Raw genomic sequence first — 57,671 nt, 5'->3', positions numbered from 1 at the left:
TTGTTTCTTATTTATCTTTGATAATAGTATACTACTATTTTGCTTAGTCATCGTACTTTAATTTTTGTCGTAACCTAAACTTTGAACTGATTGTAAAACGATTAAATGATTTTACCGAATACGCGGGTGTGTTACAAACGCACACAATAGTTGGATAAACAGCTAGTGTCATCATAATGAATTCCTCCTTAGATAAATTGATAAATAAAAAATGAAATGAAATGAATTGATACAATGAGACGACCTTCTTAGAAGATATAGCAGACGCTATTGGTCGGATATGAATATATATTGCTCATTGTCATCATAATGATACAAAGTTGTGTTTAATAAACAACAAACACAAGTAGTTAGAATAAAAATTAAACAACTTTTAGTTACTTTGCTTCATTCAATATCAAAACCTAATAATATGCAAGACCAAAGTCGATTGATTTCCACAGTGAGCTATATCACCATTATTGGATGGATTATTGCTTTAATACTTCGTCAAAACGAGAACCCTAAAAGTGAATTAGGCTTGTTTCACCTGCGCCAATCATTTGGTATTATGGTGTTATCATTTGTAGCCTCATTTGCCAAAATTATATTGACAACTATATCATTGGGATTTATTGGCAATATTGTTGGGATATGCGTTTTTGCGCTTTGGTTGATTGGCTTAATTGGTGCCATTCAGGGTAAATTCAGCAAAGTGCCTTTTATAGGCGATTGGATTCAAGAAAATATGCGATTTGTAAGCTAATTACAAAAACAACCCACACCACTCTTCAAACTTCTGCGACTGATGCTCGCCATGTTTTCGCATTGACTTAATGATTTTATCAATGCTTTTGGCTTTAGTTAACTCACGACTTTTACTATAGAATTTATCAGCAAAACAAATGATTTGTTCTTCGATGGAAACAGGCACCATTTCGCGGTGTGGTATTGGAAGATTCTGCTGTTGAATATCTATAACGGAGAGGCCTGTACCTGTATGGCGCTCACAAACCAAACCATGTAAGGGGTAACCTTCCTTTTCAAGCAGTTCTCGCCCCAAATAACCATGGCAGATGTATGGATATGTTCCATTACAATGCAAATCGGGTGCCTTGGTCAAAAAGATGCCAATGTCGTGTAACATAGCAGCCTCAGACACAAATAAACCATCTGCATTGAGTTCCGGATGATTCGAAATAATATCCAGTGCCTTATCACGAACGGCTTTACTATGTTCGGTTAAGGTAACCCACAGAGGGCTACCTTCATCGTAATACTTATTAATTATACCAAGTGGATTCACTTTACTTATGTCGGCTTTTTAGTTCGCGAGCTAAATCCTCAATACGGTAGCCTTTGTGTGTTAACAATACTATCAAGTGATATAATAGATCAGCGCCTTCATACAAGAAGTTTTCGTCATCGTTGGCCATGGCTCCAATTACAGTTTCAATGGCTTCCTCGCCAACTTTTTGGGTGATGGTTCTTACACCTTTGGTAAATAGCTTGGTGGTGTATGAGCCTTCGGGCATTTCTTCTTTGCGCTTATCAATAAAATCCTGCAAGGTTTTTAAAAACTGTACATCATCCGCTTTATTCTCTTCACCCCAGCAAGTATCCGTGCCTTTGTGACAAGTTGGCCCAACAGGATTTACCTTAATCAATAAGGTATCATCGTCGCAATCGACAGCCATTGATACTACATTTAAAAAGTTACCAGACTCTTCTCCTTTGGTCCAAAGTCGTTGCTTTGTTCGCGAATAGAAAGTTACTTTTCTATCTAGCTTCGTCTTTTCATAGGCTTCTTCATTCATAAAACCTAGCATCAATACTTTATTGGTGGTGGCATCTTGTATGATGGCTGGAATTAGTTCGTTTCCTAGTTTTTGAAAATTCATGTTTTTAGCTATTAGAAGCTAGAGGCTAGAAACTAGCTCCCAGCAATCATTTTATATATTAATTATTCTCGGTTATCTTATTAATAAAACCTTGTATCATCCGACATTCTTCATCAACTTTATTTTGCAATTCTTCAAGCTCTTTATCGAAACCAACATAAAGCTCTTTAACTACCTCACATTGCGTATCTAATTCAAAGCTACTTCCTAAAGCTATTTGCAAGAAACGATTGAAATCTTTATCACTTTTCCGACTGCTTCCTTCAGCAATGTTTGATGGAATCGAGACAGAAGCTCTATTCATTTGTAAAATGAGATTGTATTTTTCGCTTTCGGGCAACTTCTTTGTTAATTCATATGTCTTCTTTACAATTTGAATTCCTTGTTGCCAAATCTTAAGCTTTTTATAGTTCTTCATAGGTGTTGTTTTTAAAGAGCTAACTTCTAGCCTCAAGCCTCTAACCTCTAGAAGCTTATAAGCGCATGGGAATTCCTTCTTTATTTAAGTAGGCCTTTAACTCTGGGATTGGGATCTCTTTGAAGTGAAATATACTTGCGGCCAATCCGGCATCTGCTTTACCATGAGTAAATACATCTTTAAAGTGCTCCATTGCACCCGCTCCTCCCGATGCTATAATCGGAATACTAAGTAGGTTGCTCATCTTCGCTAAAGCTTCATTGGCAAACCCTTGCTTTACACCATCATGATCCATACTGGTAAACAATATCTCACCAGCTCCACGTTCTTCACATTCCTTGGCCCATGGAAATAATAACTTATCTGTTGGAATACGACCTCCGTTAACGGTCACTACCCAATCATTGCCTTGCTGGTGTTTCGCATCAATGGCGGCAACCACAAACTGACTTCCAAAGTTCTGAGCTAAGTCATTTATCAATTGCGGATTACGAACAGCTGATGAATTAACTGATATTTTATCAGCACCAGCATTTAAAAGGGCATCGGCATCACTCAGCTCACTAATTCCACCTCCTACGGTAAATGGTATATTAATGTTTTGTGCAATTCGTTTTACTAAATCAACAAATGTTTTTCGTCCTTCGTGTGTAGCCGTGATATCCAGAAAGACTAGTTCGTCGGCCCCTTGTTCGGCATAAAGAGCACCGAGTTCAACCGGGTCACCAACTTCTTTAATCTCGACGAACTTGACACCCTTGACTGTTTGACCGTTTTTTATATCGAGACATGGAATGATTCTCTTCGCTAACATGCTTTTATAATTAATAAGTTCTTATGACTTCTGCCTTTTCTAAACAAACTTCTCCAAATCCATCAAATCAATCTTACCCTCATAAATAGCCTTTCCGAAAATCACTGCAGGTATTTTGGCTTCGGCTAAAGCTTCTATATCCGATAGATTACTAACACCTCCACTAGCTACCAAATACAGCTCAGGTAGTACTGTAAGAATTTCTTTGTAAAGGTCAATAGCTGGTCCTTGAAGCATACCATCTTTACTAATATCTGTGCAAATAACTTTCGTAATTCCTTTTTCAGTATAGGCTTGGATGTAGGGTATCAGTTCCTGATCGGTTTCTTCGAGCCATCCAGTTACAGCAATTTTGTTATCCTTCGCGTCGGCTCCAAGAATTATTTTATTGGAGCCGTACTTCTCAATCCATCCTTCAAACTCCTTAGGGTTTTTCACAGCAATTGAGCCACCTGTCACCATTTGTGCACCAGACTCAAAAGCAATGTATAAGTCTTCTGAAGTTTTAAGTCCTCCCCCAAAATCTATGATCAGATTGGTTTTTGATGCAATTCTTTCCAGCACCTTATAATTAATGATTTGTCCTGCTTTGGCACCGTCCAAATCAACCAGGTGTAATCGACTTATTCCATGGTCTTCGAACTCCTTTGCCACTTCAAGTGGATCCTCATTGTACACTTTTTTACTATTGTAATCGCCCTGACTTAGCCTTACACAATTGCCATCAATAATATCTATTGCCGGAATGATATCGATCTTTCCCATTCTATTTTAAAGTTTTAAAAAATTAGCCAATATACGCTCTCCAACCTCCCCGCTCTTTTCGGGGTGAAACTGAGTTGCATAAAAATTATCTCTCTGAAGAGATGAGCTATAAGGATGAATATAATTGGTAGTGGTGACTGTATGTTCTCCCATTGCCACATAATAACTATGCACAAAATAGACATATTCGCCTTCCAGAGAACTGTCAAAAAGCGGTGCCTTCACATTTGTAATCTTATTCCAACCCATATGCGGAATCTTAATGTTTTGCAGGTTAGTCTCAGGTAGTTGAAACTTCTTTACCTGCTCATCAAAAATTCCCAGGCAATCAACACTCCCCTCCTCTGAGAAGCTGCACATTAGCTGCATACCCAGACAGATACCTAAAACCGGTTGCTTCAGATTAATAATAACCTCGTCCAAACCGGTATTACGTAAAAAAGCCATTGTGGTACTAGCCTCACCAACACCCGGGAAAATAACCTTATCAGCTTCTTTTATTTTCTTAGGATCGGCTGTTACCTCAGCTTCATAGCCAAGGCGTACCAAAGCATTTGTAACCGAGCGAATGTTACCGGCATTGTACTTAATAATTACGATATTTTGAGTGTCCGGAGTCCGAAGTCCGGAGTCCGAAGAATCGTCCATCTTTTCAACCATTTTTATTTCAATTTAGACTTTAAACCTTTTAGCATCTTATCTATGGCTTCTAATTTCTCAATTAATATAACGAGCTGTTCATTTACTATAAAACCAACATTTCTCGCTATCTCTAATTGGGTTTGAACTTCATAATTTGAGCCCATGGCGATCGACATAAACCTAGCAAAATCACCATCAAACTTTCTACCAAAACCTTCAGCAATATTCGATGGGATTGATACCGAAGCTCTCCTTATTTGATTTGTCAAACCGAATTTTTCTTCCTCTGGAAAAGTCTTGGCCTCCTCATAAATTTCTGTAACCAAATCCATCGACTTCTGCCATACTATTAATTCTCTAAATGTTTTCATATAAGGTTAGTTAATAATTTCGGTGAAATACCAGCTATTGCTTCGGACTTCGGACTCATCGCTTCGGACTTACTCCATCTCCTCACCAATCCTCCTCACCAACTCTCCAAACTCTTCTTTATTAAATAAGCGGGTTAAGAAAATAATTTCACCCTCTTTATCTATTAAAACATTACGGGTTACACCGGATTTTTTATCGGCATATAAGCCAAAAATATCAGCATTATCATCTAATCCCATCGGATAAGTGATGCCTGTTGATTCGATCATCTCCAATGCTTTTTCTTTAGGCTCATCTCGGTCTACGCCAAACACCTTTAGACCTTTATCTTTAAAGGCTTGCCATATATCCTTTTCGATATGAGGCATCTCTTTTCGACAAACACCACACCAGCTGGCTGTAAATTGAAGCATCACAACACTTCCGCGCAAATCGGATAGTTTAACAATGCTACCATCTGTTAAAGTCATTTCAAAATCAGGAGCCGGATCACCAATCTTAACTATGTAACCGCGCTCATCTGGTGTTTGTGCAAAAACGGATAAACTTATTAATGTAATTGAGATAATTAATACAAACTGTTTCATGGGTTGAAAATAAAATTTGAAAATATTTTAGTTAGGCGAATATGATGGTTTTATTTTTATATACCAATGTCTTTCGTTCGATATGTGCCTGCACTGCTCTTGATAAAACCATTTTCTCAACATCTTTTCCTTTTTGAACCAGACTCTTTACAGTATCATGATGTGAAATCTTTACAACATCTTGTTCAATAATTGGTCCAGCATCCAAATCTGAAGTCACATAATGTCCTGTTGCCCCAATAAGCTTTACACCACGCGAGTGTGCTGCATGGTATGGCTTAGCACCTGCAAAAGCAGGTAAAAAAGAGTGATGAATATTGATTATCCTATCTGGGTATTGTGCATTAAATTCGGGAGATAAAATTTGCATGTAACGTGCCAACACAATAAAATCCACTTTATATTCACTACACAAACGAATCTGCTCTGCTTCTGTTTCTGCTTTGTTTTCTTTTGTCAGCGGCAAATGGTAGTATGGAATATCAAATTGCTTGGCCACAATCTCCAAATCTTTATGATTACTGATAATCAATGGAATTTCCACATTTAACTCACCGGCACTGTATCGAGCCAGTAAATCATATAAACAATGAGATGCTCGCGATACAAATATCGCCATGCGTGGTATTTGTGATGAAAAGTTAAGTGTCCAAACCATTTCCATAGGTTCTGCAATGGCTCGCGTAAAAACTTCTTCAATGGAATTAGCATCAATGGCAAAACCATCCAAATCCCATTCTACCCGCATAAAGAAACGCTTCTCTGCTCTATCGGTATGCTGATCGAGAAACAAGATATTACCATTATGGGTACTGATGAAATTGGTTACTCTGGAAACAATCCCTGGCTGGTCAGGACAGTGAATGCGAATGATAGCGGTGTTTTGCATTTTCTAATACTTTGTGTGATGTTGGTTAATGTTCGATAGTCTTTTGACTTTTACTTAATACTTTTAATAAATTCCTCTATTTTGCTGCCTTCAGCTCCATGTTCTCCAATGAGTTTTACAAAAGCACTACCTATTATAGCGCCTGAGGCATGTTGGCAAGCGGTTTTAAAAGTTGAACGGTTACTTATACCAAAACCAATCAGTCGTGGTGATTGTAACCCAATATTATTCACCCGATTAAAATAGTTAATTTGTCCCTGCTCAACTTCCTTTTTAGCACCTGTTACTGAAGCAGATGAGACGACATATATGAAGCCATTGCTATTCGCATCAATTAGTTTTATTCGTTCATCGGATGTTTGAGGCGTGATTAAAAAGATGTTGGCAATACCAGCCTCTTCGAATAACTCCAGGTACTTCTCACGGTATTCATCAAAAGGTAAATCTGGCAAGATGAGCCCATCAACGCCCACCTCTTTACATTTAGCAATAAAATTCTCAATCCCATATTTAAAAACCGGATTAAAATAGCCCATCAGGACAACCGGCATCGATATGGTTTGACGCATGTCTTTGATTTGCTCAAACAATCGTTTAATACTCATGCCATTTTCCAAAGCCTGCTCACTACTGGCCTGTATAGTTGGTCCATCAGCCAATGGGTCAGAGAATGGCATGCCCAATTCTACCAGGTCAGTGCCTGCATCCTCCAATGCCTTAAGTACTGGCAAGGTATCATCTATATTAGGATACCCAGCCGTAAAATACACCGAGCAAATATCTTTTTTATCTCTAAAAAGTTGTTGTAATCTATTCATAATTAAAATCCGAAGCGTTCCATATATGTTGCCATGTCTTTATCCCCTCTACCTGAAAGGGTAATCACAACTGAATCATTTTCACTAAAGGTCATTTTATCCAATGCCGCCAGGGCATGCGACGATTCAAGCGCCGGAATAATACCCTCCAACTGTGTTAATTGCAAAGCAGCATCTAAAGCCTCCTTATCGGTGGCCGACAGAAATTGCGCCCTGTTAGTATCAAACAAATGAGCATGCTGAGGTCCAATCCCCGGATAGTCCAATCCAGCTGAAATGGAATAAGGTTCAGTTATCTGTCCATCATCGCTTTGCATTAAGTAAGTTTTGCTGCCATGGATAATGCCCATATCGCCCAATGCAATGGTAGCCGCTGTTTCGCCCGAATCAACACCCATGCCCGAGGCTTCAACTGCAACCAGTTTCACACGTTCATCATCCAGAAAATGATAGAACGAACCCGCTGCATTACTACCACCTCCAACACATGCTATGACATAATCCGGATAGTCTTTATTGGTTTTCTCACTAATCTGTTGCTTTATTTCTTCGCTGATAACTGCCTGTAAGCGCGCTACCATATCTGGGTATGGATGTGGCCCCACCACCGAACCAATCAAATAAAAGGTATCTTCAGGATTACAAATCCAATCGCGCAAGGCTTCGTTAGTGGCATCTTTTAAAGTTCTACTACCTGACGTCGCAGCTTTTACTTCAGCACCAAGCATCTTCATACGTGCCACATTTGGAGCTTGTCGTTTAATATCCACCTCACCCATGTACACCACGCATTTTAATCCCATAAGTGCACAAGCCGTTGCCGATGCAACACCATGCTGGCCAGCACCAGTTTCGGCAATAATGCGCTCCTTACCCATGTGCTTTGCAATCAAAATTTGCCCAACAGTGTTATTAATTTTGTGTGCACCTGTGTGGTTTAAATCTTCACGTTTAAGATAAATATTGGTCTGGTATTTTTCGGATAATCGTTTGGCCAGATACAAAGGTGACGGCCGCCCTACATAATCTTTTAAAAGTGATTTGTATTCTTGTTGAAAAGCTGCAGAGCCAATAATGTCTTCATAAACCGCTTTAAGATTTTCGATGTTTGGATATAGCATCTCTGGTATGTATGCCCCACCGAATTGGCCATACATGCCATTCTCATCTGCCTGATATTTATTTCGTGTACTCATTAAGCTTCAGGTTTTCTAATATTATTGATAAAACCGGCCAGACGTTCAATGTCTTTCAATGCTGGTTCGGTTTCAAATTTACTGTTCACATCAATGGCTTTAAGATTAAGGCCTTTAATGCTGGTAATACTTTCAACATCATTGGGCCCAATACCACCACTCAAAAACACAGGGCGAGCATTGTTATATTGTTCTAATAATCGCCAATTAAATTTCGTTCCACTTCCACCAAAAGCTTTAGTTTGCGTATCAAATAAAAAATAGTCGCAATAATCCTGGTAGCGCCTTGTTATCTGAAAATCAAAATCATCATCGACACGAAACACTTTCATCACTTGCACTCCGGATTGTTTTATCAAGTAGCATAATTCAGGACTTTCGTCGCCATGTAGCTGTATTATGTCTAAGCCAAACTGAATGCGCTTTTCGTTAATAGTGCGCTCGCTGGCATTAACAAAAACACCTACTTTTTTAATACTGTTATCAAAATCGACATCGGGTGCTTGTGCAATGTAGCGTGGCGATTTCTCATAAAAGATAAAACCCATGTAATCTGGCTTTAGCTTTATGAGATCTGCAATGTTTTGCGCATTCCGCATTCCGCAAACTTTTATTTCGGGGGTTTGATTCATAACAGAACGATACTTAAGCGTTTTCCTTAATTCTAATGGCCTTGGCAAACGTATTAAAAGCCTGTGCCGGATTATCAGTCTTCATAAAGTTCTCGCCAATTAAGAAACCATCAAATCCATTCTTACGAAGAAAAAACACATCCTCGGGCGAATGAATACCACTTTCGGAAATCTTTAATTTATCATCAGGTAACGATGTCGCCAACTTTATAGATTGCTCCAGGTTTACTTCAAAAGTCTTCAGGTTACGATTATTAATTCCCACCACATCAACGAAGGGATTCAGTTTATCAGCCTCTTCGGGCGCATGTAATTCCATCAACACTTCCATTCCCAAATAATTAGCCAATGCTCCTAGTTCTTTGGCTTGATTAACATCCAAAATAGCCGCAATAAGCAGAATGGCACTGGCACCAATGGCTTTAGCTTCGTACACTTGGTATGGGTCAATAATAAAATCCTTTCGCAGAATTGGAATAGTCGTCACTCGACGTGCAGCCGTTAAATCGGCATTGCTGCCACCAAAAAACTGTGTATCCGTTAATACTGATAATGCAGATGAACCAGCCTGTTCGTAGCCCTTTGTGACATCTTCAACTTTAGATGTGCCGTTAATAATGCCTTTGGATGGCGATTGGCGCTTAAACTCAGTTATCACACCCGACCTCTCGGGACTGGCGATGGAAGTTTTTAACGAAGGCACCGGCTCATTAAACAAAGGCTGATCCATTAATTGTTCCTTTGAAACAGCCTTAAGAGCCTGCTGTACTTCAATCTTTTTTTGTGCGACTATTTTATCTAAGATGTTCATTTCTTTATGGGCTTATGACAAACTTAATAAGGTGGATAATACTTTAGCTGCTTTTCCTTCAAGCAACGATTGGCGGGCTGATTCAATATTCTGTTCTAATCCTTTTTCAGGATAATAGCAATTTAAGGCCAGTCCAGCATTGGCAATTACCACATTGTTTTTTGCCTCAGTGCCATTACCATTCAATACCGTTTTAAAAATTTCAGCAGCTTCAGGTACTGTGTTGCCACCAAATATTTCAGTGGGCTCAATTTGTTTCATACTAAAATCAGTAGGTGAATATATATGCTCACCAGAATTACTAATCGCTTTAAAATCGCCAGTCAATGAAACTTCATCATACCCATCTAAAGCGTGCACAATGGTATAGTTCTTATTGGTTTGCTGATAAATGTATTGATAAACACGCGCCAACTCCAGACTAAACACGCCCACCAATTGATTTTCGGGGAAAGAAGGATTCACCATTGGCCCCAGCATATTGAAGAAAGTTTTTAATCCCAATTCTTTGCGAATGGGTCCCACTGCCTTCATAGCCGAATGAAACAGAGGGGCATGCAAAAAACAGATGTTTGCCTGGTCGAGCTGTTCCTTCAATTTGCTTTCACTGTTTGTAAACTGATAGCCCAGATATTCCATTACATTTGATGAACCACACGACGATGAAACACCATAATTACCATGCTTTGATACTTTGGCACCAGCTCCGGCTACAACCAATGAAGCGAGTGTTGAAATATTAAAGGTGTTTTGTCCATCGCCACCAGTCCCACACATATCAATCGTTCTAAAATCGGATAAGTCGATGCGTAAACACAGTTCCAATAAAGCATCCCTAAAACCAGAGAGTTCTTCAACGGTAACGGGGCGCATCATAAAAACCGTGAGAAAAGCAACCACTTCTGATTTATTATAGCTCTCCTTAGCAATATTAAGCAATATCACTTTCGCTTCCTGTCGTGAAAGCGTTTTATGATTGAGTAATTGTTTTATGGTTTGTTTGATATTCATCTTATTAGTAGATAGAGGCTAGCGATTAGAAGCTAGCAAGTTGGTTAATCGTTTCATTTAAAGCTATTAATTATTTCCTAGAGGCTAGCATCTTAATGTTCTATCCAATTCCGAATCATCTCTTTACCATGCTCTGTAAGCACCGATTCGGGATGAAACTGCACGCCATGCACATCGTATTGTTTATGCATTAAGCCCATTATCTGTCCTTCGGCTTCTTTAGATGTAATGAGTAATTCTTTAGGTAAATCTTCTTCATTGACTACCCAACTGTGGTAACGACCTGCTTTGAAACTTTTAGGCAAGCCTTTAAAAATGTACTCATCGGTATTTGATACAGTAACAGGTGTGGCAACACCATGATACACTTTATTAAGATTTCTGATACTGCCTCCAAATACTTCGGCAATGGCCTGACAACCTAAACAGACACCGAAAACACTTTTGCTTGAGGCATAAGTCTTAATAAGCTCTTTTAAAATGCCCGCTTCATCAGGAATACCAGGCCCAGGAGACAACAATATCTTATCGTACTTTGAAACATCAGCTACACTTATTTCATCGTTGCGAAACACATCAACTTTGTCATCCACAATCTCTTCTACGTAATGAACAAGGTTGTAGGTAAATGAGTCGTAATTATCTAAAACTAATATTTTCATAATTGATAGCTATTAACAGCTTGGTTAGTATTATAGTAGTTAGCGTAAAAGAAGCATCAAATATATCTTCGGCCTCTTTCAATAATGCTTGTTACCTCACTTAAAAATTTTGCGCCATTTGGATAGCTTTCTTTAAAGCTCCCAATTTATTATTGACTTCCTGTAGTTCGTTTTCCTCTTTGGACTCGCTAACTACACCTGCCCCGGCCTGATAAAACAAAGTATTGTTTTTACTCAAGAATGAGCGAATCATAATGGCCTGATTAAAACTACCATCTAAGCCAATGTTACCAATACATCCTCCGTAATAACCGCGATTCTGATTTTCGATGGAATCAATCAGCTGCATGGCCTTATATTTTGGAGCACCTGATAGAGTACCAGCTGGAAAGGTATCTGCCATAACTCGTGAGGCAATAGAACCATCTTGTAATTCACCGCTCACATCGGAAACTAAATGTAATACATGCGAGTAATACTGCACCTCTTTATAGGTGTTTACAGTCACGTTTTCACAGTTGCGACTTAAATCGTTTCGCGCTAAATCAACTAACATCACATGCTCGGCATTCTCCTTTTCATCTTCGCTTAGTTGAATAGCCAGCTCCTGATCTTTAACATCATCACCTGTGCGTTTGAAAGTTCCGGCAATGGGGTTAATGGTGGCCACATTGTTATCAATTACCAATTGAGCTTCGGGCGACGAACCAAATATTTTGTAACTCCCATAATCGAAGTAAAACAAGTAAGGTGATGGATTAATATTGCGTAGTGCACGATAGACATTAAACTCATCGCCGGAAAATTGCTGACGAAACTGGCGCGATAAAACTATCTGGAAAACATCGCCACGAAAGCAATGCTCTTTTCCTTTTGTGACCATAGCCATGTATTCCTCATCGTTTAGATTCGACACCTCATTATTGGATGGTTTGAATTGAAACGTTGGAATAGTTCGGTTATAAAACTCAGAAATAATTTGTTGACTTGAACTTTCGTCGCCGTCCTTTAGGTTTTCAATCAAATAAAGTTGATTCGTAAAATGATTAAAGGCTACAATGTATTTGTAAAAAGTATAGCGCAATTCAGGAATTGTATGAGCTTCTTTTTTCTCAGCTGTAAACTCAAGTGTATCAAAATACTGAACAGCATCAAAAGTTGAGTAGCCAAACAGGCCATTAACTTTAATTGGACAATCACTATTATCAACCTGAAAGCTTTTAATAAAAGCATCTAAAAGCGCTGGTACATTATCTTCTTTAGTAATGGCAATAGGTTGAAGTGCCTTGTGTGCTTCACCTTGCCTAACTTCACCATTATCGGCAATAAACTCATATAAGGGATTAAAACAGATGAATGAGAGCGAGTTACTACTTCCATGATAGTCACTACTTTCAAGTAATATGGTATTTGGGTAGGCATCTCGTAGCTTTAAGTATAAGCTAACCGGCGTAGTTACGTCTGCCACATTAGCCGGTATTGGTGATGCTACTGTTTTGATGTTTATAGTGTCCATGTTTGGTTAAATTTAAGGAATTAAAAAAGGCTTATCGAGAGTTTCGATAAGCCTTTGTTTATATTTTTTACATATACGACGGTTACTCCTAACTCTCATTTGAAAGATAAGTATAATGCCACCAGCCTTTATGTGTTAAAATCAAATTCATGTTTTGCTTTTGCAATTGTTCGTCACAAATATTTGAAATAATATTTTTAAAAACCAAACCTGAAATTACATTTTTTTTAATTCCATAAGAAAATTGTAAGAATCATTCACTCCAAAGTGATGAATTAACACTACGAATACCTTCATATTAATGATTCAATACTAAAAAATGGTGATTCGAAATCACGTCTGAAACCGAACCACCACTCAGGTAAAATTAAAGGGTTGAATGTAAATCTAACTCAGGAAACAGAAACACTCAACCCGGGGAACATAACTAACTAAAGGTAATTTTTCCTGTTTTCACATCGTACATGGCTCCCACTATGGAAATTTCGCCTGTATCAAACATTTCGTTTAAAACAGTACTTTGTGATTTAATATTCTCGATGGTGAGCTCAACATTTTTGTCGGCCACCTTATTTACAAATTCGATATTACCCGAATTTCTGGCTTCACCTTCGGCGGTAGGTGTTAACTCCACAGCGGGTTTAATCTTACCAAGCATTTGAGTCAAATTACCTAGCTTAGCATCATCGCATGCTCCTTTTACTGCTCCACAAGAGGTATGACCTAAAACTACAATAGCTTTTGCTCCGGCAAGTTTACAAGCAAACTCAAGGCTTCCTAATATATCTTCATTAACAATATTACCGGCCACACGTACATTAAATATATCACCAATACCCTGATCAAATACCACCTCAGTTGGAATACGAGAATCGATGCAACTTACAACTGCTGCAAAAGGATATTGACCTCCGGCAGTTTCATTAACTTGTTGCAACAAATCACGTTCAATTTGCTTTTTCTCAACAAAGCGCTTATTCCCTTCCTTTAATAATTGAATTGCATCGGCAGGAGTGATATTAGCCTGCGATTGCACTGTTTGTGTTATTGTACTCATATTAATATTTTTTTTGATTTCGCGAATGTGTTTTACAAATTCAGTACCTAATTCTCGCTTAGTGCAAATTCAGCTACACGACGCTGATTACTAACGCCTCGTTTTTGACGGCTCTTTACTTCAATTTCTATGTCGCGGTATTTAGCACTCGTTTTAAATTCATCGATGATTTCAATTACATCATGACAAATATTTATACAACGGCTGCCATCAATTATTACCTTCGAACCATTCGGCACTTGACTTAATGTATTCAAAATGCTGGCTTTATTAATAAACGTCACATCTTCAGCCAGCTCCAAATGAAGAACTTTATCTTTAAGGTGTTTTCCTTCTTCAAATAAGAATGGCTTTTTGTAATTATTGTAGAGGATGTACATCACGGCAACTACCAATCCCATTACAATTCCAACAAGCAAATCGGTAAAAACAATACCAAGTATCGTTACCATAAACGGAATAAAATGCTCTTTTCCTAAACCATACATTTGCTTAAACAGTAAAGGTTTTGCCAGTTTATAACCAACCACAAATAAGATGGCAGCTAAACTTGCCAATGGAATCAGATTAAGAACTTTGGGGATGGCCAATGCACATAATAACATGATCACACCATGTAGGATGGCAGACATTTTAGTTTTACCGCCAGACTGAATGTTTGTTGAACTTCGTACAATAACCTGAGTAATAGGCAATCCTCCGATTAAACCAGAAATAACATTACCAATTCCTTGCGCTTTCAACTCGCGATTAGTCGGTGTTACCCTCTTTTGTGGATCCAACTTATCGGTTGCTTCAAGGCAAAGCAAAGTTTCTAAACTGGCTACGATTGCAATAGTTGCAGCAATTACCCATACTGAAGGATTCATAATCTGACTAAAATCGGGTGTTGTAAACTGTCCAATAAAACCAGAAATGCTTTCAGCAACAGGTATGGCCACCACTTGATCTGTCTTTAATGAGAATGAAGGCATCGCTTGAAAAATCAGATTCAGCACAATGCCAATGGCGACCACAACTAAAGGGCCCTGAACGACATTAAACAACTTAATCCTTTTCATAAACGGACGTTCCCATAGAATAAGTACCAACATTGACAATGCTGTAATAATGATCGCTCCAGGACTAATGGCCTCAAACATATAAAAGAGTTCTGATAGGGTATTATGACCATCTGCCTGAGCAAACTTCAAACTTCCTTCAAAATCTTTGTCATAACCTAAACTATGAGGTATCTGCTTTAGGATAATAATAATACCAATTCCAGATAACATTCCTTTGATAACGGATGATGGAAAATAATAACCAATAATACCGGCTTTTGCATAACCAAGTATTAATTGTATAAACCCACTGATAACAACAGCTGTTAGAAAGATCTCAAATGAACCTAACTCGCTTATGGCTGAAAGCACAATAACTGCCAAGCCGGCCGCTGGTCCACTAACTCCTAGTTGTGAGCCACTAATTGCTCCAACTACAATTCCTCCAATAATACCTGCAATAACACCAGAAAACAACGGAGCTCCAGATGCTAATGCAATTCCCAAACAAAGTGGGACAGCAACCAAAAAAACAACTATGGAAGCCGGAACATCATGCTTTAAATTTGAAAACAAACCTTTTTTTTGTGTGACACTCATCGTATAATACTTATTTTTCTCAGAATCAACTGTTAACGCTCAACAGCTTCGTTCCATAATTAAACATAGCATCTTAATTCGATGCAAATATATTACTTTTCTTTATTATAGTAATACTATCCGCTCCCTATGTATTACTAGAACGTCAAAATCACAAACTTGTTCAAAAAAAATTTTACTTTTGTATTAAATAAGTTTTGCCATTATGTCCATTGGAATAAAAATAAGTTTAAACGACAAACTCTACTTGCGAGATCCGCAGGAGACGTCTTTAGGTCAGAATATTATCAAGCACAGTATTCTTTTAATTGATGAAATTGGCTTCGAAGCTTTTACTTTCAAAAAGCTGGCAATTAAAATGAACTCAACTGAGGCGTCTGTATATCGTTATTTTGAGAATAAGCACTTACTCTTGCTTTATCTCGTATCATGGTATTGGGAATGGGTGAGCTACTTAATTGACATCAATACAATGAATATTAAATCGGCTGAGGAGCGCCTTAATATCATCATTTCCACATTGGTATTTGCTCATAAAGAAAATCCGGCAATAGATTACGTAAATGAGAGTGTTTTGCATCGTTTAATTATTGCAGAAGGCACAAAAGCTTATTATACCAAATTAGTTGATAAGGAAAATACTGTTGGTTTCTTTTCGAATTACAAGATGCTATGCGAAAAAGTAGCAAGCGTCATTTCTGAAGTCAATGCCGACTTCCCTTACCCTAGAGCTCTGGCAAGTAATTTATTTGAAATGGCTAATAGCCATAGTTATTTTGCCATTCACTTGCCTCGCTTAACCGATGTGAAGGTCAAAGATGACAATTATGAAGAGGTTAAAGATATGCTTGAACACTTCACACACTCATTACTATCGAAGTAATTCAAATCAAAAAGTAATTATAAAAATATAAAAAGCCGTTCTGGAAAATTCCATGAACGGCTTTTTTGCTAACTCAATAATAAATATTATTCCACGTCCCACACATCACCTGAATGAATTAGATCAGTGAAAGATTTGATTTTTGATTTTTCTTGCACAGCCTCCAACTGCTCTTCAATACATTGATCGTAAACAGGCGCTTGTACAGAACGAATCACACCTAAAGCAACAGGATATTCAGGATACTCCATATCAGCGAGTTTCAGGTGCAAAGTAATATCATCGCAATGTGCATCATGAACCAAAATATCATCTTCAGTGATACCCTCTTCGCCAATAGTAACTACCTTAAGGTTTAATCCGTCAAGCATTAAACCTTTGTTTTTCTCTTTACCAAAAATCATTGGCTGACCATGCTCAAGTTTAATGGTACGGTCGGTTGAGTGCTTCTTATCAGTAATGGCATTGTGTGTTTTATCATTATAGATAACACAGTTCTGCAATACCTCAACAATCGAAGTACCTTCGTGTCTTGCAGCCTCTTCCAACATCACAACTGAGTGCTTAATATCGGTATCGATACAACGCGCAAAAAACTGTCCGCGAGCTCCAATACATAATTCTCCAGGTCGGAATGGTGACTCAACTGTTCCAAAAGGAGACGTTTTAGAAATAAATCCTCTCTTGGATGTTGGTGAATATTGTCCTTTGGTTAATCCATATATCTGGTTATTGAAAAGAATAACATTAATGTCAATATTACGACGAATGGTATGAATAAAGTGGTTACCACCAATAGCTAAAGCATCACCGTCACCTGTAATTTGCCATACTTTTAACTCAGGGTTAGCAACCTTCACGCCTGATGCTACAGCCGAACCCCTACCATGAATGGTATGAAACCCATATGTTTCCATGTAATATGGGAAACGTGATGAACAGCCGATACCAGAAATAACGGCTACTTCTTCCTTTTTATATCCTAAAGCGGCCATAGCCTTCTGAACAGAATTAAGAATGGCATGGTCTCCACAACCCGGACACCACTTTACACTTTGGTCGCTTTTAAATTCAGTAAATTTTACTTGACAATTTTCAGCCATCATTTATTCCTCCAACAATGTTTTAAAGTGTTCTTTTAATTCTATTACCGTAAATGGTTGTCCCTGTACTTTGTTAAAACGTAAAGTTTGAATGTCAGGGAAGTTCATTGTCAGATAATCGGCAAATTGCCCAAGGTTTAATTCGCAAACTACAATTTTATTGTAACGCTTTAATACCTCATAAGTGTTACGCGGTAATGGCTTAATGTAGTTAAAGTGTGCTAAAGCCAACTTATGTCCTTCGCTTTGCAACTCATCAACAGCTGTAAATAAATGACCGAAAGTACCACCCCAGCCAACAACAAGTATATCTGCATCTTCGTCACCTAATAACTCAAGTTCCGGAACCACATTAGCAATTTTCTGTACTTTTTCCTCACGGATCTCTACCATTCGCTGGTGGTTTAGTGCATCATGAGAAACAGCACCTGAATGTTCATCCTTCTCTAAGCCACCAATACGGTGTTCTAAACCTGCAACTCCTGGCTTAGCCCATGAACGTGACATTTTTTCTAGATCACGCTTATAAGGATGCCAGGTTTTATCATTAACATCAGCAGTTGGGACTTCAATTTTAGGCCACTCCTCCATATTTGGCAGGCGCCAAGGCTGTGTACCATTCGCTAAAAATCCGTCAGTCAATAGTATAACTGGTGTCATTTGTTCAACTGCAATTTTTGCTGCATAAAAAGCATAATCAAAGCAATTAGTTGGCGAACTGGCCGCAATTACAACAGCTGGACTTTCTCCATTACGACCGTAAAGTGCTTGCATAAGATCCGATTGCTCTGTTTTTGTTGGCAGACCTGTTGAAGGACCTCCACGCTGAACGTTAACAATAACAATTGGCAACTCAGCAATAACAGCTAGTCCAATAGCTTCGCCTTTTAATGCTAAACCGGGTCCGGATGTAGTTGTTACAGCCAAATTACCAGCAAAACTTGCACCTATAGTTGTACAAATTCCTGCAATTTCATCCTCGGCCTGAAACACTTTCACACCTAAATCTTTACGCGCACTAAGCTCCTGAAGAATTTCGGTAGCCGGCGTGATAGGGTATGAACCCAAGAATAACTCCAATCCACTCTTTTCTGCAGCAGCCAAAAATCCCCAAGCAACCGCTACATTACCGCTTAGATTACGATATTTCCCCTTTTTGATATCCGCTGGGTGTATATGGTAAGAGGGTGTTAAAGCCTGAATAATATTTCCATAATTATACCCATCATCCAATACTTTTACGTTTGCATCAACAACAAGCTGGTTTTTAGCAAATTTCTTCTTTATATATTCTTTAGTATGATCTAAAGATCTATCAAACAACCAGTAAACCAAACCAAGGGCATACATATTCTTGCTTCGCAAAATACTTTTATTGTCTAAGCCCATATCTTTTAAACTCTCTTTAGTAAGAGTTGTGATTGGAGCCTTTACAATATTGTAATCGCGCAGTTTACTTTCAGCAATTGGATCGTTGGTTTCGTAACCAGCTTTACGCAAATTCTTTTCGTCGCAACTATCCACATCAAGTACAACTGTACCACCTGGCTTCATCCATTTTGCATTAGCTTTTAGAGCTGCAGGATTCATTGCTACCAGTACATCACAATAATCACCTGGAGTATAAACTTCCGTATGTCCAAAATGCACCTGAAAACCGGAAACACCGCTAATGGTACCTTGAGGGGCACGAATTTCAGATGGATAATCAGGAAACGTTGAGATGTCGTTTCCGAAAATTGCAGAGGTGTAAGAGAATAGGGTTCCTGTCAACTGCATTCCGTCACCGGAGTCGCCAGAAAACCTTACTACTACTTCATCTCTTTCAATAACTTTTGACCTTTTACCCATGATTGATAAGGTTCTGATTTGTATCTATATATTAAAACAAAGTTAAGCAATCGATAAAAAGGAAATCAATGTTATCAAACCAGTTCGATTCAACATTAATTTCCTCTTCTAATACTGGGTTAAAGGTAGAGATATGCTCATGTTGACATATTGACATTTGTCATGTTTAACACATGTACCCCTTGTGTTATACAACACATTTTTTAACATTCCGATATTGTATTAATTATTAGTTTACAATGCTGCACTTAATTCCTCAGCCATTTAATTCTTAAAAAAGTTGATTGTATTTTTGTCCCACCAATTAGATATCCACAACCATAACTTATTTAAATATCTGTATAATTACAAACAAAACAAAATATGGCACTAATAAAAACAGTAAGAGGTTTTACGCCAAAAATTGGTAAAAATGCATACTTGGCAGAAAACGCCACAATAATAGGCGATGTTGAAATGGGTGACGATTGCAGTATCTGGTTTAATGCAGTCTTACGTGGCGATGTTAATTCCATTCGTATTGGAAATAAAGTTAATATCCAGGATGGTTCAGTCTTGCATACGCTTTATAAGAAATCAATAGTTGAAATCGGCGATAATGTATCAATTGGCCACAACGTAACCATCCATGGCGCTAAAATAGAGGATAATGTATTGATTGGTATCGGTGCTACTGTTTTAGATCATGCAGTTATAGGCTCTAACTCAATTATTGCGGCTAATTCATTGGTTTTAACAGGAACCATTGTTGAACCCAACAGTGTTTATGCTGGTGTTCCTGCAAAAAAGCTCAAAGATATAGAGCCTGAACAGTCGAGAGAAATGGTTCAGAAAATAGCCAACAACTACTTAATGTATGCGGGTTGGTTTAAAGAAGATGGTGAAGAAAAATAGACTTAAAGCTATCAGCTGTATATTAATGGCTGATAGCTTTTATAATATCATATGCTCAACATTGAGTTGACCTTCAAAGAATATACCGGCGGTTTGTTTAAACTTAGATACCTGCTCGGTCGTATAAAAACTTACTGAGCCATTTTTAGAACAATTCTGTTCCATTTCCGGATGTCGCCTTAGATAATCTTTCAGACTTTCGCCAACAATGTCACCTTGCTCTATAATATTTACACCTGTAGGTAAGTACTTTCTAATTTTATCAATAAGTAAAGGATAATGTGTACATCCTAATATAATGGTATCAATATTCGTGTCTTGATCAAGTATGCCGTCAATGCTTTGCTTCACAAAATAATCGGCGCCATTATTTTTGAATTCATTGTTCTCAACCAATGGCACCCACATCGGGCAAGCCTCCTGAGATACTTTAATTTCAGGGAATAACTTGTTTATTTCCATTGAATAGGATTTAGATTGAATCGTTCCGACTGTTCCCAAAACACCAACATGCTTAGAATTACTCAACTTATCGACGACTTCTACACTTGGACGAATAACTCCTAAAACACGTTTATCAGGGTCGATACTTGGCAGATCCTTTTGTTGAATATTACGTAATGCCTTAGCCGATGCCGTGTTACAAGCCAGAATAACTAAATGAGCTCCCATATCAAATAACTTCTTAACAGCCTCGAGAGTATATTCATAAACCACTTCAAATGAACGCGTGCCATAAGGTGTGCGCGCATTATCACCCAGATAGATATAATCATACTGCGGTAAATGCTGTCTGATTTTATTTAGTACCGTTAAGCCCCCGTATCCAGAATCAAAAACGGCAATTGGTCCTGTCTCTTTCATAACTAAGCATTAGAAAGTTAAAGATACAAAAGCGGGTGACTATACATAGCCACCCGCTTAAAAAAGTTATATCGTTATATTTACTGAACGCCCAACTTAGCTTTTACCAGAGGGGCACAGTCCATACTTTTATCAGAGTGATAAACCACAACCTGAGTGCTAATGTCAAATATATAGATCAAACCTTGCTCCTGACCCACTTCATCGATAGCTTTTTGAACTTTCATAATGATAGGCTGTAACAACTGCTGCTCTTTTTGACCTAATGATTGTTGTGCCATCTGGCTGTACTGCTGCATACGCTGCTGGTAATCCTGAATCTCTTTTTCTTTAGTCGCACGAATTAAATCAGGTAAAGTATCGCGCTGAGCCATGTATGTATTATACTTTGTACCTAAATCCTGCTCCATTACCTGTAATTGCTCTTGTAACTTTTGAGCTTCAGCCTGCAATTCGGCATCTGCAGAAATTTTTTCAGGTAATTCAGATACCATTTGCTGAATGTTAACATGACCAAACTTTAAATCTTGTGCCTGAACTTTTCCTGCAAAAGCAACGGCAGCAATAACTACTAATACTTTTAAAAACTTCATATCTTATATCTTTAATTTCGTGATTATTGAATTCCTAATTTTGCTTTTACTAATGGCGCAACATCAATGCTTTTATCTGAGGCAAATACAGGTACGCGACTTGTCATCTCAAAGATATACAAAAAACCTTCTTCGTCACCAACTTCCTGAATGGCAGCCTTTAACTTTTGAATAATTGGCGCTTGCAACTCATTTTGTTTGGCTTGAATTTGCTGTTGTGACAACATATAGTAATTCTGAACCTTTTGGTTCATTTCCATTAATTCTTGTTCGCGAGCTGCTCTGTCAGTGGCCGATAGTCCTACGGCTTCCTGTTGGTAGGCTTGTTGCTTAGCTTGTAAATCTTCCTGCATCGTTGTAAACTGAGCTTCCTTTTCATTAAACTCCGCTTCCATCTGTGTTTCTACAGATTTTAATTCAGGCATCGCCTGCAATATTTCAGTACTGTTAATATGTCCGAATTTCATTGGTTGCTGTGCATTAACAGCACTTACCGCTAGTAATAGCGTCACAACCAGTGTGTAGTAAATCTTCATATTTTCTATTTTAGTTATTCACTTTTATATCCCAACTCTATCAGCACATCATCACTGATATCGTATTTAGTATCAACATACATAATGCCCATTCCTGATGCTTTATCAAAAACAGCTGCTATATTATTCTCAGCAGAAATATCAACTATGGCGTTGTAAATTTCATCTTGAATTGGCTTAATTAAAGCTTCTCGGCGCTTAAACAATTCCCCTTCTTGTCCAAAATAGTTCTGCTGCAATTGTTTTGCCTGCTTCTCTTTCTCAATAATTTCATTCTCACGTTTCACTTTCATCTCATTTGAAAGGAAGACATTCTCGGCCTGATAATTTTTATACAACTGTGCTATTTCTTCAAATCGCTGTTCCACTTCCGTTTGCCATTTAGATGACAATTGCGATAACTGCTCGTTTGCAGCTTCGTAAGCAGGCACATTACGTAAGATGTAATCTGAATCAACAAAAGCATACTTTTGAGCAAATGTTAGTTGCCCAATAAATAATAATGATAAAAGAACGATTTTTCTCATAGCTTAAATTTTTAGTACACCCTATCTACACAAAAATCAAACCAAACACTTATCGAGTTCATTTTTAGAAGCTTTGACCAATAACAAAGTGGAATTGACTACCACCTGCATTACTACGATAGAAGCTATCATCAAATCCATAACCCCAATCAATACCCATTAAACCAAAGATTGGCAAGAAAATTCTTAAACCAACACCAGCCGCACGTTTCAACTCAAATGGATTATAGTCTTCATACTGACTCCAGGCATTACCAGCTTCGAGGAATGCGAGAGCAAAAACAGTAGCCGACGGTTGAAGAGCTAAAGGATAGCGAACTTCCATCGTTAATTTATTATAGATATTACCATCATATGAACCACTGGTATTATATGGAGTTAGTGATGAATTCTCGTAACCACGTAATCCAATCGTTTCACTACCATACATACTAAATCCGGCCATTCCGTCACCACCTAATACGAATTTCTCAAAAGGTGATTGAAGATCTTTATTGTAATACCCCAAGAAGCCCATTTCCATTTTACCCATCACAACCAGTTTGTTGGCATTGTCAACAGGTTTATACACGGCTCCTTTAAACGTCCATTTATGATATTCGATGCGCTGATATTTTTCTTCATCTGAAGCACTGGTCCAATCTTTACCTTCCTGGAAGGCTGACCAAGGTGGTGTGAATTCAAGCCCAACTGAGAAATCAGAACCATTACGAGTATAAATTGGATTATCGATAGAACGACGACTCAACATTACTTTAAAATTCAGGTTATTGGAAATACCATTTTGCATGATGAAATAATTCCAATCCAACAAATCGTAACGCTGATAACTTACTTCGGTATATAATGAGAAGAAATCATCAGGCCAGCGAAGACGTTTTCCAAAACCCAGAGACATACCAGTAATTTTCATATGCTGGTCGATTGCATCAGGATCGGTAATACCTCCATAGCCACCACCGTAACCATACCCACCGCCATAACCACCACCGTAGCCACCACCGTAACTATAACGTGGATCGTAATAACTTGAACTTACGCCGGTTTGAATTGAGTGATAAATTGAGAAGCTTAATGAGTTTGGCTTCTTACCACCTAACCATGGTTCGGTAAATGATAAACTATATGATTGGTAGAATTTACCGTTTGTCTGTGCTCTTAAAGCCAATGTTTGACCATCACCAGTCGGAAGCGGGCGCCAGGCTTCTTTATTAAAGAAGTTACGCATTGAGAAGTTTGTAAACTTCAAACCTAATGAACCTACAAACATACCTGCACCCCAACCACCGGATAATTCAATCTGGTCATTCGCTTTTTCTTCTAACTGATAAACCAAATCAACTGTTCCATTATCAGGGTTTGGCTGTACATCTGGCGAAATATTTTCAGGATCGAAGTGACCTAGTTGAGCCAATTCTCGTACTGTACGAATCAATTCTGACTTACTAAATAATTGTCCTGGTTTTGTACGAACCTCGCGACGAACCACATGTTCGTGAGTTTTGGTGTTACCACGAATGATGACCTTATTAATAGTAGCCTGCTGCCCTTCATAAATACGCATCTCAATATCGATGGTATCACCACGCACTCCAGTTTCAATTGGAGAGATATTTGAGAACAGATAACCTTTGTCCATATATAAGTTATGAACCGCGTCTTCATCACTTATCAGACGTTCATCCAAATAGGTTTGATTGAAAATATCTCCTTTTTGAATTCGCAGGTTATAATCTAATAACTCAGAAGGATAAATAGTGTTACCTACCCACTTTATATCACCAAAATAATACTTGTTACCCTCTTCAATTACAAGCGTAACATCAACGGTATTGTCTTCTATGTTTTTGGAAACTTCTTCTGCTACGATGCGTGCATCGCGATAACCCATTTCGTTATACTTCCCAAGAACAGCAGCTAAATCTTCTTCATATTTTTCAACCACAAACTTCTTTGTTCGGAAAAAATTAAGAACCTGACCTTTTTCATTGGTCTTTTTCATGGTACGATTAAGCTTACTATCACTTAACACCTCGTTACCTTCAAACGATAAGGAATTTACCTTTACCTTATCCTTTTTATCTACATTGATATCAAGTGTTACGTGATTTGGCTTTGCCGGATCATCTTTTTGAACAATGTTTACCTCAGTATTATAGAAGCCTTTTCCAACAAAATAATCAGTAATGTATTTTTCGGCGCGTGATACCATAAAAGGAGTCACCTGCGAACCTTTCATCATGGCCACTTTTTCCTCTACCGTTTCAATCTCATTCTTTTTTAATCCTGAGAAGAACATTTCAGATAGGCGAGGGCGCTCTTTAAGATAAATTTCGAGGTAAATTTCCCGACCTTCAATTTTTGTAGCTTTTATTTTAGCATCAGAAAAAAGGCCATGTTGCCAGTACCTTCTAATCGCTTCGGAGACTTCATCACCAGGAACGGTAATTTGCTGTCCCACTTTTAGTCCACTGATGTTAACCAATATTTTTGGATCGAGATTTTGCACCCCTGTCACTTCAATATCAGCAATTATATATTTTCGGGGTGTACCCGAGTACGATATGTTCGGAACATCAGAAGTTTGTCCGTTTATATTTATAATGGATAATATAAATAGAAAAACAAATAATACTTTATAACGCATATTACCTTCCATGCAATTCATTAGTTTGTTCGTTTTCGGCCAGCATCCACTTCACATTCCTCTACTTCACAATGCCTTCACCTTATTTTTTTATTTGATCACCTGTTTTTCCAAAGCGCCTTTCGCGTCCTTGAAAATCAAGCAGAGCCCGATAAAAATCATCTCTCCTAAAGTCGGGCCATAAAATATCGCAGAAATATAGCTCAGAATAAGCTAACTGCCAAAGTAAAAAATTACTTATTCGATGCTCACCACTCGTTCTGATCATTAATTCAGGATCAGGAATTCCGGAGGTAGCCATTCGATTTGATATCACATCAGCACTTATATCATCAATATTAAGCTGATTATCTTTTACATCTGCGGCTATTTGCTTTACAGCCTCAATGATTTCCCATCGAGAACTATAGCTAAGCGCTAATGTTAAAGTTAATCCGGTATTGGCAGATGTTTTTTGAATGCAGGTATCCAACTTTGCCTGAACGCTTGATGGCAATGACTCTGTACAGCCAATTGCATTAAGCTTCACATTATTCTTCATCAAAGTGGATGTTTCAGAACTGATGGTAGAAACCAGAAGGCTCATTAGTGCATCGACCTCTGTTTTTGGACGACTCCAGTTTTCGGTACTAAATGCATAGAGCGTTAAAAAATTGATCCCAAGTTCGGCCGCTGATTCGGTCACTTCCCTAACAGCTGTTACACCATGCTTGTGTCCAAACATACGGGAGTTGCCACGTTTCTTTGCCCAGCGTCCATTTCCGTCCATAATTATCGCCACATGGCTGGGTAACCTATCTTGCTTCAGTTCGTCTTTTAACGACATACTTTCAACCTGTCTATTTTTTTATACCATCATTACATTTGGTTTTACGCTTCAGCATACTTATTGTCACGTAAACACCTGCAAACGATATCCAATCGTTGTTATGGGTAAAAGTGCTCTCTCCAAATCCATATGGGTCAGAAGGATCGATACTTCCTTCTCCCCTGTAGTCCAAGTCATCAACAAATGTTTTTCGAAAGGTCCATTCGGCCCCAACCCGAATATATTTGTTAATCTTGTACTTCGCACCTACACCGAACGGCAAAGATAATATAAAACTTGGTTTGCCGGCAGAATTTTCATCATCTGTATTAATTCTGTTATAAATAGTTGTGGCAAGCCCCACAGAAATGTATGGCGTAAAGGTGGTATTGGATATAAATTTATGATCGTACGAACGAAAATTAAACTCGACCTGAGCCGAAACATCACCAATACTTCGCGGAAAAGCATAATTAGCATCAGACGATTCGAGGTATTTTAAATCCTGTCCTTGATAATCGCCACTGATATTTCCAAAGAGTGCCATCCCTTTCAAAGCTATCCGATCGGTAAAAACATAGCGACCAATACCGCCTACTGCTAGATGAGCATTGGCAAAAGGCACACCTTTACTTAAATCACCAAAGTAATATGAACTGCCAACAAATCCACCTAATTCGAGTCTATCCTGCGACGCAGCAGATTGAATTTGAATGACCAACGCAATTAGCATTAAAAAGGCTTTCGCCGATTTACTTTTTAAGAAATATGCGAATAAACTATTTAGCATTTCTATAAAGGATACATGATATGGCATTATTTTGCACTTATCGCTTCGCCAGCAAACGATACATTTTAAACACCACATTAAAAAAAATATTGTACTAAAATAAAGATTAATTGCGCTTATCGACGCCCCACATCAATTTATTACGCAAAGTTGTAAAAAATGAATGCCCTTCGAGTTCGATGACATTAATATGAAAACCGGCTTTTTTAACTTTCAGATGAACGGAATTTTCAAACACCTCACTTTTGGAGTCGAGCGAAGCAAGGAATTTAGAATCACGCCCCTCGACTTTTAATGTTATCTCAACATCATTAGGCACCACTACAGGTCGAACATTTAAGTTGTGAGGTGCAATTGGCGTAATTATAAAACTCTTGCTATCGGGATGTAATATTGGGCCACCTACACTTAAAGAATAGGCGGTTGAACCTGTTGCCGTTGAGATAATTAATCCATCAGCCCAAAAGGAATTTAAGAAATCATCATTCACATAAGTATGAATGGTAATCATTGCCGAGCTATCGCGTTTAGAAATCGCTAACTCATTTAATGCAAAATTATAATCATTAAAGTGGCCTCCGCCGGTATCCAGTTTTATCAGGTCAAGTTGACGAACACTATAACGTCCTTCCAGCACTTCCTGAATAGCGACTTTCATTTCGCCTTGTGATATATCTGCTAAAAAACCTAATCGACCACTGTTTATACCAACTATTGCAATCCCTTTATCGCGAACAAAAGTAACTGCTTCTAAAAAGGTACCATCACCGCCAATACTAAAAACCAGATCAGCATCAACAATTTCGTCATGCACATTAAAAAAGCCAGAAACTTCGGGCTTCATTTTTACATGGGTTAGCAAAAACTCATAAAAGGGTTTATAGATAGATACTTCAACTTTATTTTCCTTAAGAATCTGGAACAAGCCCTTACAGGCATTATAAAATACCTCACCAAATTGCTTTCCAAAAACAGCTATACGCATGAGTCAAATATTACTATTAAATGGCTAAGTTAAAATGTACAAAAAAGCCATGTTGATTAAACTTATTAACCGAATAATTAAAGCTCCAAACCATATCGTAAAAAGTCACAAAATCGAGGCCGGCACCATAACCATACTGCCAATCATTGGCAAATGTATTAGTTATTGGTGGATTATCTTGCCATACGTATCCAAAATCATAATACGCCTTTAAATAAAACGCATAGTTAATTTTTGCGAATTGCGTTAAAGGCATAAAACCTAATTTTTTCATTCGAGGTTGTAATAATGTAAAAAGCATCTGATTTTTCATGGTTCCTTGTCTGGTACCATCGATCACATACAGTTCATATCCGTTTAAAAAACTCCGATATCCACTCCCAGCATTCATCACATATGGAAGTGAGTTACTGGTATTATACTCGCCATAAAGCAAACTACTCCAATGCCATCTGGGTCCGACACGAATATGCTTATCGAGCTGGGCACCTAACTTAAGATTATTCAGTTCATCTTGCCAAATTCCAAGACCAGATTGAGTTACATTCGCCCTAAGCCTTGTACCCTTTAAAGGATAAACTTTAGAATCTCGTTTATCAAATTCATACTCGTATCTCAGCTCGATGAACTGAAGCCTATTGGCATCGGGCGTCAGGTAATTAGGATTTAAATCAATAATCGAATCACTTACACTAAATTGATTGTAAAAAGCCTCAAAGCGATGTCTATTATAGATACCTGAACGAATGGTATAATACAGCGTTCCCGTGTAAGTCACCTGCGCCAATTCCGTTTCGAGTGCTTTAAATAATTGCTGATTGCCTTCTGTCATGTATGGCAACTGATCGTGCATCCGAAAATCGAACATCGCTCCCCAACCGCCACGACGGTTGTATTCGGGCGACATATACCCAAGCAATATTTGTGTGGTAAATCCTAATCGCACCCGTGCGATAATTTTCTCGTTTCTCCCTCTGAAATTATCACGCTTTAGATAAACACCATAATTAACACGCGACCAGTCTCCACTATTAAAAAAAGCACTTAAATTACGATCGGCAACTTCAAATATTGGAAACACCCACCAGTACCATCTTTCATCGACACTCACATGAAAAACGACACTATTATCTGATTGAATGGTGTATCGAATAGATACATAATTAAACAAGGCTGTATTCAACAGATTATGACGACTTCGCTTAACGACTTGCCCTAATTTATCGACCATTAGTTTATCGCCTTGATGAAAAATAAGCTCATTAAGGATAACGCGAGGCTTTGTGATTTTATTTCCGGATATCACTATTTGCTGAACAATAACATAACCATCCCGCGCTTGCTGACTTTCTGCCGCTGATTTAACCTCAGCATATGACATTAGCACGCTGAAGCACATCACTATGCAAAGACAATTAAACTTAACGGCATTGTAACAAGCCTTACCCATATTCCATTTTTAACTACTACATATTAAGATACCTCATTAGTGCGTCGTAGTTTTTTTTCACAGTATCATCGTAGGAATCATCCCCAACATAGGTCGTTTTTACTGAATAATCATATCTATCAAAAGCATTTAACACAGGTCGCACATCAACTCTATTGAGTTTAATGGCGATACATAACTTTTCGGAGCCAGTCGGCTGCGACACATATAAGCTTAATACTTTAGCATCTGCATCCTCAACAATTCTCGAAATCTCAGATAACGAATAATCATTTGGTAACAATTCAAGCTCAATAACACCTCCTGAATTGTGTGCTGCTACCAAATCGGCAAATGTGTGCAATAAATCACTTTGTGTAATCAAGCCCAGATATTCTTCATTTTTATCAAGCACAGGTACCACTGTTAACTTCAAACGTGAAGCCACTTCAATTACATCAAAAATATGCTGATGCGCATACACATAAGGCCGTGTAAATGACAGAGAATGATTACCCAAAGCCTCTTCAGCCTTATTTAAATCAAAAATATCAACATCGCTGATAAGCCCTAAAAAAGAACGATTATTGACTATGGGCAAATGCGACACCCTGAAAACCTCCATCCAGTTGAGAGCATCGAGCCCTGTGTCTGAAGTTTTTAGTGATGGTACCACCTCTGATATTAATTCTTTTGCCAACATAGACTACTTTTGGAAATACTTTATAATTTTGCGCGACAACAAAGAACCCTTTTCAGGTGTATTTGTTTGAGTATTAAAAATACTGTCAAACATTATAACAAACAAAATTAACCGATAGTTTATTTAGTATTTAATCAAAGCAGAACGGGTGTTCATCAATTAAACAGCAATGACTAAACTAAGTGTTAACATAAACAAGGTGGCCACACTGCGAAATTCTCGTGGTGGAGATACTCCTAATGTATTAAAAGCAGCCATAGATGTTCAGGAATTTGGAGGCGACGGTGTCACCGTTCACCCACGTCCGGATGAACGACACATTCGCTACCAGGATGTACATGATATTCGTCCTGCCATTAAAACTGAATTTAATATAGAAGGCTATCCTTCAAAGGAATTCATTGATTTGGTGCTGGCAGCACGCCCACATCAGGTTACCTTGGTACCCGATCCGCCAGAAGCATTAACATCAAATGCCGGATGGGACACAATTAATAACTTAACGTTTTTACAAGACGTTATTGGCCGGTTTAGCGAAGCAGGTATTCGCACCTCTATATTTATTGATACCGATTTAAAAAATATTGAAGGGGCCGTTAAAACAAATACCGACCGTATTGAATTGTATACTGAGCCTTATGCTACAGATTATGCCAAAGACAGAGAAGCTGCCATAGCACCATTTGTTGAAGCAGCTGAATTAGCTAATAAGATTGGCCTAAAAATTAATGCTGGTCACGATTTAAATCTTGACAACCTGAAATACTTCAACGAACGTATTCCTTATTTAAAAGAAGTATCGATAGGACACGCCTTAATTAGTGATGCCTTATATATTGGCTTGGAAAAAACCATTCAACTCTATCAACAACAACTAATTAAATAAAAGCGTGAAGCTATTTTATCGTGAATATGGTCAAGCCGGTCCTACAATTGTGATATTGCATGGATTGTATGGTGCTTCAGATAATTGGGTATCAATTGCCCGTCAGTTAGAGAAGGATTATCATATATACATTCTTGACCAACGAAACCATGGGCAATCGCCCCATAGCGACATTCACGATTTTGATAGTATGGCAGATGATCTGTTGGAGTTTTTTAACGACAAAAACATTGACAAAGCGCATGTGATGGGCCACTCCATGGGAGGAAAAACAGCCATGCGCTTTGCACTTTCAAATGCCGATAGAATTAATAAACTGGTCATACTAGACATTGCTCCAAAATCATATGCTTCGTTTAGTAACTATGCACAGATTACCAATAATCATCAGCTAATCATTGAGAGCTTGTTGGAAATCAATCTTGAAGGTGTGAGCTCAAGACAAGCTATTGATAAGCAACTAGCGACTAAACTACCTGATACAGGCTTAAGGCAATTTCTACTTAAAAACATTGAACGCAAAAAAGACGGCAGTTATCATTGGCGCTTAAACCTTCAGATAATAAAAAAGCAACTAGAGCAGATCATGGATGGTTTTTCTCACCTTTCGCCCGAAAACAACCGAGTTAAGCTTGCTTCAATTTTTATTCGTGGTGAGAAATCGGGCTACGTGATGGATGAAGACACCCTCATTATGCGTAAATACTTTAAAGATGCCGAGTTGGTAACCATCCCCAAAGCAGGTCACTGGCTTCATGCCGAGCAACCTGAGTTGTTAATTAAAACCTTGGCTTATTTTTTATTGGATTGATCCTTATGTCGATATTAAGAATTGAAATATCGCATAAACAGTTCAACTTCTACGCATGCTCAACATCATCTTCATTGATTAACGCTTCACCTTTTAAGCGCAAAAACAACTGAGCAGTAGCCAACACATCTTTTTCGCAATAATGAGCAATGCGTTCCACATCATTTTCTTCATAAAAAACAGCTGCTACCTGACTACCATCAATATCATCTTTTGGTGATGGGATATTAAATATTGTGGTGAGCAAATTTAACGATGTGTAATGCTTATAATCACCAAATTTCCACATATCCATGGTATCCAGAAATTTCACTTCCCATGGCTTCTTACCTGCCACATCAAGAATAGGAGGCAACTTCACACCATGAATTAACATACGCCGGGCGATGTATGGAAAATCAAATTCTTTGGCATTATGACCACAAATATTCTTGTGTACATCACGAGCAAAGTGATTAAGCATCTGGCCGAAGTCTTCAAGTAACACCTTTTCATTATCGCCTGCAAAAGATTTTACTCTAAAGATGCGCTTACCTCCCCGAGCTGAGATGACACCAACAGATATACATACAATCTTCCCAAACTCGGCATAAATACCTGCCCGACCATAAACATCGGCAGGCGATTCATCTTCCTGACGAAAATAAGCTGATTTCTTCTCCCACAGCAATTGCATGTCAGTATTTACATTATCAAATGTGGCTTCTTGTGGTACAGTTTCGATATCCAAGAACATGATATCGTCGACTTTTACATTGTCAAGCATAATTTATTCGTTTAGGCTGGTTAAGTTTCGTTCGATAAAGTGGGTTAATATATTAATAGCAATTTGGTTTTGTCCGCCTTGCGGCACTATTAAATCAGCATAGCGCTTGGTTGGTTCAATAAACTGCAGGTGACTTGGCTTAACCGTATCATCGTATCGCTCCAAAACTTTCTCAACCGTACGGCCGCGTTCTTTAATATCGCGTTGAATCACTCGTGCTAAACGGTCATCGGCATCGGCATGTACAAATACTTTCAAATCCATTAGCTGGCGCAATTCACTATTACCCAAAATCAAGATTCCCTCCACAATCACTACATCGCGTGGTTCCACCTTTATGGTTTCTTCGGAGCGTGTACAGGTGAGATACGAATATTGTGGCAACTCAATCGATCGCCCGGCTTTTAATTCTTCAATATGCTTAATGAGCAATTCCCACTCAATAGAATTAGGATGATCAAAATTAATTTTCTGTCGCTCCTCCAAAGGCAAGTGTCTGCTATCTTTATAATATGAGTCTTGTGGTAAGATGGCCACTTCTCCTGCAGGCAGTTGATCTATTATCTTACGAACTACAGTTGTTTTGCCCGAACCTGTGCCTCCGGAGATTCCAATTATCAGCATTTTCGTATTTTTGTTTGCTTAAGAACTAAAACAAAATAAGTAAATATTTCGATTATGATTAAGCATATAGTGCTATTTAAGCTAAAAAGCTTTGCAAATAATGAGGAAAAAGCAAGCAAACTAATAGAGATAAAAGAATGTCTGCTTTCGCTTAAAGACAAGGTTAATGAATTGCTTTCGATAGAGGTTGGCATTAACTCAAATCCCAACGAGAACTTTGACATAGCATTAGACACTAGCTTTAATAGCATGGAAGATTTGGAAAAATATGCCAAACACCCTGATCATCTGGCTGTGGGAAAAATCATACGTGAAGTATTAGAGGAACGTTCGTGCGTTGATTATGAAATGTAAAATATGTATTCTATTTAGAACCTAGTAAAAGGGCGATAAGCACAATTTATTATCGCCTTTTTTATTGCTCATTTTAACCCGAAATATGTGTTAGCAAGTCTATTGCGCATTGAAATTGCTTCAAAACAAGTCGTTTCACTAATATTCTTTCACTCACCAGAAACGGTGCTATGCCTCGTTCCAGAAAATCCTTGTTTTATCGCACTTTCAACGCTCATTACGAAGTCCTAACTCATAATTCGGGTTTAACCACAATAGAATACATGAAGGATAAAACTGTATATATCCCTTGACGTTTAAATGCCAGTGTCAGATATTACGTATCCAATTTAGAAATTAACACACAGGCGCATGAAACTTCTACTTTCCATTTTGTTTTTATCAAGTACGATTTTGTTAGCGGCACAAGATGTGAAAGTATCTTCGGGTAAGGTGGTGCGCCATGGCTTCTTTAATTCAGAATACGTTGATGCCCGAACAGTTGATGTGTGGCTACCAGAAAACTACAATGAAGAAGAACAATATGCTGTGTTATACATGCACGATGGTCAGATGTTGTTTGATGCCAGCAATACCTGGAACAATCAAGAGTGGGGTGTTGACGAAGTAATGTCGGTACTCATAAATAATAAACGCATACGAAAATGCATTGTAGTTGGCATATGGAATAACGGTGCCAAACGACATTCAGAGTACTTTCCGCGACGCGGTTGGCGAATGACGGACAAAGAGAAACAAAAGAAAATTCTATTAATGCAAGATGCACACATCGACCCGGCTATTTTTGAACAAGGCATGCTGGCCGACCAATATCTTCAATTTATTGTGCGTGAGCTCAAACCATATATCGACAAAAACTACAGCACACACACCGATAAAGCCAATACATTTATAATGGGTTCAAGCATGGGCGGCCTCATTAGCTGCTATGCCTTGTGCGAATACCCTGGCATATTTGAAGGTGCCATTTGCATGTCAACCCACTGGCCTGCTGTTGGGGGCGTCACTTTCAACTATCTGAAACACAATATACCTAATGCCAAAACCCATCGTATTTACTTTGATTACGGCACTGCCACCTTAGATTCATTGTATGAACCTTACCAGCTAAAAGTTGATTCTCTGATGTTTTTGCATGGATATCAATCGGATAAAAATTACGTATCTAAGAGGTTTGAAGGAGCTGAGCATACGGAAACCGCCTGGCGAAAACGGCTTCATATTCCGCTGGAGTTCATGCTTAAAGAGGAAAAGTAATCTTCTCAATCAATAATACAACGGTAATATGGTTTTGGTCGTAGTTAAAAGCAATAGTGTTCTAAATGATTTGTTGACACAAACCTAACTGATTGAATATATGTTGGATATTATCCTTTTTTACTGAGATTCTTTTTAGCATCGTACATTGTGGCCTCTCTTTTAAATTGCTTTCGTTTTCTGGAAAGCTTTAGTAAGATCGAGAAGTTCCGAACTTGTTTCTGAAATCACTCGGCCGCACTTAAGCTTGAGATAAATTAGAAAGTAATTTAAAAAGTAGCCTTGAATTTCTTTGCTTGCGTTTCTTGCTTCAAGGCAAGAAATGAAGTCCGGTTTGGGCGGATAGCCCAATGGATAAAATTATTTAGAACATCATTTATTGCTAACATAAAAAAGGCACTCCGCAGAAGCACCTTTTTCATTTCATCGATTAATATTTAATCAGGCATCAAGAGTCAAATACCAAATTTACTTTCAAATTCAACCACCAATTGCTCCAACTCGACTTTAAAGTTGGTGAGGAAATCCTCAAAATAAATCTCACTACTAACACAGCTTTCATCACTAAACACCAGTTCCAGATCAACCCACCATTCATCGGTCATGCTCTGATTTTGCCTGGCAAGTGCATGTACTTTTGCAATAATGGACTTATCAGCCACATATCGCACATCCATTAAAGCATGATTATTAAGCGCCATAGCCAGGGCCTGTGCATATTCTTTTGCACCTTCATTAAGCTTATCAACTTGTAACAAAGCCTTATACAGTTCTCCTGTTTGAGCTTCAGTTTGCAAAACTACATCACCAACCCTAAGCCCGTTGTACAAATGAGTTACAGGTTCATTCTTATTGCTTTTATCGAGGCCTAATGTTAAATTATGACTTAAAATAACCTCCGAATCACGATTAAATGAAAACATCCAATAGCCATTCTCTTCTTCCCGGGCCAGTTCACATTTTAAATGATAAGGCTGAGGGTTAAAAGTCATCGCCACATCATTGTAATAACCATCAGAGTTGAAGGTTGTTGATACATTACTGGTTAGTATAAGCCGTTCGTCCACTTTAATATTTAGCTTTAACGACTCAAGTGCATTGGAAATTACAGTGCCATCGTCGAGCAAATCACCTTTACCAGGGAATGCACCTTCGTAAAGCATAAGCTCTGACACAGATAAAACAGCATTACCTCCATTAACATCATCGGTAGCCGGAAAAATAAACACAACTTCCGAGTCATGTTCATCAACCTGCTCAAACACCAATAACTCTTGATTCCATTGCCATACACCGAAACCTTCACTTAGCAGCACATTGCAGTAATACTCCTTATCAAAAGCAAAGTTCATCAACTCTTCAAAATAACAATCACTTGATTCGACATCGTACATGAGCACACCTATCTTGACAAGTGCCTCCACAAAACGCGCATTACCTTCCAGTTCCACTTCGGCAAACCGTTTATTAACTGAATGGCACATCAAGGGAAAGTCAGTCGTACCCAACTGTACCAATTCACCTATAAGAACATCGGAACTATTGGATAGCATTAACTTATCGCTATCAGCTCCTCGTTCACTATAAGCATCCATCACCTCATCACTATTGCACGCATTGCATACAATCGCTAATCCCACAATCACTAATCCAACTATTCGACGCATATTTGTTTGTTTTCCTTAAATAACGATGGTTGTTATTCTCTTTCCTGATGATGAGACAATGGTGCAAATGCTTACACGTACGCTCTCAAGAATTAATTCATAGTAGTTAGTCGATATCATCATCCATATTAAATCCCATCGGTTTAATTTCACTTTGGATAATGATTGCCATAAATTAGCTAACCCATTAACCTCCCGCCTTTAATAAATTCGTGTATCTTATTATCAACTATTAAAAGCCATTATGAATAGTTCTCTAATCCCCTGTAACCAAAGTGAAAGCATGATGGATTCATATTTTCATTCGTAAATTCCAGACCACCTGCAGTAAATTGAAGTTTATTATTCTCAACATTTCAAGCAACTGTTATGTTATAAATCATAAAAATAGAAATGTCATGAGAAAAAGTTTACCCATAACGCTGCTAGTAATTGTTTTATTCGGATGTACATTAGATGTTTCACCCCCTTGTGGTAATGGAGGTTATAATAAACTAGATGCTAGTTTAAGTAAGCATTTTCCAGTCTATAAAGCAGATCAGATAGTAAGTTTTAAAAATCAATTTGATGAAGAAATGAGTTATGAGGTAGAGGAATATACTTTTAGCGAAAAGGTAGAAGATGGATATTCGGGGTGTGAACCAAGGGGATTTCATGATAGATTAAGTATAAAATTATCACAGTTAAAAGGAAATTATCGAGTTACTTATTTATTCTATGGAACCGACAATGGAGTTTATGGTGAGTTCAATATGAGGCATCATTCACCGAATGCTACAATTAGAGTAATTCCTAAATTATTATCTGAAACAGGAGTCTTGGTTATTGATGATTTGGAATTTGACGATGTGTTGGTTTTTGAAATAGGTTATGACTATGTGATTCAACCTGAAAGCATAGAAGGGTTTAAGGGAATAAAAAAAATATACTATAGTTTACAAAATGGTTTGATAGGCTATGATGATGAAAATTCACATACATGGAGAATTTGTATTAATTAATACTAATATTTTCAACTTTATAACCATATCCCTTCTTTTGATGTCTTAAATTGAAATTAGCATGTAATTTGCAAGCTCGATAAACAAAGAATCAATTGCTATCTTCAGCAACTTCAAACTTAAAAGTTGTGACTCACTTTTCCTGCAGAGTTGTTTTGATGATATTTTCAATTATTTGATTGTGGCTTCATGCAATAGTGAAGTCTCATTTGAATCCTTGATTGGAACTCCCAGTCAACACAAGGCTCCAATCTAATGCTTGATTAGCTGTCGAATTGCACTAGAAGCAATAGTGTTATTATTAATGGCAATCAAAAGTACACAGCCCCTCAAAACCAAACATTTGATTCGTTTTGCTAATCAGCTTGAAACGACACAACAACACTTGATTGAGGCCCTCTGTGAGCAGGTGGACTTCATTAAACATTTGATTGGTATTACTATCGAAACCTGAGCTGTTATCGAACACTTAATTACTACTTCCAAATCCGCTTTGACAAAAAGCAAAATGGTTAAATTGACAAATAATTGTTTTTTATTGACCAACGTGCATACCCCCATTACCAAACATCGAATTCTTATGATTAAAAAGTTCCTAACTATCAAACGTTATTTTTTGTTTCATAGAATTACACCTAGTTTTAATCAAGTAACTAAAATTCTTTTTTTATGATCAAACCTATTTTAAACCACTTTTTGTTTGCAAGCGAATTTTACACGCTTGTTAAACGAATCATTACAGCTATTGAAAATTCATCGATTGATGAAGCTTTAAAAACCATGTTCTTAGCTCGTATAAAGGAACACTTTGCGGTATACGACGCAGCATTGAATCGCAAAAAAGTAAATCCGCTTACAGCTAAAATGGAAGAACAAGATGACAATAGAGATAACTTGTTTTTAGGCTTAAGAACCAGTTCGGAGGCCTTGACTTACCATTGGGACGAAGCGATAAGAGAAGCGGCTGCTATTATCGTTGAAATCATTCGCAGAAATGGCTGGTCGATACAAAACGAGGGTTACACAGCGGAGTCAGCAGGCATTAATACACTCATATCTGAACTCACAAAAGAACCAGCTGCCACATGTATCACAACTACATCTCTAGGCGAATGGGTGACTCGGCTGGATAATAGTCAGAAAACCTTTGAAGCAACCAGTACCCAGCGCGAAGAACTGGATGCTATTGAACAACCAATTTTATCGACTACCCGCAAGCAGTTAAATAGCGATTTACAATCGGCACTCAATTACCTTGAGAGTATGGCACAATTTAACACAACAGCCGAACTTGAAGAACTGATAAATACCATCAACGAAATTATTACAAGTGTGACTTCAACAGCAAAAGCACGTAAAACACGTCGCGAGACCGAAAAAACGAATGATTGATTTTTGATTTATTCTCATAGTTAAAGGGCTGCTCTGCAATGGGGCAGTCCTTTTTTTTATCACCACAGATGAATAAGGATTCGCCACCCAATTAGGGTCGCAGGCGCGTAGACATTTGCCGTTCCAGAAATATCCGACTCCTATAGGAGTCGAATCCATGTATACATTGTTGTTCTGCCCTCCAGGCCAATATCCAGATCCATTAACCAAAAAAGCCACTCCAAAATTGAAGCAGCCTTCTCGCATTTTTAACAACCCTAATTGATAATATTTCTAATGTAGTCAGCAACAGATTTCCCCCATCGCCATTCGGCACTTCCCCAAGGGAAGATTATTTATCCATTAAATAGGCATGTACACTTTTGGCTGCCTCACGACCTTTCGCAATGGCGGTAACTACCAAACTGGCACCAGTAGCGGCATCACCTGCAGCAAACACATTGACCTTACTGGTTTGATACGCTTCATCCACTTTAATATTACCACGTGCATCAAGCTCTAAGCCGAACTCTTTTACTAGTCCTTCGTGTACCGGGCTCACAAACCCCATAGAAAGCATCACCAGGTCAACATCCATAGTATAAGCTGTTTCTGACTTTTCGCTCATTTGCCACTGGCCCTTATCATCCTTATTCCATTCCACTTCAACCAGCTCAACCTGCTTTAGCTTACCACCTTCACCAATAAAGCGCTTGGTATTCAAGCTCCATTTACGCTCGCAACCTTCGGCATGCGAAGTAGATGATTTCAGTGTTGTTGGCCAATATGGCCAAGGGTTCCCTGGCCCACGCTTCTCAGGTGGTTTGGGTAATATTTCTATTTGTGTTACTGACTTTGCCTTTTGACGATTTGAAGTACCTACGCAATCGCTTCCGGTATCTCCACCACCAATCACCAATACATTTTTATCGGCAGCCAAAATTCGTTCACCATTGGTAAATTCTTCACCACGATTCACTTTATTCTGCTGTTTCAAAAAATCCATAGCAAAATGAACACCTTCCAAATCATTTCCTTCAATTGGCAAATCGCGTGGCTTCATTGCTCCAATGGTTAACACCACTGCATCGTATTCTTTATATAACTCCTCGCCTTTTACATTTTCGCCAATAGCAGCGTTGGTCTTAAACAAGATACCTTCTTTTTCGAAAATGGCCACACGGCGATCAATGACCTTTTTATTTAATTTAAAATCAGGAATACCATAGCGTAGCAAACCACCAACAGCATCGTCTTTTTCAAACACAGTGACTGTGTGACCGGCCTGATTCAGTAAATCAGCTACCGACAATCCGGCAGGACCAGAACCCACAACAGCTACTTTTTTGCCTGTTCGCTGAGCCGGAATACGTGGCTCAATAAAACCCTCAGTGAAGGCACGCTCAACAATAGAGCACTCATTCTCACGGATGGTCACTGCTTCATCATGGATAGCTAACACACACGACTTCTCACAGGGATTAGGACAAATACGTCCCGTAAATTCAGGAAAGCTATTGGTTGAATGTAGTATTTCACTTGCCAATTTCCATTCCCCTTTATAAACAGCATCTTGCCATTCGGGTATTTTACTGCCTACCGGGCAAGCCCAGTGACAAAATGGAATACCACAATCCATGCATCGCGATGCTTGTAAGGTGCGATCAGCAACATTGAGTGTTTGCTCAACCTCACCATAATCATCCGTTCGTTCTGTTACGGGGCGATACCCACCTTCTTTACGTGCATATTTTATAAAACCTTTTGGATCTGCCATAATCTCAAGTTTTAAAGAAACCGGGGCGGCTCCTTTGAGCCTTTTCACTCATTCTCCTTATCCCCCGATGTTCTTTGATGTTTTAAAATAGCTGCCTGCTTTCGGCCTGTGGCTATTAGCAATTGACAACTTTATTAATTTACCCCCTCTCCCTTCGGGTATTTCCCCAAGGGGAGAATTAACCCAAGCCCTCATCTTCCCCTTGAGGAAGTGCCATCAGGCGAAGGGGGAATCATTTTTATTCCTAAGCAACATTACTCTCTCAAATGCGGTGCATCTTCTGTTTCGAGAAGCTTACGTTCCAACTCTTTAATCTTTTGTTCCTGCAACACCTTTTTATATTCAAAAGGAATGACTTTCACAAACTTAGGCAAGTAAGTTGTCCAGTTCACCAATATCTCTTGCGCCTTACTACTGTTGGTATGTAACAAATGCTTGTTCAGCATAAACTGAAGCTCCTGCACATCAGCTGCATCTTCTACCGGTGATAAATCTACCAGTCCTTTATTACAATAGTAATCAAGCGTTCCTTCATCATCGAGTACGTAAGCAATACCGCCACTCATACCCGCAGCAAAGTTTCGCCCGGTAGGACCAAGCACCACCACACGACCGCCGGTCATGTATTCACAACAGTGGTCGCCTACACCTTCAACAACGGCATGTGCTCCCGAGTTTCGAACAGCAAATCGCTCACCAGCTACACCTCTCACATACAGGTAACCAGTAGTAGCTCCATATAACACAGTATTACCAATAATGATATTCTCTTCTGGCTTAAAGGTTGTTCCTTGCGGCGGCACCACAATCACTTTACCTCCCGACAAGCCTTTACCTAAATAATCATTGGCATCACCCTCTAATCGGAAACTCACACCTTTTGTAAGGAAAGCGCCAAAGCTTTGACCGGCCGAACCATGGAACGTACAGTTAATGGTATTCTTTGGTAAACCTTCTTCACCATATTTTTTAGATACCTCACCTGAAAGCATAGCCCCAACAGTACGGTCTGTATTGATTATATCACTGGCCATCCAAACTTTCTGCTGGTTAATAAGGGCCGCTTGTGCCTGCTTTATTAATCGGCGATCAAGTACTTGATCCAGTTTATGATCCTGCTCAGTTGTATTTTTTATAGGGTAGGTTTTACCTTCCTCCGGGAAGTACAATAGACGACTTAAATCAACACCATTTGATTTCCAGTTATTAACTGAAGTATTCTGCTCAAGCAAGTCGGTCCTTCCAATAACATCATCCAAAGACTTGTAGCCTAATTGTGCCAAATACTCACGTACTTCCTGTGCAATAAAGTTGAAGAAGTTAACCGTGTATTTATATTTACCTATAAATCGTTTTCTTAAGGCTTCATCCTGCGTGGCAATACCTGCCGGGCATGTATTCAAGTGACACTTACGCATCATCACACAACCAAGAGTTACCAATGCAGAAGTGGCAAAACCATATTCTTCAGCACCAAGTAAGGCCATCTTAATCACATCCAAACCTGTTTTTAGCTGCCCATCGGTCTGAAGCTTTACGCGACCACGCAAGTTATTCATTACAAGCGTTTGCTGTGTTTCTGACAAACCAATTTCCACCGGTAAACCAGCGTGTTTAATAGAACTGGTTGGGCTGGCCCCTGTTCCTCCTTCGGTACCACTAATGACAATTAAATCAGCGTGAGCCTTGGCAACACCTGCTGCTACTGTACCAACCCCATTTTCAGAAACCAGCTTAACACTCACTCGTGCTGATGGATTCGTACTTTTCAGGTCGTAAATTAGCTGTGCTAAATCCTCAATTGAATAAATATCATGATGTGGAGGAGGTGATATTAAGGTAATACCCGGCGTTGAGTTTCGCAGGCGGGCAATTATCTTATCAACCTTAAAACCTGGCAACTGACCACCTTCACCTGGCTTAGCGCCCTGTGCTATTTTAATCTGTAACTCATCAGCATTGGTCAGGTAATTATTGGTTACACCAAATCGCCCTGATGCAATTTGCTTAATTGAACTACGCGCCGGACTTTTAAAACGTTCAGCATCCTCGCCACCTTCACCAGTATTACTTCTACCGCCCACTTCATTCATGGCCAATGCCATGGCTTCATGAGCTTCCTTTGATATTGAACCATAAGACATGGCACCTGTCACAAATCGCTTCATAATTTCTGATGCAGGCTCCACCTCACTAATATCGATAGGCTTTCTATCTTTTAGCTTCATCAGGCCGCGGATAAACAAAGGCGTTTGATTATCAGCATCAACCTGACGGCTGTATTCTTTATACTTATTATAGTCACCTTCTGTGGTTGCCCACTGTAACAAACCAATGGTTTCCGGATTCCAGCCATGCTTCTCGCCATATTTACGATACGCATAGCTCCCCTTGGTATCAAATGGATTCGTTTGAAATTTTGGTTGAAAAGCTTTCTGATGATCAAGAATACTTTCCTTAGCAATCTCATCCAATCCAACTCCTCCGATTTTAGTTGGCGTACCAATAAAGTATTTATTAATCACATCTTCCGACACACCAATGGCTTCAAATATTTGTGCACCATGATATGAACGTAGCGTACTGATACCCATTTTTGACAACACCTTCAGCAAACCTTTATCTACAGCTTTGATATAATTCTCACGCGCAGACGCATAATCCATATCAATTTTGCCTTCCTTCACCATTTCGTTGATGGTAGCAAAACACACATATGGGTTTATTACGCTGGCTCCGAAACCAAGTAACAGAGCAAAATGCATTACCTCACGAGCTTCACCTGTCTCAACCACTAAGCCAACTTGCATACGCTTTTTAGCTTTTATCAGGTGGTGATGAGTTGCCGAAACAGCTAACAATGAAGGAATAGCCGTATGCTTTTCGTCAATATCGCGGTCGCTTAAGATGATGTAATTCATACCATCATCCACCGCTTTCTCAGCAGCTTTACATATACGCTCTAAAGCTTCTTCTAATCCTTTTCCACCTTTTTCAACCGGAAAAGTCATCGGAATCTTCACATGCGTAAATTCTTCGCGCATGTAATCTTTTATCTTACCCAAATCAGTATTGGTCATCAATGGGCTTTCGAATTTAATGGAGCGACACTGTGAAGGCTCCTCCTTTAAAAAATTCTTTGATACAGAACCAATATAATTAGTCAGAGCCATTACTAAACCTTCACGAATCGGATCAATTGGTGGGTTAGTAACCTGCGCAAATAACTGTCGGAAATATGAGAAAAAGCGCTGAGGCTTGTCTGACAAAACAGCTATTGGTGTATCATTACCCATTGAGCTTATAGGTTCACCACCTGTTTTGGCCATTGGTGCAATCAGATGCTCAAAGTCTTCACGGTTATATCCAAAAGCCTTTAAGTAAGCATCATATTTATCTCCTAGTTGTGATGGCACACGTTTTTGCACTTCAATCTCACGCATGCGAATACGATTTTCCTTTAACCAATTGGCATAAGGTCTTCGCTTCGATAATTGCGATTTTATCTCTTCATCAGGAATAATAACACCTAGCTGTGTATCAACCAACAAGAGTTTACCAGGCTTCAAACGTCCTTTCTCCTTAATCTCTTCAGCAGGAAAAACCTGACAACCAACTTCTGATCCCATAACGATCATATCGTCTTTGGTTATCACATAACGCGATGGACGTAAGCCATTTCTATCTAATGTACCGCCGACATAACGACCATCGGAGAATACGATTGATGCAGGTCCATCCCACGGTTCCATAATGGTCGAATGGTATTCGTAATAGGCCTTTAAGCTTTTTGGTATTGGATTTTTACTGTTCCAAGATTCAGGCACTAACATACTTAGTGCATGCGGAAGTGAACGACCCGTTAAAAACAAGAACTCAAGCACATTATCTAATGAGGCTGAATCACTCATATTGGGCGTAATTACCGGAAATAACTTCTTCAGGTCATCACCAAATAGATCTGACTCTAACAAGCTCTCGCGTGCCTGCATCCAAAGGCGGTTACCTTTAATGGTGTTAATTTCACCATTGTGCGCCATAATACGGAATGGCTGTGCCAAATCCCAGGTAGGGAATGTATTAGTACTGAAACGAGAGTGCACTAATGAAATCGCACTTTTAACACGTCGATCTTTTAGATCTAAAAAGTATAAGCCCAATTGCTCGGGCGTCAACATACCTTTATATATAAATATCTTTGACGATAAACTTGGCAAATAGAATGCTTCTTTTTCCTTCAGATCCGATTCACGAATGGCATTTTCAGCTTGCTTACGGGCCAAATACAATCGGCGCTCTAAAGCATCCTGCTCATAATTACCTTTTACAAAAACCTGATAGATTTTTGGCTCGGTACCTTTGGCTATTTCACCAATAACATCACTATCAACCGGTACATCGCGGTAGCCAATCAACTCAAGCCCCTCTGATACAAAAAATTCATCTAGCGTGCGCTGACATTCAGCGGCTTCATTTTCATCCTGTGGCAGAAAAACCAATCCGGTTCCATACTTCCCAGCAGAAGGCAAATTAAACCCAAACGTTGAAAAATACTCATGAGGCACCTGCATTAATATACCGGCACCATCTCCCGATTTGTTATCAGAGCTCTCGGCACCACGGTGTGTCATATTTGTAAGCACCTCCAAGCCTCTCATCACTATTTCATTGGTTTGTGTACCTTTTATATTGGCAACAAATCCAATCCCACAATTATCACGTTCATTTGCAGGGTCATACAACCCCTGAGGTTTTGGAAATCGTTTTGTCATACTGTTTTATTTAAGAGAAAAATCTTGTGTTACCCCCTCGTAAGGTTTCGTTCTCGCCGTTGAATCGGATGGATTACAATCAATCTTTCATTTAGAAAGCATATATTAATATTATATTATAATCCGAAAGCAAAAATAGAATTTTCATTTATATATACCAACTAAACATGGACTAAGCTGTCATTTTTTATGACTTTTGACATGTTTTTGGAATTGTATATTTATACAACAAGACGAATATTCATTCATATATTATTGACTTTACGACACTTAGCTTAAGCAGACACTTCAAATATCAATTTACCTAACAATTTCAGTTAGACTTTTAATCACTCCCAGATATTCACTACCCCATTAAAAATAGGGGTGGCAACTTACGATTTGCTATTTTTCACCCCAATACCCCTTTCAAAACAGGGGTATTTTGTTATTTTTAACTTTATTTTAATATTTACCCCTATTTTTTGAGGGGTCGATGAAATATTTTTTATATGTTTGTATCGTCAACCTATCAAAACTACAGGGTACCATTTGAGAAAAAGCATTTTTTTAGGCCGACACCCCCAATCAACGAGATAGTAAAAGCAAATATTAACTATTAACCGTTATTCGATGAAAAAGATTTTTTTGACTTTAGGACTTGGCCTTGCATTATTCACCACAAATGCACAAGACGAAAAGAGTGGACTGGAAATTTCAGGATCTGTAGATACATACTTTAAGTACGACTTTTCAGGCACATCTAACATCCCAACCAGTTTTGCAGACAACCACAATTCTGTATCACTAGGTATGCTAGACATTGCTTTATCACAATCAATTGGGAAAGCCAGTTTTGTTGGTGAGTTTTCTTTTGGACCAAGAAGCTTTAAATCTATACCAACATTTGACCTTAATAGCGATGGGTTAGGCGACGGCCAAAACGTGAACATTCAAAACCTTTATATTTCTTACGCCTTAAGTGATGCCCTTTCATTAACCGCTGGTTACATGGGTACCTTTGTTGGGTATGAAGTAATTTCACCCGTTGGTAACTTCAACTACAGTACATCTTATTTATTTAGTGCTGGACCATTCCAAAATGCTGGTCTTAAATTAGATTGGTCCATTTCTGAAAAATTTGGAGTAATGGTGGGGGCATTCAATGATTGGAATGTTTATCAAGATGTAAATGGAATATCCGACTTTGGAACACAGATATATATTAATCCGGTAGAAGGTTGGGATGCTTATGTAAATTTCTTAACAGGTTCTTCATCTGGAACTATCATTGACCTTACAACGGGTTTTCAAATTACTGACGGATTTTACCTGGGTTTAAATGCTGCTGATTATACTTATTCAGAATCTGACCTTGGAGGCTACATCGGATTTGCATTATACCCACAAGTAACATTTAGCGAAAAACTTTCTCTAGGATACAGAGGTGAATACTTTATCGTAAAAGAAGACAAAACGATTGATATGGATAGTGAGAATGTATTCTCAAATACATTCACCCTCAACTATTACGCAGGACCATTAACCTTTTCAACAGAACTAAGAATGGATTCAGCCAGCAGTGAATGGTTTGTTGATGGTGATGACGCACCAAACAAATCAGCCACACAATTTCTAATGGCTGCCATCTATTCGTTCTAAACCAAAAACATAACACACTCAAACCAATATCTATGATAAAAATAAGAGCAGTCACACATTTCAATTATTGTCCTAATTGACTTAAACCTTTATCGCCATTTACGGCTGCTCTTATTTTAAAACAAAGAAAATTAACAAGACATGACGAGGGAGCTAGTACAATTCGGTTGCTTCTCAAGTCTTTTCAAAAAAAAATATTAACGACTAACAACAAACAAAATGAAGAAAATTGAAGCCATTATTCGATTATCTCGATTTGAAGCTGTAAAAAAAGCACTGGAAGAACAAGACATCACATTTTTCTCATACTGGGATGTTAGAGGAACAGGAGTGGCACGCGAAGGCCACCTTTACAGGGGCACCTTATACGATACAAGCATCATCGAAAGACGTATTCTTTCCATTATCGTGCGCGACGAGAATATGAACAAAACTGTAGACGCCATTATTAACGCGGCTAAAACAGGTGAAATAGGTGATGGGCGAATCTTTGTATCTGATGTAGCCGACACCTATCGCATTCGCACTGGCGAGTCAGGACCAGAAACCCTTTATGAGAAATAATTGAATTGAATCAAAACCTTACAAAACATTAGTATTATGGACGCAAATAGTGCTTTAGATATATTATGGGTCTTACTGGCCGGAATTTTAGTCTTTTTTATGCAGGCCGGATTCGCCATGGTTGAGGCCGGTTTTACACGAGCAAAAAACGTTGGTAACATCATTATGAAGAACTTTATGGACTTTTCAATTGGTTCATTAATGTTCTGGATTATTGGATACAGCATCATGTATGGAGGCGATGGTGCTTTCTTTGGTGCATTCGATTTCTTTTACAACGACGGAACTGATTTACACAATCTATTCTTCCAAACGGTATTTGCTGCCACAGCAGCTACAATCGTTTCAGGAGCCATGGCTGAACGTACCAAGTTCAGTACCTATTTATTATTCTCCTTAGTTATCACAGTAGTTATCTATCCAATATCAGGCCACTGGGTTTGGGGTGGTGGCTGGTTAAGCGAGCTTGGCTTCCACGATTTTGCAGGTTCTACGGTGGTACACTCTGTAGGAGGATGGACTGCCTTAGCTGGTGCCTGGACAATCGGTCCGCGTATTGGAAAATACAATGGCAAAACAAATGCCATCCCTGGTCACAATATGGTGCTAGGCGCTCTGGGTGTATTTATCCTTTGGCTAGGTTGGTTTGGTTTCAACCCTGGGTCACAATTAGCTATCAGCGGTGATAATGCTTATGCAGTCGCTTTAATAGTTATTACAACTAACCTGGCAGCAGCAGCAGGTGCCATTGTAACCATGTTTGTTACTTGGTTCCGCTATGGTAAACCCGACCTATCAATGACCTTAAACGGTGCATTGGCCGGATTAGTAGGAATAACTGCAGGTTGTGATATTGTTTCTCCTGCCGGAGCTGTTGCCATAGGTGCAATTGCCGGATTAGTGGTAGTATTCTCAATTGAATTCATCGATCAGAAATTAAGAATAGATGACCCTGTTGGTGCCATTTCTGTTCACGGCGTATGTGGAGCAGTAGGTACCTTGTTAGTAGGCTTCTTTGCAACAGATGGTGGCGTATTTTATGGTGGTGGTTTTTCACTATTAGGCGTACAAGCAATAGGAGTTGTTTCAATTGGAGCCTGGGCATTTGGACTTGGATTAGTCCTATTCAAAGTATTAAAAGCTACTATTGGCCTACGAGTTTCGGAGCAAGAAGAACGTGAAGGATTAGATATTCACGAGCACGGACAAAGTTCTTACAACTATTAATAAAGAAATTGTATCGCAGGGTGATGAACCATCCCATCGTGCGATACTTAACACATGAAAATGTTGCGTTGTTTTATTTTATATTGAAAAGCAATGGCCTGCACGAACGGTGTGCAGGCCATCTTTTTATATATCTAATTGCTAAAAAACTCCTTATGAATCGCATCAATAGCACCATCGCGGTCATCTCTGGCAACCATAAAATAGCTAGCCACGGCCGATGCACCTGACACAATCATTTGCACATTTATCTCGCGCTTAGCTAATGCCATAAACAGACGACCGGCTACACCTGGCCTGTCAAGCAGTCCCTCACCAACAACCGCAATCGTAGATATTTGCTCGCTGGCTATTAATTCAGTAATAGCTGATAACTCCAATTCTTCTACAATTTTATAAGCACGCTTAATATCCTTGGCCGATAATAACAGGTTAATCACAATCTGCGATGTCACAACCGATTTAATATTAATACCTGCTTTATCAAGTGCCGCTGTTACCTTAGCCAATATCCCTTTTTTGAGACCAACACCAGCTCCACGCAATTTTAAGATGCAAAAATCGTCACTATATGTTACACTCTTAACAATGCAATCGCTTACCGTTTCAATTCCATGAACCATCGTTCGGGGAGCCACACTACCATCAAATGCATCAATATTTCCAATATGAATTGGGATACCAACTTCCTTTAATGGCTCAACTGTTCGCGGATGCAAAATGCTTGCTCCAAAATACGACAGCTCTGCCGCTTCAGCATACGATAAATGAGTAATTCGCTGAGGCGCATCTACCAGTTTTGGATCAGCACTCATAAAACCATCCACATCTTTCCATACATCTAATGACTCAGCATTAAGACAGCGAGCCAGAGCAGCTGCAGAATAATCACTTCCACCACGACCAAGAAGAGTAACCTTACCTTGCAGAGAAACGCCGTAAAATCCGGGAACTACATATACCTTATTACCCGACAAATAATTTTGAACATTGGCTGATGATACTTCGAAATCGACGGTTGCATTACCAAATTCACCATCCGTCACCAGTGGCATTTGTTCAGGCAAAGCCTCTTCAGCGTCAATACCATTGCTTTGCAAAATATTTGTTAACACTAAAGAACTTAAACGCTCACCGTAACTCAACACCACATCTTCAACAAATTCGGGCACATCACCAATGTAATGAATTCCTGTTAAATATCGGCTAAGCTCTTTTATGCGCGATTGAACAGCATTTAAGGTTTTATCTTGCCAATGCTTATCATCAAAATTTTCAAGTATCGCCTCTTCTTTCAACTCGCGTAAAAAACGTGCTAACTTTTCAATATTCGATTCATCCTGTTTTACCTCATCCATTGATTGAATCAGGTGGTTGGTAATTCCATAAAAAGCCGAAACAACAATAACCATTGGGCGATTGTAGGTTTTGATAACACGTACCAGCTTTTGAATATCTTCCTTCTTTTTAAGGTTGGAGCCTCCGAACTTGGCTACTACTTTTTTCATTTACAATAATATATAATGGTATAGAACCATAGGTTATACATGGAAACAATCTGACTTAATCAGAACTAACACTTGTGGTAAAATAATTATGCCCGACAGGGCATTCGAAGGTAATTGTATTGTATCATCGTTAAATTGTTTAAATTCATCATCTCCATAAAGGAATCAGGTTTTGGCACCTGCCAGTGGTGGTTGCCAGAGGTTCACAGAGCCTGTCTCTCCCCTCTTCTTAATAAACTCAAACATCTGCATCGTGATGCAGAATTAATGCAAACATAGTTTTTTGACAACTATTTACCAAATTGGTGCTAAATATCATGTACGATTCCACAGTTCATTATTGTGGAGCATTTCAATTAAATCGGGATGTTTAAATATTATATTCAAATGGCGCTTTACTTTTTCATTCGAAATAATCTTATAAGGCACATTAGCCTGACTAAACTTTGGAGCAGGCTTATTATTCAATTGAGCCGCAAGGGTGTAAAACTCTTTCTTCTGAGGATGTGTATCTGCCACACCATTAAATACATTATTGAATGCATCTTGTTTCAATAACTGTTCAACTATCTGAATACAATCATCGAGATGTATAAGGTTAATAACCTGACTGCCACCATCAACAACTCTTTCCGGCGTGAAAAAGCGACCCGGATACCGCTCACCTCCAACCAAACCTGCGAATCGAATAATCGCACATTCAAAAGCGGCTTTCTGAAACGCCCTTTCAATATCAAGTAGTTGATTGACCCCATCTCCCATACGCTCTGTATCTTCCTCATAAACTATAGAATTATTAGACGGATAAACAGATGTTGAGCTAATAAAAATGACCTTTTGCGCCCCCTCTTTCTCAATTACCTTGATTAATGGCCAATAAACCGACACTTGACGCATCACTTTAGTTGGCGGAATATTAATCAGGATATAATCGGACTTAAAAAAATCATTCTTAAATGTTTCGGGGCGTGCAACATCAAGCAAGCACGGCAAAATACCAATTTGCTTTAGGTGATCAAATTTATTTTCTGAGGTAGTGGAACCTTTAACTGTCCAGCCTTTATCAATCATGAATTTGGCCAAAGGCAAGCCAAACCAACCGCAACCTATAATACTTATTGTCTTTCCCATAAAATGATAACCCAAATCTTTATGTAATTGTTTCAATAACGATCCATACAATCACTATGCAATTTCTTTACAAAGCTGTCGGGCTTTTTCATTTCACTGTAGAAGCTTGCTACATACTTATATATCTGTTTCCGTTTTTTCATCTCAAGATGCTCATAGTTGAGAATCGTTTCATAAATCTGTTCTTTAGCAGAATTAAATTCATCAATTAAAGCATAATAATTATCGTCATAATCACGACATCGCCCTATAAAATCACGCTCAATAACAGCCTCTGCCGAAGACCACGGAGATGGCATAGCATAAGCAGCATTCACTAAACCAGCATGATCAAAATCGTAAGGGATAGCAGTTATTTCCTCACGCCCAGCCTCATTAAGTTTTATGAATTTTATATTGTGTCCGCTTTTTATCCGCCAATCGGTATTTCCAATCATGTAGCAGAAAAATGCTACCCGATCAGCATCCAGGGCATTAATGACCGCTTCATGAAAATATTCGCCTTTAATTTCAAGAGTATTGGTTCGTTTGGTCATTATATGTAATGGTTCAATAAAAAAGCCAGTGGCATTATAATGCTTTTCCCGCTCACCTGTATCAAAATAACTCACATCAACCAGTCGGGTTCGAAAAGCATACGGACTAATTATTTCCCATAGCTTATATATGAGGAATTCTTCCAATAAATATTCTCGATACGTTTTAGAGTTGACACAATGTGTCACCAGCTTCAACTTCGTCACATAACCCTCGTTTGTATGCAAGGTATCCGGCTTAAAATTGAGCATCACAGGCGGGAAAAAACAATTGTCTTTTCGATTATTACCACGGGCCCTGCAGCGCACATTTAATGTTATGGAGTCATTTCCGTAATCATAAAAAACAACTCGACCCGGGCAGTATTCTTCACTTTTTTTACGAACATGCTTAGTGATATCAAAATAGAGGCTCATCTTTAAAACTTCACTTGAAGCAAACAAACCCGGATACATCTGTTGATTTTTTTCTTGGGCCATTCCTTCAAATAAACTAATCAGGTATAATAACGGAATTATCCAAACAACCTTATTTCTCATAAATTCAGAATCATTTGATTGATAATTTATAAAAATTATAGACAGCATAAAAATCGGCTTGATATTCAAATTTTTAATACGTAGTTTGAAGTATCAAAACACATGCTTATGTATCGATTTGCTATTGATAACCAAGAAGAACTTCAGGAAGGAATAACCAGAGTACTTAGAGAACAGTACGAACTGATTATACAACTTACGAGTATTCCTGATGATATTGATATTTCAGTTCATGAAATCAGAAAAGCCATTAAAAGAATTCGTGCCATTTTAAGATTAGTACGTTGGGATATTGGCGAAGAAATATATCAAAGTGAAAACATGCGCTTTCGAGACCTCGCGCGACAACTCTCTCAAATACGTGATTACCATGTAATTATTACTTATCTCGCTGAAAACTTCGAAGCCGAAGAATTGCACATTCCTGAAGCTAACTTCATTAGCTTAATTAATCATCTAAACTCTAAAAAGGAGTTGGAACTAAAACGCTTAATAGATAATCAAACACTGGATACAATTAAAGAACAAATGGAGATCTCAAGCAAGGAGCTTAAAGAATTTCCATTTGATTTCTTAGGCCCGCATACAATTCGACAAGGTACGTCAAATTCATACAGTCAGTGTTTAAACAAAATTTCTGAAACTCAGCTAAAGCTCGACGATCATCCATTGCACGAATTAAGGAAAAGGGTAAAATACCTTCTTAATCAAATGATATTAATTCAGGAAGTGTGGCCCGACTTCTTTAAAACATATTCTACTTCATTAAAACAAGCCTCTGATCTGTTGGGAGATGATCACAACATCGCCGAAAGCATTTTATTAATTAACAACCTTCCGGCGAAAGTGATTTCAGATGAAGACAAAAACAGCTTAACAGATTCATTCAGAAAAGAACGTGAACATATACATCGGGATTTATGGCCACTACTCGGAAAACTATTTACCGAAGATGCCAAATCATTTGTAAAACGCATCACCTCTTACTGGCTCATAAGCCGAGAATAAGGAGAAGATTTTTAATCTCCTCCATTATCATTTTAATTAAGCCACTTCAGTTGATGTTGTGGCTGTTTTTATTTTTAGCGATGCCTTCATTATGGCACCTAAGGCTATTAATAAACCGATATTACCCGCCAGGAAGGCAAAATCATTAAGTTGCAACAATACGAACAAGAATAAATACAGCACACTAAGCATTATAAAAATCCAGAATGCTTGCTGCTTATCCCGTATCATACCATATGAGTACGACGTAACAAGGGTGATAATACTTAAAGCTGCCACCAGGTAAGCCCATGAGAATCCAATGTGTTCACTTAGTGCCGTGAGGACAGAAAAAAACAAGACCAGAGCCAAACCCACCAGAAGGTATTGAATAATTTGCACCTCTTTTTTCTTAACCAATTCGATAAAAAGAAAAACCAATAGAGTAAGGCTGATAATAAGGATTCCATATTTTGCTGATCTGAGTGATTTTTGATAATGATTAACCGGGTCGTATAAATTAACGCCGAACTGATGCGTGTCTATTTGAAAACTACGCCCTAACCAATGTTGCGGAAAATTCCGATTAAGATGTGTAACAGCCCAACCTGCCTTAAAACCTTCTTCGTTCAGTTCTGGTTCAATTGGTGAAAAAGCTCCCGTAAAACTTGGATTGTTCCACCCAGATTCAAGATCTACTTTCGTAATCTTACCAATAGGGTTAAACATCAAACTCTTAGCGCCACTGAGTTTAAATTTCACATCAAAGGCAAATTTATCGGCTAAGTTCTCCTTCGTGAGCGGCACTTTCAATGAAACACCTGAATTGTTGAGATCAGTAATAACCATACCTGCTTCAGGCTCTAAAGCATGATCATTCCAATTAAACACAAGCTCCCCTTTAATACCTCGGTTATCACTAATGCCAATCGTGACATAAGCACTCTCCCAATCAACTTCATCGGCATTAATAACCATCTGATCCAATTTCTCAAAAGCACCTTCTATTTGTAAATCCGAATTGTAAAGCACTTTCTTATAAATACCTCTATACCTTACTTCGGGCTCTACACTTCCATTTACCGATAATAATTCGGGCATAACGTGCAACCAACGCTTGTGTTTCGTTAATTTCTCATCTTCTTTCAGATAATAATAAGTTGGTACATGTAATATTGGGCCTGTTAACACCTGCTCACCACCCCATTTCTCAAAAAGTTCACGCTCAACCTCAGCCTCAGTAGCCTGACGTTCTCGAATAACGGATTTTACCATTCCTAAGGGAATAAGTAGTAGCAATACCAGAGCACCAATCATGACCACTTTAAAGGTTAATGTTTGATACCATTGTTCTTCATTTCTTTCATTAGTGATTAATTCCATAATTGTTATTTTTAAAAGTACTTTGTTTTTCAAAGTGTATGATTAAAAAAAATTATATTCCTCCCAGCAAATCTTCCAAAGCATTCAAGTGCTTCTTAAAACTCACTCTTCCATAGTCTGTTGCCGCATAACTGGTATTAGGCTTTCGCCCTACAAATTGCTTGTTAACCACCACAAGTTGGTATTTCTCCAATGCCTTTAAATGACTGGCCAAATTTCCATCAGTTACCCCAAGCAATTCTTTCAGGGCATTAAAATCCAACTTTTCATTAACCATTAAAGCCGACATTATACCTAAACGTATACGGTTTTCGAAATTCTTATTTAAACCTTCTATAATGGCTTTCATCGATCGTATTTTATATACATACTTATCCCATAAATAATATGAAATACACCAAAACCCAAAGACCAAAAAACGATTCCATAATTTAGAAAGACTCCCGCCAATAAACCTAAGGCAATTTCCGTTATTGCCAGGTACTGAATATCTCGTTGCGTATATCGTGATGCCATTAACAGAGCCAAACCATAAAAGATAAGCATTACCGATGCCACAAAACGAATGTTTTCGTGATACACTAAAATCAAACTAAATACTCCGCCAACAGTTAATATCAGCGACAGGTTTAATGTCACCATTCGTGCAGCTGGGCTCCAAAGTTTCTCATTGGCTCGTCTTGCTTTTATCCAACTAAAGTACCAGGCTGAAACAATCGCTAAAACAAGCACTCCTAAAGCGGTCAATAATAAACCCAGCCGAACGTGTGTTGTATTAGTGGCATTGAGTCCCTGCATATATTCATCATAAACATTTGCTCCCTGCTCTAATACAAAGAAATAGGCAAAAGCAGCACCAAGTAAAGCTATAACGCCGGCCGCAACGCCCGATAGTCCACTTAATGATAGAAACTTAGAAGATTGTTCCATCATTTGTCTTATGACTTTTATATCCTGGAGAGTATCTGTCTTTTCTTTCATATCATAGTACTTTGCATTTCAAAGTAAGGCATATTTTATTGAAACTCAAAAAATAATTTACAAAATGGGAACAATTTATTTCAAACTGATGTTTATACTTCAAACACTATTGACTATGTACAACGGACTATTACACGCCCATAGCGGACTTCGATACCTAACACTTATTTTTCTAATCTGCGTAATTATTCAAAGTCTCTTGGGTTGGATGAGACAGAGAAAATATGCTGGTAGCCACCATGTGTTAGTTAAAATTAATGCTGGAATGTTTCTGGCTCAATTAATGATTGGTATCGTCTTATACACCATCAGTTCAAAGGTTATGTTTGATGCTGCTACCATGAAAAGCACGCTTCTGCGCTTTTTCACTTTGGAACACCCATTAATGATGCTGATCGCAACAGTCATTATTATTCACAACGCAGCAAAGTCAAAAGGTTATAGTAATTTCCAAACGCACAAACGAATTTTCTGGAACAATCTGCTCGCCCTTATCATTGTGATAATTGCCATACCATGGCCATTCAGGGAGCAATTGGGAACATCCTGGTTCTAGAGCCTAGCCGTAGTTGTATTTTATTGTAAAGGTAAAAACCTTATCTTCACTCCTAAATAATTTACAACTACTAACCTATGATGTTTCTTGAAGCGAAGCAGGTGGTAAAAAAGTATGCCAACCACCTGGCACTGAACGAGGTCAATCTACAAGTGCCTGAAAACAGTATTTATGGTCTTCTGGGACCAAATGGCGCAGGTAAAACTACCCTAATACGTATTATTAATCAGATTACCGGACCCGACTCAGGTGAAATTATCTTTAACGGACGTCCATTAAAGTCCGAAGATGTCCACCGCATCGGTTATCTTCCCGAAGAAAGAGGATTATACAAAAAGATGAAAGTAGGTGAGCAAGCTGTTTACCTCGCTCGCATGAAAGGGCTTTCGCGCAATGACGCTCTCAAAAAACTAAAATATTGGTTCGAAAAATTTGAAATCCAACCCTGGTGGGACAAAAAGGTGGAAGAACTATCAAAAGGAATGCAGCAAAAGATTCAGTTTGTCGTTACCGTTTTGCACGATCCTAAGCTTTTGATATTTGATGAACCATTTAGCGGCTTTGATCCAATTAATGCCAACATCTTAAAACAAGAAATACTAAAGCTCAAAGAAAATGGAGCGACCATACTGTTTTCAACTCACAACATGGGTTCGGTTGAAGAACTGTGCGACCACATTACGCTTATCAATCAGTCAAAAACCATATTAACGGGTCAGATTGATGACATACGACAGAGCTATAAAGACAACTTAATTAAACTGGATTTTGCAGGAGATCGAGAATTGATTCAAACCAAGTTATCTGACAGTTTTAAAGTTGAGAAGATTGAACAAATAAATGGGCTTCACACCGCTTATGTAAAAATGCCTGATGAAACTACTATCAATCAAATGATAAGTACAGTTATTAATGATGTTGAAATACAGTGACAACTCAGGTTCTCCAAAGCGCTTTTTCAAAATCATAATTTTTTCACGAGAGTGTGAATAAAATTACACCTAT

57 protein-coding genes and 1 riboswitch (1 of these 58 running past the window's edge) are annotated in these 57,671 nt (G+C 38.5%); of the genes, 15 read left to right on the top strand and 42 right to left on the bottom strand.

Annotation, left to right across the window (positions count from 1 at the left end; translation table 11 throughout):
• Nucleotides 1-51, bottom strand: partial view of an MATE family efflux transporter gene (locus JIV24_RS11175; RefSeq protein ID WP_200465123.1) — the 5' end (the start) only. 1,386 nt of this gene lie to the left of the window's left edge; the window shows 51 of its 1,437 coding nt (coding positions 1-51); the start codon lies at nucleotides 49-51; its stop codon lies off the left edge, out of view.
• 361 nt (nucleotides 52-412) lie between these two features.
• Between JIV24_RS11175 and JIV24_RS11170 the strand changes: the two genes are divergently transcribed.
• Nucleotides 413-745 carry a hypothetical protein gene (locus tag JIV24_RS11170; protein WP_200465122.1) on the top strand — a complete coding sequence of 111 codons (333 nt, stop codon included), beginning with the start codon at nucleotides 413-415 and terminating at the stop codon, nucleotides 743-745.
• Here JIV24_RS11170 and JIV24_RS11165 read toward each other — a convergent pair whose 3' ends face one another.
• From JIV24_RS11165 to JIV24_RS11080, 18 genes are all read right to left on the bottom strand, one after another.
• Nucleotides 746-1,285 (bottom strand): HD domain-containing protein, encoded by a 540-nt coding sequence (locus JIV24_RS11165; RefSeq protein ID WP_200465121.1) that lies wholly within the window; start codon nucleotides 1,283-1,285, stop codon nucleotides 746-748.
• A gap of 1 nt (nucleotide 1,286) precedes the next feature.
• On the bottom strand, nucleotides 1,287-1,880 hold the full coding sequence (gene hisIE / locus JIV24_RS11160; RefSeq protein ID WP_200465120.1) for a bifunctional phosphoribosyl-AMP cyclohydrolase/phosphoribosyl-ATP diphosphatase HisIE: 594 nt from the start codon (nucleotides 1,878-1,880) through the stop codon (nucleotides 1,287-1,289).
• A gap of 58 nt (nucleotides 1,881-1,938) precedes the next feature.
• Nucleotides 1,939-2,298 (bottom strand): four helix bundle protein, encoded by a 360-nt coding sequence (locus JIV24_RS11155; protein ID WP_200465119.1) that lies wholly within the window; start codon nucleotides 2,296-2,298, stop codon nucleotides 1,939-1,941.
• A gap of 55 nt (nucleotides 2,299-2,353) precedes the next feature.
• Nucleotides 2,354-3,112 carry an imidazole glycerol phosphate synthase subunit HisF gene (hisF, locus tag JIV24_RS11150; protein ID WP_200465118.1) on the bottom strand — a complete coding sequence of 253 codons (759 nt, stop codon included), beginning with the start codon at nucleotides 3,110-3,112 and terminating at the stop codon, nucleotides 2,354-2,356.
• Between the two features lie 39 nt (nucleotides 3,113-3,151).
• Complete coding sequence (hisA, locus tag JIV24_RS11145; protein WP_200465117.1) at nucleotides 3,152-3,877, bottom strand: 1-(5-phosphoribosyl)-5-[(5-phosphoribosylamino)methylideneamino]imidazole-4-carboxamide isomerase; 726 nt, start codon at nucleotides 3,875-3,877, stop codon at nucleotides 3,152-3,154.
• 6 nt (nucleotides 3,878-3,883) lie between these two features.
• Nucleotides 3,884-4,525 carry an imidazole glycerol phosphate synthase subunit HisH gene (gene hisH / locus JIV24_RS11140; RefSeq protein WP_200465116.1) on the bottom strand — a complete coding sequence of 214 codons (642 nt, stop codon included), beginning with the start codon at nucleotides 4,523-4,525 and terminating at the stop codon, nucleotides 3,884-3,886.
• 14 nt (nucleotides 4,526-4,539) lie between these two features.
• Nucleotides 4,540-4,890 (bottom strand): four helix bundle protein, encoded by a 351-nt coding sequence (locus JIV24_RS11135; RefSeq protein ID WP_200465115.1) that lies wholly within the window; start codon nucleotides 4,888-4,890, stop codon nucleotides 4,540-4,542.
• 69 nt (nucleotides 4,891-4,959) lie between these two features.
• Nucleotides 4,960-5,478 carry a peroxiredoxin family protein gene (locus tag JIV24_RS11130; RefSeq protein ID WP_200465114.1) on the bottom strand — a complete coding sequence of 173 codons (519 nt, stop codon included), beginning with the start codon at nucleotides 5,476-5,478 and terminating at the stop codon, nucleotides 4,960-4,962.
• A 31-nt stretch (nucleotides 5,479-5,509) separates the two neighbouring features.
• Nucleotides 5,510-6,367, bottom strand: coding sequence for a formyltetrahydrofolate deformylase (gene purU / locus JIV24_RS11125; RefSeq protein ID WP_200465113.1), 858 nt, complete (start codon nucleotides 6,365-6,367; stop codon nucleotides 5,510-5,512).
• A gap of 50 nt (nucleotides 6,368-6,417) precedes the next feature.
• Entirely contained in the window at nucleotides 6,418-7,185 is a 768-nt protein-coding gene (gene trpA / locus JIV24_RS11120) for a tryptophan synthase subunit alpha (protein WP_200465112.1), read from the bottom strand.
• A 2-nt stretch (nucleotides 7,186-7,187) separates the two neighbouring features.
• On the bottom strand, nucleotides 7,188-8,381 hold the full coding sequence (gene trpB / locus JIV24_RS11115) for a tryptophan synthase subunit beta (protein WP_200465111.1): 1,194 nt from the start codon (nucleotides 8,379-8,381) through the stop codon (nucleotides 7,188-7,190).
• Nucleotides 8,381-8,980: a phosphoribosylanthranilate isomerase gene (locus tag JIV24_RS11110; protein WP_200465110.1), complete on the bottom strand. Its 600-nt coding sequence runs from the start codon at nucleotides 8,978-8,980 to the stop codon at nucleotides 8,381-8,383. The genes trpB and JIV24_RS11110 overlap by 1 nt, the downstream gene beginning before the upstream one ends.
• A gap of 46 nt (nucleotides 8,981-9,026) precedes the next feature.
• Nucleotides 9,027-9,824: an indole-3-glycerol phosphate synthase TrpC gene (trpC, locus tag JIV24_RS11105; protein ID WP_200465109.1), complete on the bottom strand. Its 798-nt coding sequence runs from the start codon at nucleotides 9,822-9,824 to the stop codon at nucleotides 9,027-9,029.
• 12 nt (nucleotides 9,825-9,836) lie between these two features.
• Nucleotides 9,837-10,835: an anthranilate phosphoribosyltransferase gene (trpD, locus tag JIV24_RS11100; protein WP_200465108.1), complete on the bottom strand. Its 999-nt coding sequence runs from the start codon at nucleotides 10,833-10,835 to the stop codon at nucleotides 9,837-9,839.
• Between the two features lie 92 nt (nucleotides 10,836-10,927).
• A complete protein-coding gene (locus JIV24_RS11095) occupies nucleotides 10,928-11,497 on the bottom strand; it encodes an anthranilate synthase component II (protein WP_200465107.1) in 570 nt (189 codons plus the stop codon).
• Nucleotides 11,498-11,597: 100 nt separating this feature from the next.
• The gene (locus JIV24_RS11090; RefSeq protein WP_200465106.1) at nucleotides 11,598-13,013 is read right to left on the bottom strand and encodes an anthranilate synthase component I family protein; all 1,416 of its coding nucleotides are present in this window, start codon (nucleotides 13,011-13,013) and stop codon (nucleotides 11,598-11,600) included.
• 427 nt (nucleotides 13,014-13,440) lie between these two features.
• Nucleotides 13,441-14,070 carry a carbonic anhydrase family protein gene (locus tag JIV24_RS11085; protein WP_200465105.1) on the bottom strand — a complete coding sequence of 210 codons (630 nt, stop codon included), beginning with the start codon at nucleotides 14,068-14,070 and terminating at the stop codon, nucleotides 13,441-13,443.
• A 47-nt stretch (nucleotides 14,071-14,117) separates the two neighbouring features.
• Nucleotides 14,118-15,713, bottom strand: coding sequence for a SulP family inorganic anion transporter (locus tag JIV24_RS11080; protein WP_200465104.1), 1,596 nt, complete (start codon nucleotides 15,711-15,713; stop codon nucleotides 14,118-14,120).
• 205 nt (nucleotides 15,714-15,918) lie between these two features.
• Here JIV24_RS11080 and JIV24_RS11075 point away from each other — a divergent pair, with 205 nt between their 5' ends.
• Nucleotides 15,919-16,596: a TetR/AcrR family transcriptional regulator gene (locus JIV24_RS11075; protein ID WP_200465103.1), complete on the top strand. Its 678-nt coding sequence runs from the start codon at nucleotides 15,919-15,921 to the stop codon at nucleotides 16,594-16,596.
• A gap of 86 nt (nucleotides 16,597-16,682) precedes the next feature.
• On the opposite strand, the gene JIV24_RS11070 is transcribed toward JIV24_RS11075, so the two are convergent.
• Both JIV24_RS11070 and JIV24_RS11065 read right to left on the bottom strand, forming a co-directional pair.
• On the bottom strand, nucleotides 16,683-17,699 hold the full coding sequence (locus tag JIV24_RS11070) for a 2-oxoacid:ferredoxin oxidoreductase subunit beta (protein WP_200465102.1): 1,017 nt from the start codon (nucleotides 17,697-17,699) through the stop codon (nucleotides 16,683-16,685).
• A 3-nt stretch (nucleotides 17,700-17,702) separates the two neighbouring features.
• The gene (locus JIV24_RS11065) at nucleotides 17,703-19,550 is read right to left on the bottom strand and encodes a 2-oxoacid:acceptor oxidoreductase subunit alpha (RefSeq protein WP_200465101.1); all 1,848 of its coding nucleotides are present in this window, start codon (nucleotides 19,548-19,550) and stop codon (nucleotides 17,703-17,705) included.
• Between the two features lie 363 nt (nucleotides 19,551-19,913).
• Here JIV24_RS11065 and JIV24_RS11060 point away from each other — a divergent pair, with 363 nt between their 5' ends.
• Nucleotides 19,914-20,444: a gamma carbonic anhydrase family protein gene (locus tag JIV24_RS11060; protein WP_200465100.1), complete on the top strand. Its 531-nt coding sequence runs from the start codon at nucleotides 19,914-19,916 to the stop codon at nucleotides 20,442-20,444.
• Between the two features lie 39 nt (nucleotides 20,445-20,483).
• Here JIV24_RS11060 and murI read toward each other — a convergent pair whose 3' ends face one another.
• From murI to JIV24_RS11010, 10 genes are all read right to left on the bottom strand, one after another.
• Nucleotides 20,484-21,308 carry a glutamate racemase gene (murI, locus tag JIV24_RS11055; RefSeq protein ID WP_200465099.1) on the bottom strand — a complete coding sequence of 275 codons (825 nt, stop codon included), beginning with the start codon at nucleotides 21,306-21,308 and terminating at the stop codon, nucleotides 20,484-20,486.
• 80 nt (nucleotides 21,309-21,388) lie between these two features.
• On the bottom strand, nucleotides 21,389-21,901 hold the full coding sequence (locus tag JIV24_RS11050) for an OmpH family outer membrane protein (RefSeq protein WP_200465098.1): 513 nt from the start codon (nucleotides 21,899-21,901) through the stop codon (nucleotides 21,389-21,391).
• A 23-nt stretch (nucleotides 21,902-21,924) separates the two neighbouring features.
• Nucleotides 21,925-22,437, bottom strand: coding sequence for an OmpH family outer membrane protein (locus JIV24_RS11045; protein ID WP_200465097.1), 513 nt, complete (start codon nucleotides 22,435-22,437; stop codon nucleotides 21,925-21,927).
• Nucleotides 22,438-22,451: 14 nt separating this feature from the next.
• The gene (locus JIV24_RS11040; RefSeq protein ID WP_200465096.1) at nucleotides 22,452-22,964 is read right to left on the bottom strand and encodes an OmpH family outer membrane protein; all 513 of its coding nucleotides are present in this window, start codon (nucleotides 22,962-22,964) and stop codon (nucleotides 22,452-22,454) included.
• A gap of 64 nt (nucleotides 22,965-23,028) precedes the next feature.
• Nucleotides 23,029-25,632: an outer membrane protein assembly factor BamA gene (gene bamA / locus JIV24_RS11035; protein ID WP_234445794.1), complete on the bottom strand. Its 2,604-nt coding sequence runs from the start codon at nucleotides 25,630-25,632 to the stop codon at nucleotides 23,029-23,031.
• A 61-nt stretch (nucleotides 25,633-25,693) separates the two neighbouring features.
• Nucleotides 25,694-26,437, bottom strand: a complete 744-nt coding sequence (locus tag JIV24_RS11030) for an isoprenyl transferase (RefSeq protein ID WP_200465095.1) — start codon at nucleotides 26,435-26,437, stop codon at nucleotides 25,694-25,696.
• A gap of 13 nt (nucleotides 26,438-26,450) precedes the next feature.
• Nucleotides 26,451-27,236 carry a type IX secretion system protein PorG gene (gene porG / locus JIV24_RS11025; RefSeq protein ID WP_234445793.1) on the bottom strand — a complete coding sequence of 262 codons (786 nt, stop codon included), beginning with the start codon at nucleotides 27,234-27,236 and terminating at the stop codon, nucleotides 26,451-26,453.
• Nucleotides 27,237-27,315: 79 nt separating this feature from the next.
• Nucleotides 27,316-28,194, bottom strand: coding sequence for an NAD kinase (locus JIV24_RS11020; protein ID WP_200465094.1), 879 nt, complete (start codon nucleotides 28,192-28,194; stop codon nucleotides 27,316-27,318).
• 16 nt (nucleotides 28,195-28,210) lie between these two features.
• On the bottom strand, nucleotides 28,211-29,644 hold the full coding sequence (locus tag JIV24_RS11015; protein ID WP_200465093.1) for a POTRA domain-containing protein: 1,434 nt from the start codon (nucleotides 29,642-29,644) through the stop codon (nucleotides 28,211-28,213).
• A 16-nt stretch (nucleotides 29,645-29,660) separates the two neighbouring features.
• Complete coding sequence (locus JIV24_RS11010; protein ID WP_200465092.1) at nucleotides 29,661-30,326, bottom strand: CBS domain-containing protein; 666 nt, start codon at nucleotides 30,324-30,326, stop codon at nucleotides 29,661-29,663.
• A 169-nt stretch (nucleotides 30,327-30,495) separates the two neighbouring features.
• Here JIV24_RS11010 and JIV24_RS11005 point away from each other — a divergent pair, with 169 nt between their 5' ends.
• Entirely contained in the window at nucleotides 30,496-31,212 is a 717-nt protein-coding gene (locus JIV24_RS11005; protein ID WP_200465091.1) for a pyridoxine 5'-phosphate synthase, read from the top strand.
• Between the two features lie 4 nt (nucleotides 31,213-31,216).
• The gene (locus tag JIV24_RS11000; protein WP_200465090.1) at nucleotides 31,217-32,023 is read left to right on the top strand and encodes an alpha/beta fold hydrolase; all 807 of its coding nucleotides are present in this window, start codon (nucleotides 31,217-31,219) and stop codon (nucleotides 32,021-32,023) included.
• Between the two features lie 49 nt (nucleotides 32,024-32,072).
• Here the strand turns inward: JIV24_RS11000 and JIV24_RS10995 are convergent, their stop codons facing one another.
• Together JIV24_RS10995 and udk are read right to left on the bottom strand one after the other, a co-directional pair.
• Nucleotides 32,073-32,789 (bottom strand): 3'-5' exonuclease, encoded by a 717-nt coding sequence (locus JIV24_RS10995; protein ID WP_200465089.1) that lies wholly within the window; start codon nucleotides 32,787-32,789, stop codon nucleotides 32,073-32,075.
• Between the two features lie 3 nt (nucleotides 32,790-32,792).
• Nucleotides 32,793-33,413, bottom strand: coding sequence for a uridine kinase (gene udk / locus JIV24_RS10990; RefSeq protein ID WP_200465088.1), 621 nt, complete (start codon nucleotides 33,411-33,413; stop codon nucleotides 32,793-32,795).
• 54 nt (nucleotides 33,414-33,467) lie between these two features.
• Here udk and JIV24_RS10985 point away from each other — a divergent pair, with 54 nt between their 5' ends.
• Together JIV24_RS10985 and JIV24_RS10980 are read left to right on the top strand one after the other, a co-directional pair.
• Nucleotides 33,468-33,767, top strand: coding sequence for a Dabb family protein (locus JIV24_RS10985; RefSeq protein WP_200465087.1), 300 nt, complete (start codon nucleotides 33,468-33,470; stop codon nucleotides 33,765-33,767).
• 351 nt (nucleotides 33,768-34,118) lie between these two features.
• The gene (locus tag JIV24_RS10980; protein WP_200465086.1) at nucleotides 34,119-35,024 is read left to right on the top strand and encodes an alpha/beta hydrolase; all 906 of its coding nucleotides are present in this window, start codon (nucleotides 34,119-34,121) and stop codon (nucleotides 35,022-35,024) included.
• A gap of 455 nt (nucleotides 35,025-35,479) precedes the next feature.
• On the opposite strand, the gene JIV24_RS10975 is transcribed toward JIV24_RS10980, so the two are convergent.
• A complete protein-coding gene (locus JIV24_RS10975; RefSeq protein WP_200465085.1) occupies nucleotides 35,480-36,691 on the bottom strand; it encodes a hypothetical protein in 1,212 nt (403 codons plus the stop codon).
• 398 nt (nucleotides 36,692-37,089) lie between these two features.
• Here JIV24_RS10975 and JIV24_RS10970 point away from each other — a divergent pair, with 398 nt between their 5' ends.
• The gene (locus JIV24_RS10970; RefSeq protein WP_200465084.1) at nucleotides 37,090-37,692 is read left to right on the top strand and encodes a hypothetical protein; all 603 of its coding nucleotides are present in this window, start codon (nucleotides 37,090-37,092) and stop codon (nucleotides 37,690-37,692) included.
• 669 nt (nucleotides 37,693-38,361) lie between these two features.
• Nucleotides 38,362-39,084 carry a DUF6261 family protein gene (locus tag JIV24_RS10965; protein ID WP_200465083.1) on the top strand — a complete coding sequence of 241 codons (723 nt, stop codon included), beginning with the start codon at nucleotides 38,362-38,364 and terminating at the stop codon, nucleotides 39,082-39,084.
• A gap of 331 nt (nucleotides 39,085-39,415) precedes the next feature.
• Here JIV24_RS10965 and JIV24_RS10960 read toward each other — a convergent pair whose 3' ends face one another.
• A complete protein-coding gene (locus JIV24_RS10960) occupies nucleotides 39,416-40,840 on the bottom strand; it encodes a glutamate synthase subunit beta (RefSeq protein WP_200465082.1) in 1,425 nt (474 codons plus the stop codon).
• A 254-nt stretch (nucleotides 40,841-41,094) separates the two neighbouring features.
• The gene (gltB, locus tag JIV24_RS10955; RefSeq protein WP_200465081.1) at nucleotides 41,095-45,612 is read right to left on the bottom strand and encodes a glutamate synthase large subunit; all 4,518 of its coding nucleotides are present in this window, start codon (nucleotides 45,610-45,612) and stop codon (nucleotides 41,095-41,097) included.
• Between the two features lie 612 nt (nucleotides 45,613-46,224).
• Between gltB and JIV24_RS10950 the strand changes: the two genes are divergently transcribed.
• From JIV24_RS10950 to JIV24_RS10940, 3 genes are all read left to right on the top strand, one after another.
• Nucleotides 46,225-47,253 (top strand): outer membrane beta-barrel protein, encoded by a 1,029-nt coding sequence (locus JIV24_RS10950; protein ID WP_200465080.1) that lies wholly within the window; start codon nucleotides 46,225-46,227, stop codon nucleotides 47,251-47,253.
• Nucleotides 47,254-47,472: 219 nt separating this feature from the next.
• Nucleotides 47,473-47,817 carry a P-II family nitrogen regulator gene (locus tag JIV24_RS10945; RefSeq protein WP_200465079.1) on the top strand — a complete coding sequence of 115 codons (345 nt, stop codon included), beginning with the start codon at nucleotides 47,473-47,475 and terminating at the stop codon, nucleotides 47,815-47,817.
• 36 nt (nucleotides 47,818-47,853) lie between these two features.
• A complete protein-coding gene (locus tag JIV24_RS10940; protein ID WP_200465078.1) occupies nucleotides 47,854-49,044 on the top strand; it encodes an ammonium transporter in 1,191 nt (396 codons plus the stop codon).
• A gap of 134 nt (nucleotides 49,045-49,178) precedes the next feature.
• Here the strand turns inward: JIV24_RS10940 and JIV24_RS10935 are convergent, their stop codons facing one another.
• From JIV24_RS10935 to JIV24_RS10925, 3 genes are all read right to left on the bottom strand, one after another.
• Nucleotides 49,179-50,552: an aspartate kinase gene (locus JIV24_RS10935; RefSeq protein ID WP_200465077.1), complete on the bottom strand. Its 1,374-nt coding sequence runs from the start codon at nucleotides 50,550-50,552 to the stop codon at nucleotides 49,179-49,181.
• A gap of 142 nt (nucleotides 50,553-50,694) precedes the next feature.
• A riboswitch (SAM riboswitch) is annotated at nucleotides 50,695-50,791 on the bottom strand.
• A gap of 76 nt (nucleotides 50,792-50,867) precedes the next feature.
• Entirely contained in the window at nucleotides 50,868-51,683 is an 816-nt protein-coding gene (locus JIV24_RS10930; RefSeq protein WP_200465076.1) for an NAD(P)-binding domain-containing protein, read from the bottom strand.
• 32 nt (nucleotides 51,684-51,715) lie between these two features.
• Nucleotides 51,716-52,759, bottom strand: coding sequence for a hypothetical protein (locus JIV24_RS10925; RefSeq protein WP_200465075.1), 1,044 nt, complete (start codon nucleotides 52,757-52,759; stop codon nucleotides 51,716-51,718).
• Between the two features lie 108 nt (nucleotides 52,760-52,867).
• Between JIV24_RS10925 and JIV24_RS10920 the strand changes: the two genes are divergently transcribed.
• Nucleotides 52,868-53,767 carry a CHAD domain-containing protein gene (locus JIV24_RS10920; RefSeq protein WP_200465074.1) on the top strand — a complete coding sequence of 300 codons (900 nt, stop codon included), beginning with the start codon at nucleotides 52,868-52,870 and terminating at the stop codon, nucleotides 53,765-53,767.
• 36 nt (nucleotides 53,768-53,803) lie between these two features.
• On the opposite strand, the gene creD is transcribed toward JIV24_RS10920, so the two are convergent.
• The 3 genes from creD to JIV24_RS10905 are packed head-to-tail and all read right to left on the bottom strand — an operon-like array spanning nucleotide 53,804 to nucleotide 56,110.
• Entirely contained in the window at nucleotides 53,804-55,129 is a 1,326-nt protein-coding gene (gene creD / locus JIV24_RS10915) for a cell envelope integrity protein CreD (RefSeq protein ID WP_200465073.1), read from the bottom strand.
• Between the two features lie 52 nt (nucleotides 55,130-55,181).
• The gene (locus JIV24_RS10910; RefSeq protein ID WP_200465072.1) at nucleotides 55,182-55,478 is read right to left on the bottom strand and encodes a winged helix-turn-helix domain-containing protein; all 297 of its coding nucleotides are present in this window, start codon (nucleotides 55,476-55,478) and stop codon (nucleotides 55,182-55,184) included.
• Entirely contained in the window at nucleotides 55,475-56,110 is a 636-nt protein-coding gene (locus JIV24_RS10905; RefSeq protein WP_200465071.1) for a hypothetical protein, read from the bottom strand. Before JIV24_RS10905 ends, JIV24_RS10910 begins: the two co-directional genes overlap by 4 nt.
• Nucleotides 56,111-56,318: 208 nt before the next feature.
• Between JIV24_RS10905 and JIV24_RS10900 the strand changes: the two genes are divergently transcribed.
• On the top strand, nucleotides 56,319-56,666 hold the full coding sequence (locus JIV24_RS10900; RefSeq protein WP_200465070.1) for a hypothetical protein: 348 nt from the start codon (nucleotides 56,319-56,321) through the stop codon (nucleotides 56,664-56,666).
• Nucleotides 56,667-56,743: 77 nt separating this feature from the next.
• Complete coding sequence (locus JIV24_RS10895; protein ID WP_200465069.1) at nucleotides 56,744-57,598, top strand: ABC transporter ATP-binding protein; 855 nt, start codon at nucleotides 56,744-56,746, stop codon at nucleotides 57,596-57,598.
• Nucleotides 57,599-57,671 lie beyond the last annotated feature (73 nt).

It is taken from the genome of Carboxylicivirga marina, assembly GCF_016612505.1.
Taxonomy (GTDB): Bacteria; Bacteroidota; Bacteroidia; order Bacteroidales; family Marinilabiliaceae; genus Carboxylicivirga; species Carboxylicivirga marina.
This window is presented reverse-complemented; position numbering and strand designations above follow the sequence as displayed.

Excerpts from the sequence above, each read along its gene's own strand:
- JIV24_RS11170 (WP_200465122.1), top strand. The coding sequence starts at position 413 with ATGCAAGACCAAAGTCGATTGATTTCCACAGTGAGCTATATCACCATT.
- hisIE (WP_200465120.1), bottom strand. The coding sequence starts at position 1,880 with ATGAATTTTCAAAAACTAGGAAACGAACTAATTCCAGCCATCATACAA.
- JIV24_RS11155 (WP_200465119.1), bottom strand. The coding sequence starts at position 2,298 with ATGAAGAACTATAAAAAGCTTAAGATTTGGCAACAAGGAATTCAAATT.
- hisF (WP_200465118.1), bottom strand. The coding sequence starts at position 3,112 with ATGTTAGCGAAGAGAATCATTCCATGTCTCGATATAAAAAACGGTCAA.
- hisA (WP_200465117.1), bottom strand. The coding sequence starts at position 3,877 with ATGGGAAAGATCGATATCATTCCGGCAATAGATATTATTGATGGCAAT.
- hisH (WP_200465116.1), bottom strand. The coding sequence starts at position 4,525 with ATGGACGATTCTTCGGACTCCGGACTTCGGACTCCGGACACTCAAAAT.
- JIV24_RS11135 (WP_200465115.1), bottom strand. The coding sequence starts at position 4,890 with ATGAAAACATTTAGAGAATTAATAGTATGGCAGAAGTCGATGGATTTG.
- JIV24_RS11130 (WP_200465114.1), bottom strand. The coding sequence starts at position 5,478 with ATGAAACAGTTTGTATTAATTATCTCAATTACATTAATAAGTTTATCC.
- purU (WP_200465113.1), bottom strand. The coding sequence starts at position 6,367 with ATGCAAAACACCGCTATCATTCGCATTCACTGTCCTGACCAGCCAGGG.
- trpA (WP_200465112.1), bottom strand. The coding sequence starts at position 7,185 with ATGAATAGATTACAACAACTTTTTAGAGATAAAAAAGATATTTGCTCG.
- trpB (WP_200465111.1), bottom strand. The coding sequence starts at position 8,381 with ATGAGTACACGAAATAAATATCAGGCAGATGAGAATGGCATGTATGGC.
- JIV24_RS11110 (WP_200465110.1), bottom strand. The coding sequence starts at position 8,980 with ATGCGGAATGCGCAAAACATTGCAGATCTCATAAAGCTAAAGCCAGAT.
- trpC (WP_200465109.1), bottom strand. The coding sequence starts at position 9,824 with ATGAACATCTTAGATAAAATAGTCGCACAAAAAAAGATTGAAGTACAG.
- trpD (WP_200465108.1), bottom strand. The coding sequence starts at position 10,835 with ATGAATATCAAACAAACCATAAAACAATTACTCAATCATAAAACGCTT.
- JIV24_RS11095 (WP_200465107.1), bottom strand. The coding sequence starts at position 11,497 with ATGAAAATATTAGTTTTAGATAATTACGACTCATTTACCTACAACCTT.
- JIV24_RS11090 (WP_200465106.1), bottom strand. The coding sequence starts at position 13,013 with ATGGACACTATAAACATCAAAACAGTAGCATCACCAATACCGGCTAAT.
- JIV24_RS11085 (WP_200465105.1), bottom strand. The coding sequence starts at position 14,070 with ATGAGTACAATAACACAAACAGTGCAATCGCAGGCTAATATCACTCCT.
- JIV24_RS11080 (WP_200465104.1), bottom strand. The coding sequence starts at position 15,713 with ATGAGTGTCACACAAAAAAAAGGTTTGTTTTCAAATTTAAAGCATGAT.
- JIV24_RS11075 (WP_200465103.1), top strand. The coding sequence starts at position 15,919 with ATGTCCATTGGAATAAAAATAAGTTTAAACGACAAACTCTACTTGCGA.
- JIV24_RS11070 (WP_200465102.1), bottom strand. The coding sequence starts at position 17,699 with ATGGCTGAAAATTGTCAAGTAAAATTTACTGAATTTAAAAGCGACCAA.
- JIV24_RS11065 (WP_200465101.1), bottom strand. The coding sequence starts at position 19,550 with ATGGGTAAAAGGTCAAAAGTTATTGAAAGAGATGAAGTAGTAGTAAGG.
- JIV24_RS11060 (WP_200465100.1), top strand. The coding sequence starts at position 19,914 with ATGGCACTAATAAAAACAGTAAGAGGTTTTACGCCAAAAATTGGTAAA.
- murI (WP_200465099.1), bottom strand. The coding sequence starts at position 21,308 with ATGAAAGAGACAGGACCAATTGCCGTTTTTGATTCTGGATACGGGGGC.
- JIV24_RS11050 (WP_200465098.1), bottom strand. The coding sequence starts at position 21,901 with ATGAAGTTTTTAAAAGTATTAGTAGTTATTGCTGCCGTTGCTTTTGCA.
- JIV24_RS11045 (WP_200465097.1), bottom strand. The coding sequence starts at position 22,437 with ATGAAGATTTACTACACACTGGTTGTGACGCTATTACTAGCGGTAAGT.
- JIV24_RS11040 (WP_200465096.1), bottom strand. The coding sequence starts at position 22,964 with ATGAGAAAAATCGTTCTTTTATCATTATTATTTATTGGGCAACTAACA.
- bamA (WP_234445794.1), bottom strand. The coding sequence starts at position 25,632 with ATGAATTGCATGGAAGGTAATATGCGTTATAAAGTATTATTTGTTTTT.
- JIV24_RS11030 (WP_200465095.1), bottom strand. The coding sequence starts at position 26,437 with ATGTCGTTAAAAGACGAACTGAAGCAAGATAGGTTACCCAGCCATGTG.
- porG (WP_234445793.1), bottom strand. The coding sequence starts at position 27,236 with ATGCCATATCATGTATCCTTTATAGAAATGCTAAATAGTTTATTCGCA.
- JIV24_RS11020 (WP_200465094.1), bottom strand. The coding sequence starts at position 28,194 with ATGCGTATAGCTGTTTTTGGAAAGCAATTTGGTGAGGTATTTTATAAT.
- JIV24_RS11015 (WP_200465093.1), bottom strand. The coding sequence starts at position 29,644 with ATGGGTAAGGCTTGTTACAATGCCGTTAAGTTTAATTGTCTTTGCATA.
- JIV24_RS11010 (WP_200465092.1), bottom strand. The coding sequence starts at position 30,326 with ATGTTGGCAAAAGAATTAATATCAGAGGTGGTACCATCACTAAAAACT.
- JIV24_RS11005 (WP_200465091.1), top strand. The coding sequence starts at position 30,496 with ATGACTAAACTAAGTGTTAACATAAACAAGGTGGCCACACTGCGAAAT.
- JIV24_RS10995 (WP_200465089.1), bottom strand. The coding sequence starts at position 32,789 with ATGCTTGACAATGTAAAAGTCGACGATATCATGTTCTTGGATATCGAA.
- udk (WP_200465088.1), bottom strand. The coding sequence starts at position 33,413 with ATGCTGATAATTGGAATCTCCGGAGGCACAGGTTCGGGCAAAACAACT.
- JIV24_RS10985 (WP_200465087.1), top strand. The coding sequence starts at position 33,468 with ATGATTAAGCATATAGTGCTATTTAAGCTAAAAAGCTTTGCAAATAAT.
- JIV24_RS10980 (WP_200465086.1), top strand. The coding sequence starts at position 34,119 with ATGAAACTTCTACTTTCCATTTTGTTTTTATCAAGTACGATTTTGTTA.
- JIV24_RS10975 (WP_200465085.1), bottom strand. The coding sequence starts at position 36,691 with ATGCGTCGAATAGTTGGATTAGTGATTGTGGGATTAGCGATTGTATGC.
- JIV24_RS10970 (WP_200465084.1), top strand. The coding sequence starts at position 37,090 with ATGAGAAAAAGTTTACCCATAACGCTGCTAGTAATTGTTTTATTCGGA.
- JIV24_RS10965 (WP_200465083.1), top strand. The coding sequence starts at position 38,362 with ATGATCAAACCTATTTTAAACCACTTTTTGTTTGCAAGCGAATTTTAC.
- JIV24_RS10960 (WP_200465082.1), bottom strand. The coding sequence starts at position 40,840 with ATGGCAGATCCAAAAGGTTTTATAAAATATGCACGTAAAGAAGGTGGG.
- gltB (WP_200465081.1), bottom strand. The coding sequence starts at position 45,612 with ATGACAAAACGATTTCCAAAACCTCAGGGGTTGTATGACCCTGCAAAT.
- JIV24_RS10950 (WP_200465080.1), top strand. The coding sequence starts at position 46,225 with ATGAAAAAGATTTTTTTGACTTTAGGACTTGGCCTTGCATTATTCACC.
- JIV24_RS10945 (WP_200465079.1), top strand. The coding sequence starts at position 47,473 with ATGAAGAAAATTGAAGCCATTATTCGATTATCTCGATTTGAAGCTGTA.
- JIV24_RS10940 (WP_200465078.1), top strand. The coding sequence starts at position 47,854 with ATGGACGCAAATAGTGCTTTAGATATATTATGGGTCTTACTGGCCGGA.
- JIV24_RS10935 (WP_200465077.1), bottom strand. The coding sequence starts at position 50,552 with ATGAAAAAAGTAGTAGCCAAGTTCGGAGGCTCCAACCTTAAAAAGAAG.
- JIV24_RS10930 (WP_200465076.1), bottom strand. The coding sequence starts at position 51,683 with ATGGGAAAGACAATAAGTATTATAGGTTGCGGTTGGTTTGGCTTGCCT.
- JIV24_RS10925 (WP_200465075.1), bottom strand. The coding sequence starts at position 52,759 with ATGAGAAATAAGGTTGTTTGGATAATTCCGTTATTATACCTGATTAGT.
- JIV24_RS10920 (WP_200465074.1), top strand. The coding sequence starts at position 52,868 with ATGTATCGATTTGCTATTGATAACCAAGAAGAACTTCAGGAAGGAATA.
- creD (WP_200465073.1), bottom strand. The coding sequence starts at position 55,129 with ATGGAATTAATCACTAATGAAAGAAATGAAGAACAATGGTATCAAACA.
- JIV24_RS10910 (WP_200465072.1), bottom strand. The coding sequence starts at position 55,478 with ATGAAAGCCATTATAGAAGGTTTAAATAAGAATTTCGAAAACCGTATA.
- JIV24_RS10905 (WP_200465071.1), bottom strand. The coding sequence starts at position 56,110 with ATGAAAGAAAAGACAGATACTCTCCAGGATATAAAAGTCATAAGACAA.
- JIV24_RS10900 (WP_200465070.1), top strand. The coding sequence starts at position 56,319 with ATGAGACAGAGAAAATATGCTGGTAGCCACCATGTGTTAGTTAAAATT.
- JIV24_RS10895 (WP_200465069.1), top strand. The coding sequence starts at position 56,744 with ATGATGTTTCTTGAAGCGAAGCAGGTGGTAAAAAAGTATGCCAACCAC.